This is a genomic window from Mycobacterium sp. NGS69, from assembly GCF_059812165.1.
Genome location: NZ_JCALCD010000008.1, coordinates 1 through 57,671, shown reverse-complemented (window position 1 = coordinate 57,671; position 57,671 = coordinate 1). Strand labels below are relative to the sequence as shown.

General features: G+C 67.9%; 50 protein-coding genes and 1 tRNA gene (1 of these 51 running past the window's edge). 28 read left to right on the top strand and 23 right to left on the bottom strand.

The window, feature by feature from the left end; translation table 11 throughout:
• On the bottom strand, window positions 1–1,372 hold the 5' portion of the coding sequence (metG, locus tag AC5Y2S_RS22905; RefSeq protein WP_499958591.1) for a methionine--tRNA ligase. Its footprint begins 185 nt before the window's first position; only the first 1,372 of its 1,557 coding nucleotides appear in the window; the start codon lies at window positions 1,370–1,372; the stop codon falls past the left edge of the window.
• 18 nt (window positions 1,373–1,390) lie between these two features.
• On the opposite strand from metG, the gene AC5Y2S_RS22900 reads away from it, so the two are divergent.
• The 5 genes from AC5Y2S_RS22900 (at window position 1,391) to AC5Y2S_RS22880 (ending at window position 7,345) form a co-directional block, all read left to right on the top strand.
• Window positions 1,391–2,245 carry a TatD family hydrolase gene (locus tag AC5Y2S_RS22900; RefSeq protein ID WP_499958590.1) on the top strand — a complete coding sequence of 285 codons (855 nt, stop codon included), beginning with the start codon at window positions 1,391–1,393 and terminating at the stop codon, window positions 2,243–2,245.
• Between the two features lie 169 nt (window positions 2,246–2,414).
• Window positions 2,415–3,542: a resuscitation-promoting factor gene (locus AC5Y2S_RS22895; RefSeq protein ID WP_499958588.1), complete on the top strand. Its 1,128-nt coding sequence runs from the start codon at window positions 2,415–2,417 to the stop codon at window positions 3,540–3,542.
• The gene (gene rsmA / locus AC5Y2S_RS22890) at window positions 3,506–4,456 is read left to right on the top strand and encodes a 16S rRNA (adenine(1518)-N(6)/adenine(1519)-N(6))-dimethyltransferase RsmA (RefSeq protein WP_499903906.1); all 951 of its coding nucleotides are present in this window, start codon (window positions 3,506–3,508) and stop codon (window positions 4,454–4,456) included. The genes AC5Y2S_RS22895 and rsmA overlap by 37 nt, the downstream gene beginning before the upstream one ends.
• 47 nt (window positions 4,457–4,503) lie before the next feature.
• Window positions 4,504–5,454, top strand: coding sequence for a 4-(cytidine 5'-diphospho)-2-C-methyl-D-erythritol kinase (locus AC5Y2S_RS22885; protein WP_499958587.1), 951 nt, complete (start codon window positions 4,504–4,506; stop codon window positions 5,452–5,454).
• A 256-nt stretch (window positions 5,455–5,710) separates the two neighbouring features.
• Window positions 5,711–7,345 (top strand): fatty acyl-AMP ligase, encoded by a 1,635-nt coding sequence (locus AC5Y2S_RS22880; protein WP_499958586.1) that lies wholly within the window; start codon window positions 5,711–5,713, stop codon window positions 7,343–7,345.
• Window positions 7,346–7,442: 97 nt separating this feature from the next.
• Here AC5Y2S_RS22880 and AC5Y2S_RS22875 read toward each other — a convergent pair whose 3' ends face one another.
• Window positions 7,443–8,042, bottom strand: a complete 600-nt coding sequence (locus AC5Y2S_RS22875) for a TetR/AcrR family transcriptional regulator (RefSeq protein ID WP_499958585.1) — start codon at window positions 8,040–8,042, stop codon at window positions 7,443–7,445.
• A gap of 142 nt (window positions 8,043–8,184) precedes the next feature.
• Here AC5Y2S_RS22875 and AC5Y2S_RS22870 point away from each other — a divergent pair, with 142 nt between their 5' ends.
• The 9 genes from AC5Y2S_RS22870 to AC5Y2S_RS22830 all read left to right on the top strand — a co-directional run bounded on the left by AC5Y2S_RS22870 (window position 8,185) and on the right by AC5Y2S_RS22830 (window position 18,610).
• Complete coding sequence (locus AC5Y2S_RS22870; protein WP_499903374.1) at window positions 8,185–9,750, top strand: phytoene desaturase family protein; 1,566 nt, start codon at window positions 8,185–8,187, stop codon at window positions 9,748–9,750.
• Window positions 9,747–10,076, top strand: coding sequence for a ferredoxin (gene fdxA / locus AC5Y2S_RS22865; RefSeq protein WP_499958584.1), 330 nt, complete (start codon window positions 9,747–9,749; stop codon window positions 10,074–10,076). Before AC5Y2S_RS22870 ends, fdxA begins: the two co-directional genes overlap by 4 nt.
• Complete coding sequence (locus AC5Y2S_RS22860) at window positions 10,073–10,984, top strand: SDR family NAD(P)-dependent oxidoreductase (RefSeq protein WP_499958583.1); 912 nt, start codon at window positions 10,073–10,075, stop codon at window positions 10,982–10,984. Before fdxA ends, AC5Y2S_RS22860 begins: the two co-directional genes overlap by 4 nt.
• A 195-nt stretch (window positions 10,985–11,179) precedes the next feature.
• On the top strand, window positions 11,180–12,370 hold the full coding sequence (locus AC5Y2S_RS22855) for an MCE family protein (protein ID WP_499958582.1): 1,191 nt from the start codon (window positions 11,180–11,182) through the stop codon (window positions 12,368–12,370).
• On the top strand, window positions 12,367–13,401 hold the full coding sequence (locus tag AC5Y2S_RS22850) for an MCE family protein (protein ID WP_499958580.1): 1,035 nt from the start codon (window positions 12,367–12,369) through the stop codon (window positions 13,399–13,401). Before AC5Y2S_RS22855 ends, AC5Y2S_RS22850 begins: the two co-directional genes overlap by 4 nt.
• Entirely contained in the window at window positions 13,394–14,476 is a 1,083-nt protein-coding gene (locus AC5Y2S_RS22845) for an MCE family protein (protein ID WP_499958579.1), read from the top strand. The genes AC5Y2S_RS22850 and AC5Y2S_RS22845 overlap by 8 nt, the downstream gene beginning before the upstream one ends.
• On the top strand, window positions 14,476–15,879 hold the full coding sequence (locus AC5Y2S_RS22840) for an MCE family protein (RefSeq protein WP_499958578.1): 1,404 nt from the start codon (window positions 14,476–14,478) through the stop codon (window positions 15,877–15,879). The genes AC5Y2S_RS22845 and AC5Y2S_RS22840 overlap by 1 nt, the downstream gene beginning before the upstream one ends.
• Window positions 15,880–15,893: 14 nt before the next feature.
• The gene (locus AC5Y2S_RS22835) at window positions 15,894–17,093 is read left to right on the top strand and encodes an MCE family protein (protein WP_499958713.1); all 1,200 of its coding nucleotides are present in this window, start codon (window positions 15,894–15,896) and stop codon (window positions 17,091–17,093) included.
• Window positions 17,093–18,610 carry an MCE family protein gene (locus tag AC5Y2S_RS22830; RefSeq protein ID WP_499958577.1) on the top strand — a complete coding sequence of 506 codons (1,518 nt, stop codon included), beginning with the start codon at window positions 17,093–17,095 and terminating at the stop codon, window positions 18,608–18,610. Before AC5Y2S_RS22835 ends, AC5Y2S_RS22830 begins: the two co-directional genes overlap by 1 nt.
• Before the next feature lie 12 nt (window positions 18,611–18,622).
• Here the strand turns inward: AC5Y2S_RS22830 and pth are convergent, their stop codons facing one another.
• The 8 genes from pth to AC5Y2S_RS22790 form a co-directional block, all read right to left on the bottom strand.
• Window positions 18,623–19,198 carry an aminoacyl-tRNA hydrolase gene (gene pth / locus AC5Y2S_RS22825; RefSeq protein ID WP_499958576.1) on the bottom strand — a complete coding sequence of 192 codons (576 nt, stop codon included), beginning with the start codon at window positions 19,196–19,198 and terminating at the stop codon, window positions 18,623–18,625.
• 11 nt (window positions 19,199–19,209) lie between these two features.
• Window positions 19,210–19,872: a 50S ribosomal protein L25/general stress protein Ctc gene (locus AC5Y2S_RS22820; RefSeq protein ID WP_499958575.1), complete on the bottom strand. Its 663-nt coding sequence runs from the start codon at window positions 19,870–19,872 to the stop codon at window positions 19,210–19,212.
• Window positions 19,873–20,282: 410 nt separating this feature from the next.
• Window positions 20,283–21,152, bottom strand: coding sequence for an oxidoreductase (locus AC5Y2S_RS22815; protein WP_499958573.1), 870 nt, complete (start codon window positions 21,150–21,152; stop codon window positions 20,283–20,285).
• 32 nt (window positions 21,153–21,184) lie between these two features.
• Window positions 21,185–21,796 (bottom strand): LpqN/LpqT family lipoprotein, encoded by a 612-nt coding sequence (locus AC5Y2S_RS22810; protein WP_499903904.1) that lies wholly within the window; start codon window positions 21,794–21,796, stop codon window positions 21,185–21,187.
• Between the two features lie 38 nt (window positions 21,797–21,834).
• On the bottom strand, window positions 21,835–22,185 hold the full coding sequence (arsC, locus tag AC5Y2S_RS22805; protein ID WP_499958572.1) for an arsenate reductase (glutaredoxin): 351 nt from the start codon (window positions 22,183–22,185) through the stop codon (window positions 21,835–21,837).
• Entirely contained in the window at window positions 22,186–23,166 is a 981-nt protein-coding gene (locus AC5Y2S_RS22800) for a ribose-phosphate diphosphokinase (protein ID WP_499903362.1), read from the bottom strand.
• Window positions 23,167–23,263: 97 nt separating this feature from the next.
• Complete coding sequence (gene glmU / locus AC5Y2S_RS22795) at window positions 23,264–24,739, bottom strand: bifunctional UDP-N-acetylglucosamine diphosphorylase/glucosamine-1-phosphate N-acetyltransferase GlmU (RefSeq protein WP_499958571.1); 1,476 nt, start codon at window positions 24,737–24,739, stop codon at window positions 23,264–23,266.
• 98 nt (window positions 24,740–24,837) lie between these two features.
• Window positions 24,838–24,909 (bottom strand) — tRNA-Gln (locus AC5Y2S_RS22790).
• 125 nt (window positions 24,910–25,034) lie between these two features.
• Here AC5Y2S_RS22790 and AC5Y2S_RS22785 point away from each other — a divergent pair.
• Window positions 25,035–25,628 (top strand): TetR/AcrR family transcriptional regulator, encoded by a 594-nt coding sequence (locus AC5Y2S_RS22785; protein WP_499883424.1) that lies wholly within the window; start codon window positions 25,035–25,037, stop codon window positions 25,626–25,628.
• Between the two features lie 3 nt (window positions 25,629–25,631).
• Here AC5Y2S_RS22785 and AC5Y2S_RS22780 read toward each other — a convergent pair whose 3' ends face one another.
• From AC5Y2S_RS22780 to AC5Y2S_RS22770, 3 genes are read right to left on the bottom strand one after another with little or no spacing between them, the layout of a single operon-like run.
• A complete protein-coding gene (locus AC5Y2S_RS22780; RefSeq protein WP_499958570.1) occupies window positions 25,632–26,525 on the bottom strand; it encodes an SDR family NAD(P)-dependent oxidoreductase in 894 nt (297 codons plus the stop codon).
• A gap of 2 nt (window positions 26,526–26,527) precedes the next feature.
• A complete protein-coding gene (locus AC5Y2S_RS22775; protein WP_499958711.1) occupies window positions 26,528–27,574 on the bottom strand; it encodes a TIGR03617 family F420-dependent LLM class oxidoreductase in 1,047 nt (348 codons plus the stop codon).
• Window positions 27,575–27,600: 26 nt separating this feature from the next.
• Complete coding sequence (locus AC5Y2S_RS22770) at window positions 27,601–28,206, bottom strand: TetR/AcrR family transcriptional regulator (RefSeq protein ID WP_499958569.1); 606 nt, start codon at window positions 28,204–28,206, stop codon at window positions 27,601–27,603.
• A 100-nt stretch (window positions 28,207–28,306) separates the two neighbouring features.
• Between AC5Y2S_RS22770 and AC5Y2S_RS22765 the strand changes: the two genes are divergently transcribed.
• A complete protein-coding gene (locus tag AC5Y2S_RS22765; RefSeq protein ID WP_499958568.1) occupies window positions 28,307–29,560 on the top strand; it encodes a sulfotransferase family protein in 1,254 nt (417 codons plus the stop codon).
• Window positions 29,557–30,717 carry a hypothetical protein gene (locus AC5Y2S_RS22760; RefSeq protein ID WP_499958567.1) on the top strand — a complete coding sequence of 387 codons (1,161 nt, stop codon included), beginning with the start codon at window positions 29,557–29,559 and terminating at the stop codon, window positions 30,715–30,717. The genes AC5Y2S_RS22765 and AC5Y2S_RS22760 overlap by 4 nt, the downstream gene beginning before the upstream one ends.
• A 4-nt stretch (window positions 30,718–30,721) precedes the next feature.
• Here AC5Y2S_RS22760 and lysA read toward each other — a convergent pair whose 3' ends face one another.
• Window positions 30,722–32,062 (bottom strand): diaminopimelate decarboxylase, encoded by a 1,341-nt coding sequence (gene lysA, locus AC5Y2S_RS22755; protein WP_499958566.1) that lies wholly within the window; start codon window positions 32,060–32,062, stop codon window positions 30,722–30,724.
• A 107-nt stretch (window positions 32,063–32,169) separates the two neighbouring features.
• On the opposite strand from lysA, the gene mfd reads away from it, so the two are divergent.
• From mfd to AC5Y2S_RS22720, 7 genes are all read left to right on the top strand, one after another.
• Entirely contained in the window at window positions 32,170–35,820 is a 3,651-nt protein-coding gene (mfd, locus tag AC5Y2S_RS22750; RefSeq protein WP_499958565.1) for a transcription-repair coupling factor, read from the top strand.
• Window positions 35,817–36,842 (top strand): nucleoside triphosphate pyrophosphohydrolase, encoded by a 1,026-nt coding sequence (locus AC5Y2S_RS22745; RefSeq protein ID WP_499958564.1) that lies wholly within the window; start codon window positions 35,817–35,819, stop codon window positions 36,840–36,842. The genes mfd and AC5Y2S_RS22745 overlap by 4 nt, the downstream gene beginning before the upstream one ends.
• Before the next feature lie 138 nt (window positions 36,843–36,980).
• A complete protein-coding gene (locus tag AC5Y2S_RS22740; RefSeq protein WP_499958710.1) occupies window positions 36,981–37,718 on the top strand; it encodes a lytic transglycosylase domain-containing protein in 738 nt (245 codons plus the stop codon).
• A 45-nt stretch (window positions 37,719–37,763) separates the two neighbouring features.
• Window positions 37,764–39,053, top strand: a complete 1,290-nt coding sequence (gene eno / locus AC5Y2S_RS22735) for a phosphopyruvate hydratase (protein ID WP_499958563.1) — start codon at window positions 37,764–37,766, stop codon at window positions 39,051–39,053.
• A gap of 11 nt (window positions 39,054–39,064) precedes the next feature.
• Window positions 39,065–39,682, top strand: coding sequence for an FtsB family cell division protein (locus AC5Y2S_RS22730; protein ID WP_499958561.1), 618 nt, complete (start codon window positions 39,065–39,067; stop codon window positions 39,680–39,682).
• Complete coding sequence (locus tag AC5Y2S_RS22725; protein ID WP_499958560.1) at window positions 39,675–40,163, top strand: DUF501 domain-containing protein; 489 nt, start codon at window positions 39,675–39,677, stop codon at window positions 40,161–40,163. The genes AC5Y2S_RS22730 and AC5Y2S_RS22725 overlap by 8 nt, the downstream gene beginning before the upstream one ends.
• Complete coding sequence (locus tag AC5Y2S_RS22720; RefSeq protein WP_499958558.1) at window positions 40,157–41,101, top strand: Ppx/GppA phosphatase family protein; 945 nt, start codon at window positions 40,157–40,159, stop codon at window positions 41,099–41,101. The genes AC5Y2S_RS22725 and AC5Y2S_RS22720 overlap by 7 nt, the downstream gene beginning before the upstream one ends.
• Window positions 41,102–41,263: 162 nt before the next feature.
• Here AC5Y2S_RS22720 and AC5Y2S_RS22715 read toward each other — a convergent pair whose 3' ends face one another.
• The 7 genes from AC5Y2S_RS22715 to AC5Y2S_RS22685 form a co-directional block, all read right to left on the bottom strand.
• Window positions 41,264–41,944 (bottom strand): response regulator, encoded by a 681-nt coding sequence (locus AC5Y2S_RS22715; protein WP_499883354.1) that lies wholly within the window; start codon window positions 41,942–41,944, stop codon window positions 41,264–41,266.
• Entirely contained in the window at window positions 41,941–44,508 is a 2,568-nt protein-coding gene (locus AC5Y2S_RS22710) for a DUF4118 domain-containing protein (protein WP_499958556.1), read from the bottom strand. Before AC5Y2S_RS22710 ends, AC5Y2S_RS22715 begins: the two co-directional genes overlap by 4 nt.
• A gap of 11 nt (window positions 44,509–44,519) precedes the next feature.
• Window positions 44,520–45,443, bottom strand: a complete 924-nt coding sequence (locus tag AC5Y2S_RS22705; protein ID WP_499958554.1) for a potassium-transporting ATPase subunit C — start codon at window positions 45,441–45,443, stop codon at window positions 44,520–44,522.
• 1 nt (window position 45,444) lies between these two features.
• Window positions 45,445–47,595, bottom strand: coding sequence for a potassium-transporting ATPase subunit KdpB (kdpB, locus tag AC5Y2S_RS22700; protein WP_499958553.1), 2,151 nt, complete (start codon window positions 47,593–47,595; stop codon window positions 45,445–45,447).
• The gene (gene kdpA / locus AC5Y2S_RS22695; RefSeq protein WP_499958551.1) at window positions 47,595–49,265 is read right to left on the bottom strand and encodes a potassium-transporting ATPase subunit KdpA; all 1,671 of its coding nucleotides are present in this window, start codon (window positions 49,263–49,265) and stop codon (window positions 47,595–47,597) included. Before kdpA ends, kdpB begins: the two co-directional genes overlap by 1 nt.
• Window positions 49,265–49,354: a K(+)-transporting ATPase subunit F gene (gene kdpF, locus AC5Y2S_RS22690; RefSeq protein ID WP_156764638.1), complete on the bottom strand. Its 90-nt coding sequence runs from the start codon at window positions 49,352–49,354 to the stop codon at window positions 49,265–49,267. Before kdpF ends, kdpA begins: the two co-directional genes overlap by 1 nt.
• Before the next feature lie 354 nt (window positions 49,355–49,708).
• The gene (locus AC5Y2S_RS22685; RefSeq protein WP_499958550.1) at window positions 49,709–51,298 is read right to left on the bottom strand and encodes a DUF2254 domain-containing protein; all 1,590 of its coding nucleotides are present in this window, start codon (window positions 51,296–51,298) and stop codon (window positions 49,709–49,711) included.
• Between AC5Y2S_RS22685 and AC5Y2S_RS22680 the strand changes: the two genes are divergently transcribed.
• The 3 genes from AC5Y2S_RS22680 (at window position 51,275) to AC5Y2S_RS22670 (ending at window position 53,270) form a co-directional block, all read left to right on the top strand.
• Window positions 51,275–51,847: a DUF6611 family protein gene (locus tag AC5Y2S_RS22680; protein WP_499958548.1), complete on the top strand. Its 573-nt coding sequence runs from the start codon at window positions 51,275–51,277 to the stop codon at window positions 51,845–51,847. The genes AC5Y2S_RS22685 and AC5Y2S_RS22680 overlap by 24 nt on opposite strands.
• Window positions 51,848–52,316: 469 nt before the next feature.
• Window positions 52,317–53,135: an SDR family NAD(P)-dependent oxidoreductase gene (locus AC5Y2S_RS22675; protein ID WP_499958546.1), complete on the top strand. Its 819-nt coding sequence runs from the start codon at window positions 52,317–52,319 to the stop codon at window positions 53,133–53,135.
• 15 nt (window positions 53,136–53,150) lie between these two features.
• Window positions 53,151–53,270, top strand: coding sequence for a 50S ribosomal protein bL37 (locus tag AC5Y2S_RS22670; RefSeq protein ID WP_499958544.1), 120 nt, complete (start codon window positions 53,151–53,153; stop codon window positions 53,268–53,270).
• On the opposite strand, the gene AC5Y2S_RS22665 is transcribed toward AC5Y2S_RS22670, so the two are convergent.
• Window positions 53,254–54,783 carry a sensor histidine kinase gene (locus AC5Y2S_RS22665; protein ID WP_499958542.1) on the bottom strand — a complete coding sequence of 510 codons (1,530 nt, stop codon included), beginning with the start codon at window positions 54,781–54,783 and terminating at the stop codon, window positions 53,254–53,256. The two genes, AC5Y2S_RS22670 and AC5Y2S_RS22665, sit on opposite strands and share 17 nt — an antisense overlap.
• Window positions 54,780–55,553 (bottom strand): response regulator transcription factor, encoded by a 774-nt coding sequence (locus AC5Y2S_RS22660; protein WP_499958541.1) that lies wholly within the window; start codon window positions 55,551–55,553, stop codon window positions 54,780–54,782. The genes AC5Y2S_RS22665 and AC5Y2S_RS22660 overlap by 4 nt, the downstream gene beginning before the upstream one ends.
• Window positions 55,554–56,246: 693 nt before the next feature.
• On the opposite strand from AC5Y2S_RS22660, the gene AC5Y2S_RS22655 reads away from it, so the two are divergent.
• Window positions 56,247–57,551 (top strand): PPE family protein, SVP subgroup, encoded by a 1,305-nt coding sequence (locus AC5Y2S_RS22655; RefSeq protein WP_499958540.1) that lies wholly within the window; start codon window positions 56,247–56,249, stop codon window positions 57,549–57,551.
• Window positions 57,552–57,671 lie beyond the last annotated feature (120 nt).

The following is a 57,671-nucleotide window of genomic DNA, read 5'->3' as shown; positions in this document are numbered from 1 at the left end:
TGCGAACCGCCTCGCAGGTGACGTAGAGGACGGTACGGAACCGGGCCTGATCCGTCTCGGACTCGCTCTTGCGCAGCACCCACGGCTCCTGGGCCGAAAAGTATTTGTTCGCGTCCCCGAGCATCAGCCAGATCGCCTCGAGCGCCAGGTGCATCGCCTGCCCGTCGAAACTGGCGCGCACGCGCTCGAGCAAGCCGTCGGCCGTCGCCAGCAGCTCGGTGTCCGCCGCGGTGAACTCACCCGGCTCGGGCACCACCCCGTCCAGGTTCTTGGCCACCATCGACAGCGAGCGCTGGGCGAGGTTGCCGAGCTCGTTGGCCAGGTCGGCGTTGATCCGGGTGATGATCCCCTCTTCGCTGAAGCTGCCGTCCTGTCCGAACGGCACCTCGCGCAGCAGGAAGTAGCGCACCTGGTCGAGTCCGAACGTGTCGACCAACGCCACCGGGTCGACGATGTTGCCGACGGACTTGCTCATCTTCTCGCCGCGGTTGAGCAGAAACCCGTGCGCGAAAACCCTGCGGGGCAACTCGATTCCTGCCGACATCAAGAACGCCGGCCAGTAGACGGTGTGGAACCTGATGATGTCCTTGCCGATCATGTGCAGATCGGCGGGCCAGTAATGGCGGAACAACTCCGAGCCGGTATCCGGGAAACCCACGCCGGTCAGGTAGTTGGTCAGCGCGTCGACCCAGACGTACATGACGTGGTCGGGGTGATCGGGGACCTTCACCCCCCAGTCGAACGAGGTCCGCGAGATCGACAGGTCGCGCAGGCCGCCGGAGACGAAGCTGACCACCTCGTTGCGCCGCACCTCGGGGGCGATGAAGTCGGGGTTCGCCTCGTAGTGAGCCAGCAGCTTGTCGGCGTACGCCGACAGCCGGAAGAAGTAGGTCCGCTCCTCGGTCCAGGTCACCGGGGTCCCGGTCTCGACGGCGATCCTGGTCCCGTCCACGACTTCGGTCTCCGATTCGACGAAGAACCGCTCGTCGCGCACCGAATACCAGCCCTCGTAGGTGTCCAGGTAGATGTCGCCCGCGGCGGCCATCCGCCGCCAGATCTCCTTGGACGCCTCGTGGTGGTCGGCGTCGGTGGTCCGGATGAACCGGTCGAAGGAGATGTTCAGCCTCTCCTGCAGGCGCTGGAACACGTCCGAGTTGCGCCGGGCCAGTTCGGCCGTGGGCAGCCCCTCGGCGGCGGCGGCCTGGGCCACCTTGAGCCCGTGCTCGTCGGTTCCGGTCAGGAAGCGCACGTCGTACCCGTCCAGCCGCTTGAACCGGGCGATGGCGTCGGTGGCGATGTACTCGTACGCGTGCCCCAAGTGCGGCGCGGCGTTGGGGTACGTGATCGCGGTGGTGACGTAGTAGGGCCTCATCGAGACTCACCCTATTGTGTGGCGGTGAGCTCCAACCGCTCCGGTAAACGAGAAGCGCCTCCCGCGCCCGAGCCGCTGGCGCCCCTGATCGACGCCCACACCCACCTCGACGCGTGCGGCGCCGGCGACGCCGACGGCGTGCGGGCCATCGTCGACCGGGCCGCGGCGGTCGGCGTGGGCGCCGTGGTCACCATCGCCGACGACCTCGACTCGGCGCGCTGGGTGACGCGCGCGGCCGAATGGGACCCGCGCGTCTACGCCGCCGTGGCGTTGCACCCGACCCGCGCGAACGCGCTGGACGACGCGGCCCGCGCGGAGATCGAGCGGCTCGCCGCCCACCCGCGGGTGGTGGCGGTGGGGGAGACCGGGATGGACCTGTACTGGCCGGGCCGCCTGGATGGCTGCGCGGAGCCGTCCGCGCAGCGGGACGCCTTCGCCTGGCATATCGACCTGGCCAAGCGGTGCGGGAAACCGCTGATGATCCACAACCGCGAGGCCGACGCCGAGGTGCTCGACGTGCTGGCGGCCGAGGGCGCGCCCGGCGCCGTGATCTTTCACTGCTTTTCGTCGGACAGTGCGATGGCCCGCCGCTGCGTCGACGCCGGGTGGTTGCTGAGCCTGGCCGGGACGGTCAGCTTCCGCAACGCGCACGCCCTGCGCGAGGCCGTCGCGCTGATCCCGCCGGAGCAACTTCTCGTGGAAACCGACGCACCCTTTTTGACCCCGCACCCCTATCGGGGCGCAGCGAACGAGCCGTATTGCCTTCCTTATACTGTGCGGGCGATCGCTGAACTGCTGGATCGTCGCCCCGAGGATGTGGCGCAGGTCACGACCAGCAATGCCCGGCGGGTCTACGGACTGGCTCCGGAGTAGCCGCGGCGGACCGGTGAATTCGTTAACACCGGCCCGTTGGAGTTGCCCAACATTGGCCGGTTCGTTACCGTCTTGTGATCGAACACGGGGCCTTGTGGCCCCGCTGTCGTTTTAGTCATTTTCCTGCTGAGTGGTTCGTGACTGGTTGCTGAGGTCGGGGTAACACGCGTTGACTGTATTGACAAAACTTCATCACAATTCATCACCGATGTTGCGGCTCGTCGTCGCGGGCCTGCTGCTGGTTCTGGGATTCGCCGGCGGGTTGGCGGTTTCCGCGTCCAAGACGGTGACGTTGACCGTTGACGGGATCGCGATGCGGGTGTCGACAATGAAGTCGCGGGTGATCGACATCGTCCAGGAGAACGGCTTCCGAGTCGACGAGCGCGACGACCTCTACCCAGCCGCCGACGTCGAGGTTCGCGACGCCGCCAAGATCGTGTTGCGGCGCAGCCGGCCGCTGCAGATCTCGTTGGACGGCCGCGACTCCAAGCAGGTGTGGACGACCGCTTCGACCGTGGACGAGGCGCTGGCCCAACTCGCGATGACCGACACCGCCCCGGCCGCCGCCTCCCGCGGTAGCCGCGTTCCGCTGGCCGGCATGGCGCTGCCCGTTGTGAGCGCCAAGACGGTCCAGATCAACGACGGCGGCGCGGTGCGCACCGTCCACCTCGCCGCGGCAAACGTCGCGGGGCTGTTGAACGCCGCCGGCGCGCCGCTGCTGGAGAGCGACCAGGTGGCACCCGGCGCGGCGGCCCCGATCGTCGACGGCATGCAGATCCAGGTGACCCGCAACCGGATCCAGCGGGTCACCGAGCGGGTTCCGCTGCAGCCGCCCGCCCGCCGGATCGAGGACCCGGAGATGAACGTCAGCCGCCAGGTCGTCGAGGACGCGGGCAGCCCGGGCACGCAGGACGTGACGTTCGCGGTGGCCACGGTCAACGGCGTCGAGACCGGCAGGCTGCCCGTCGCCAACACGGTGATCACCCCGGCCCGTGAGGCCGTGGTGCGCGTGGGCACCAAGCCCGGCACCGACGTGCCTCCCGTGAGCAACGGGTCCGTCTGGGATGCCATCGCGGGCTGCGAGGCCGGCGGCAACTGGGCGATCAACACCGGAAACGGGTACTACGGCGGTGTGCAGTTCGACCAGGGAACCTGGGAGCGCAACGGCGGGCTGCGCTTCGCCGCCCGCGCCGACCTCGCCACGCGCGAGGAGCAGATCGCCATCGCCGAGGTGACCCGCCAGCGCCAGGGCTGGGGCGCCTGGCCCGTGTGCAGCGGAAGAGCTGGTGCAAGCTGACCATCCGGCTACTCGGGCGCACCGAGATCAGGCGGCTGGCCAAAGAACTGGAATTTCGGCCACGAAAGGCGTTGGGGCAGAACTTCGTCCACGATGCCAACACCGTGCGACGGGTGGTCGCGACCTCCGGTGTCGGCCGGTCCGACCACGTCCTGGAGGTCGGACCCGGGCTCGGTTCGCTCACGCTGGCGCTGCTTGACCGCGGCGCCACCGTCACCGCCGTCGAAATCGACCCGGTGTTGGCCGGCCGGCTACCGCAGACCGTCGCCGAACATTCGCACAGCGAAATACAGCGTCTGTCGGTCCTGAACCGCGACGTGCTGACCCTGCGCCGCGACGAGGTTCCCGGGGAGCCCCCGACTGCCGTCGTCGCCAACCTGCCCTACAACGTCGCGGTTCCGGCGCTGTTGCACCTGCTCGCCGAATTCCCGTCCATCCGCGTCGTCACGGTGATGGTGCAGGCCGAGGTCGCCGAGCGTCTCGCCGCCGAGCCGGGCGGCAAGGACTACGGCGTGCCCAGCGTGAAGGTCCGATTCTTCGGGCGGGTGCGCCGCTGCGGCATGGTGTCGCCGACCGTCTTCTGGCCGATCCCCCGGGTCTATTCGGGGCTGGTTCGCATCGACCGGCACGCGACCTCGCCGTGGCCGACCGACGACGTCTTCCGGCGGCGGGTGTTCGAACTCGTGGACATCGCTTTCGCCCAGCGGCGCAAGACATCCCGCAACGCGTTCGCCGAGTGGGCCGGCTCGGGCAACGAGTCGGCGAATCGGCTGCTGGCCGCCAGCATCGATCCGGCCCGCCGCGGCGAGACGCTGTCCGTCGACGACTTCGTGCGGCTGTTAAGGCGATCGAGCGACGCGGGAGACACCGCCGCCACGCTGCCGAGCGTTTCGGGGCACGCCTCGGCGAGCTGACCGCGATAGTCTGCTGCGGTGGTCGACAATGTCTGACGGCAACACCGATGTCTGACGGCAACACCGCCGCGCAGTGGGTGCCCACCGGATCGGTCACCGTACGGGTGCCCGGAAAGGTCAACCTCTACCTGGCGGTGGGGGACCGCCGCAAGGACGGCTACCACGAACTGACCACGGTGTTCCAGGCCGTCTCGCTGCTCGACGAGGTGACGGTTCGCAACGCCGACGTGCTGTCGCTCGAGCTAGTCGGGGAGGGCGCCGACAAGCTGCCCACCGACGAGCGCAACCTCGCCTGGAAGGCGGCCGAGCTGATGGCCGAACACGTCGGCCGGGCGCCGGACGTCTCGATCATGATCGACAAATCCATTCCGGTGGCCGGCGGCATGGCGGGCGGCAGCGCCGACGCCGCGGCGGTGCTGGTCGCGATCAACTCGCTGTGGGAACTCAACGTGCCGCGCCGCGACCTGCGCGTGCTGGCCGCGCAGCTCGGCAGCGACGTGCCCTTCGCGTTGCACGGCGGGACCGCGCTGGGAACCGGTCGCGGTGAGGAGCTGGCCACCGTGCTGTCGCGCAACAGCTTCCACTGGGTGCTGGCGTTCGCCGACGGTGAGCTGCTCACCCCGAAGGTTTTCAAAGAGCTTGACCGGCTGCGCAAGGCCGGGGATCCGCCGCGACTCGCCGAGCCGGGCCCGGTGCTGGCGGCGCTGGCCGCGGGCGACCCGGAGCAGCTGGCGCCGTTGCTGGGCAACGAGATGCAGGCCGCGGCGGTGAGCATGAATCCCGCCCTGCGAAAGGCGCTGCGCGCCGGCGTGGAGGCCGGCGCCCTGTCCGGCATCGTGTCCGGGTCCGGCCCGACCTGCGCTTTCCTGTGCACATCGGCGGCCTCGGCGGTAGATGTCGGGACCCAGCTGTCCGGAGCGGGTGTGTGTCGCACCGTCCGGGTCGCCACCGGCCCGGTGCCCGGCGCCCGCGTTGTGCCGACCCCCACTGAAGTGTGAATTCGCGCTCAAGCCGCGTCACAGTTTGGCAGTTACTTAAGAGGAGCTTAAGATAGCTCCCGGTGACGAGCAGCGGTAAGCAAGACCACTCGATTCCTTGGCCCACCGGAATTGCCGGTGGGCTCGTTGGCTCATCACCTGTCCGAGACCTAACCGCTGCGCAACTGTGCTCGCGTGGCTGCTTCAAAGTGGCGCCCAGCAGGCGGAACATGAGATTCCGGGCCTTGGGGCAACTGCCGGAACCGAGGAGGTTTTTGTGAGCAGGTTTACCGACAAGATGTTCCGCAATGCCCGCACCGCGACGACGGGGATGGTCACCGGTGAACCCCACGAACCCGTCCGGCACACCTGGGGCGAGGTCCACGAGCGCGCTCGTTGCATCGCGGGCGGCCTGGCCGCCGCGGGCATCGGCCTGGGCGACGCGGTCGGGGTGCTCGCCGGCTACCCGGTGGAGATCGCCCCGACGGCGCAGGGGCTGTGGATGCGCGGCGCCAGCCTGACCATGCTGCACCAGCCCACCCCGCGCACCGACCTTGCGGTGTGGGCCGAGGACACCATGACCGTCATCGGCATGATCGAGGCCAAGGCCGTCATCGTGTCCGAGCCCTTCCTGGTGGCCATCCCGGTGCTCGAGGAGAAGGGCCTCAAGGTCCTCACCGTTGCCGACCTGCTGGCATCGGAGCCGATCGACCCGGTCGAGGTCGGCGAGGACGACCTGGCACTGATGCAGCTGACCAGCGGGTCCACCGGCTCACCGAAGGCCGTGCAGATCACGCACCGCAACATTCACTCGAATGCCGAGGCCATGTTCATCGGCGCCCAGTACGACGTCGACAAGGACGTCATGGTCAGCTGGCTGCCCTGCTTCCACGACATGGGCATGGTCGGCTTCCTGACCATCCCGATGTACTTCGGCGCGGAGCTGGTCAAGGTCACGCCGATGGACTTCCTGCGCGACACGCTGCTGTGGGCCAAGCTCATCGACAAGTACAAGGGCACCATGACCGCGGCGCCCAACTTCGCTTACGCGCTGCTCGCGAAGCGGTTGCGCCGCAACGCCAAGCCCGGGGACTTCGACCTGTCGACCCTGCGCTTCGCGCTGTCCGGCGCCGAGCCCGTCGAACCGGCCGACGTCGAGGACCTGCTCGACGCGGGCAAGCCGTTCGGCCTGCGGCCCTCGGCGATCCTGCCGGCCTACGGCATGGCCGAGACCACCCTGGCCGTGTCGTTCTCCGAGTGCAACGCCGGGCTCGTCGTCGACGAGGTCGACGCCGACCTGCTGGCCGCCCTGCGCCGCGCCGTTCCGGCCACCAAGGGCAACACCCGCAGGCTGGCCACGCTGGGCCCGCTGCTGAAGGACCTCGAGGCCCGCATCATCGACGAGAACGGCAACGTGATGCCCGCGCGCGGCGTCGGCGTCATCGAGCTGCGCGGCGAGTCGCTGACGCCCGGCTACCTCACCATGGGTGGCTTCATCCCGGCCCAGGACGAGCACGGCTGGTACGACACGGGCGACCTCGGCTACCTCACCGAGGAGGGCCACGTCGTGGTGTGCGGCCGCGTCAAGGACGTCATCATCATGGCGGGCCGCAACATCTACCCGACCGACATCGAGCGGGCCGCCGGCCGCGTCGAGGGGGTCCGGCCCGGCTGCGCCGTCGCGGTGCGCCTCGACGCCGGTCACTCGCGCGAGACGTTCGCCGTCGCGGTCGAGTCCAACGCCTGGCAGGACCCGGCCGAGGTGCGCCGCATCGAGCACCAGGTCGCCCACGAAGTGGTGGCCGAGGTCGACGTGCGGCCGCGCAACGTCGTGGTGCTGGGCCCCGGCACCATCCCGAAGACGCCGTCGGGCAAGCTGCGGCGCTCCACGTCGGTCAGCCTGGTCAGCTAGGTTTCGTTCGGCCGCGCCCGTCGCGGCGAGCGTGCGCAAATTGCCATGGATTGCGGCGTGTCGCCGTACAGACATGCACACTCACTGTCGGTGAGCGTCAGGTCAGTGGCGCAAGCCCCGACCGGACCAAGTCCAGACATGTCGCCGAGATGGCCGCCAAGTCATCGACACAACCGTTGCGCCCCCACGTCTCCACCCCGATGACCATCGCCGCGGCCAGCGTGGAGCCGGCGACGTTGGCGACCAGCTCGATGTTCTCCACGTCGGGGTAGCGACCCCTGACGAAATCGGTGATGACGGCGGCGAACGACGACTGCACCACTCGCAGGTGGCCGGCGATCTGTTCCCCGGTGATCAGTTCGGCCCGGGCGAGCGCCGCCTGCCGGACCAGCTCCATGTCGTGCGGGTAGCTGGCCATGCTGGCCAGCACCGCCTCGAACACCGACTCCGAGCGCGGGCGCGTCGCGAGCGCGTCGGCCAGCCACTCGACCTGCGTGTCGTAGTCCTGGAACAGCACGGCTTCCTTGGTGGGAAAGTGCCGGAAAAACGTGCGCTCCGTGACGCCGGCTTCCTGCGCGAGCTGCTGCACCGTGACGTTCCCGAAACCCTCGCTGGCGAACCGCTTCAGGGCGACCTGCCGCAGCGCCTCATGGGTTCGGCTGTGGCGCAGCTTGTGCAGATTCGTCCGCTCGCTCATACCTGGCATCCCATCACGTCGGGTTGATCTTGTCAGGGCCGACACCTTCCAATTGAGTCAGTACTGACATATATTAGGTTCCGCCCGCCACGGCCGTGCGGCCGGCTCGCCTCGAAAGCTTTTCGGAGAAGGAGAATCAGCGATGACGGATTATGACGCGATCGTGGTCGGCGCCGGCCACAACGGGTTGACCGCGGCGGCGGTCCTGCAGCGCGGCGGCCTGCGCACGCTGTGCCTGGAGGCCAACACCTACAGCGGCGGAATGGCGGCCACGGTGGAGCTGATCGACGGATTCCGTTACGAGATCGCGGGTTCGGTGCAGTTTCCCACCGCGCCGGCGATCACCAAGGAGCTGGGACTCGACACGCTGCCCACCGTCGACGCCGAGGTCCAGTCGGTCAACCTCGGCGACAACGGCGAAGAACCCATGATCTTCTACCGCGACCCGATGCAGCTGATGACCCACCTCGCCGAGAAGCTCGGCACTGAAGCCGTCACGGGAATGGCCGAGATGATCGGCTGGAGCCAGGGGCCGGCGAAAGCGCTCGGCCGCTTCGAGGTGCGTACGCCGCCCAAGACGCTCGATGAGATGTACGCCTGCGCCGCAAACGAAGCCGAACGCAGAGCCATCCACGAAGTGCTGTTCGGCTCGGCGATGGATGCCATCGACCGCTTCCTGCCCGACAAGGACAAGCACGCGGTGCTGCGCGGCATGCTCGCCTTCCTGGCCATCAACTCCACTTACCGCGGGCCCTACACCCCGGGCAGCGCAACATGTTTGGCGTTCGCGCTCGCCGTCCCGAACGAAGGCGCGGCGATGATGACCAAGCTCGCGGGCGGGATCGGGGCGCTCGGCCAGCACCTGCACGATTTGTTCGTCTCCCACGGGGGCGAGATCCGGTACCGCGCCAAGGTCGAGAAGATTCTGGTCGAGAACGATCGCGTGACCGGCGTGCGACTGAAGGACGGCTCCGAGATCACCGCACCGATCGTCGTGTCAAACGTGTCGCCCGACCTGACCATGATGGATCTGGTCGGCGCCGAGCACCTGCCCGCCGACCTGGTCAGCCGCCTCAGCGGCCGCGACCACCGCGCGCCGTTCGTCCAGATCCACTTCGCCCTCGACGGCCTGCCGGAATTCGCCCCGCCGTACGACTTCCTCAACGAACCCGGCATGCAATCGTCCATCGGCATCTTCGGCTCACCCGAAGAACAGCAACGCCAATGGGAGGAGTGCAAGCGGGGCATCATTCCCGACAACCCGTCGATGGGTATGCAGATCCCGTCGGTGCACGACCCCAGCATGGCGCCCCCGGGGAAGCACGCGGCGAGCGCGTTCGCCTACGCGTTCCCGGTCGAAACCCCCCGCGAGCTCCACGGCCAGCTCAAGAACGTGATGGCGGAGAAGGTCATCGACAAGATCACCCGCCTCGCACCCAACTTCCGCGACATCCAGATTCGGCACATCACGTTTGCCCCGTACCACATGCAGACGATGTTCGCGGCTCCCGCCGGCGACTTCTGCCACGGCATGCTGCATCCAGACCTGATGGGGCCCAACCGACCCGGCCCCAAGGGCTTCCTCGACATGCCGATTCCGATCGAGGGGCTGTACCTGGGCGGCGCGGGATGCCATGGCGGCCCGGGCATTACGTTCACCCCCGGCTACAACGCCGGGCACCAGGCGCTCGAGGACATCTCGCGATGACCTACGTGATCGCCGAACCCTGCGTCGATCTCAAGGACAAGGCCTGCATCGAGGAATGCCCGGTCGACTGCATCTACGAGGGCGCGCGGATGCTCTACATCCAGCCCGACGAGTGTGTCGACTGCGGCGCCTGCGAGCCGGTCTGCCCGGTCGAGGCCATCTACTACGAGGACGACCTGCCAGCCGAGTGGGGCACCTACACGCAGCTCAACGCCGACTTCTTCGAGCGGCTGGGCTCGCCCGGCGGCGCGGCCAAAGTCGGTGTCTGCGAGAATGATCCGCCGGCGGTCAAACAGCTCGAGCCCGCTGGAGGGCAGGGCCAGTGACACGAACCCTCGACGGTGCGGTGGCCCTTGTCACCGGCGCCAGCCAGGGCATCGGCCAAGGCATCGCGATCGAGCTCGGCGCGCAGGGCGCCACCGTCTGGCTCACCGCCCGCAACGCCGCCGGCCTCGAGCACACCGCCGATCAGATTCGCGAGCTTGGCGGCGCCGCGGTGGCCCGGCCCTGCGATCACGCCGACGACGACCAGGTGGTTGCCGTGTTCGACGAGTTGCGGCGCGAGGCGGGCCGGCTCGACATGGTAGTCAACGTCGCCTCGCCGGACTTCACATCCATGGTGGCGCAGCCGTTTTGGACGCTGCCGTTCCAGGCGATCACCGATAGCCTTGACGTCGGGCCCCGCGCGAACTTCGTGACCTCGGCGCTCGCCGCGCCGATGATGATCGAGCAGCGCGGAGGGTTGATTGTGAACATCTCCTCCCACGGCTGCGAGGACTACCTCCTTTCCACGCCCTATGGGGCGGCTAAGGCGGCCATCGAGAAGATCACCCACGACACCGCACTCGAACTGCGCGAGCACGACGTCGCCGTGATCGGCCTGTGGCCCGGGCTGGTGCTCACCGAGCGCATCGCGGCCTTCGCGAGCGAGGGCCCGTCGGGTTCGCGGCAGCTGTTCGGGCTCGACCTCGACATCTGCGAGTCCCCGCGGTTCCCGGGGCGCGCCGTCGTCGCGCTGTTCAGCGATCCCGACCGGATGGCCCGCACCGGCCGCTCGTTCTTCGCCTCCCGGCTGGCCCGCGAGTACGGCTTCACCGACGTCGACGGGCACCTGCCACCCGAGGTCCGGCTGCTGGTCGATTACCTGGGCGACGGCAACGTGCCGGCCTACTGGCAGATGGTGGAGCGGTTCGGCCGCGGATTCGCCGAACCTGCACCGGCAGAACCGGTCTGACGGCTCGGCACGCCCGCGCGGACAAAATTAGTCAGTACTGACGTCTTCCAATTGCGTCAGCACTGACATATTCTGACCTCACGCCCGGGGTGTTCAGGGAGCCGCCCCGGAGTGCTGCGGACAAGGAGCTCGAGCCATGACTGAGCCAAGGAGGTTGGCGCGCAACGTCTCCGGTCGAATGACCAGTCCAATCTGATGTCGGAGCTCGTTCGTCCGCTGATGGGCCTGGTGACCTTTGCCGCGATCGCTGGCGTCGTCGCCCTCACCGCCTTCTCGTTCCGCGGGGATTTCGACGACAGCGTGCCGGTCACGGTGCTGGCGCCGCGCGCCGGGTTGGTGATGAATCCGGACGCGAAGGTGAAATTGCGCGAGGTGCCGGTCGGAACGGTTTCCTCGATAGAGGAGCGCCCGGACGGCCAAGCGGCGCTTCACCTGGCGATCGATCCGTCGAAGTTGCGCCTGATTCCGGCCAACGTGCTCGTCGACATCGCCTCGACGACGGTGTTCGGCGCCAAGTTCGTGCAGCTGATTCCACCCGCCGACCCCTCGCGGGAGAAGCTGCACGCCGGCCAGATCCTCGACGCCAAAAGCGTTACGGTCGAGATCAATACGGTATTCGAAGAACTCACTTCGGTGCTGTCGAAGATCGAGCCGGAGAAGCTCAACGAGACGTTGGGGGCGCTCGCCTCGGCGGTCAACGGCCGCGGTCACCAGATCGGCCAGATGCTCAACGATCTGGATTCGTTTTTGGCCAAGCTGGATCCTGGCCTGACCAATCTGACCCACGACATCGCCGCGTCGCGAAAGGCGGTCGGCGCCTACGCGGACGGGGCGCATGACCTCGTCGAGGTCGTCGACAACACGACGCGGATCAGTCAGACGATCGTCGACGAGCAGGCCAACCTCGATGCCTTTCTGATCAGCTCGATCGGCCTGGCGGACGTCGGGAACGACGTCGTGGGCGGCAACCGCAGCGCGCTGACCGATGTCGCTCACCTGTTGGCGCCGACCACCGACATCGCCAACGAGTACCACGATGCGCTGAATTGCGCGCTGGCCGGTCTGGTGCCAATTTCGAGGAACCCGCCGCCCGGGGACCCGGGCGTCGTGGTCTCGGTCAGCTTCACGCTCGGGATCGAACGCTATCGCTACCCGGGTCACCTGCCCAAGGTCGCGGCCACGGGCGGTCCGCATTGCGCGGATCAGCACCTGCCGACGGTGCCCTACGAAACCGCTCCGCCGTTCCTCGTCACCGACGTGGGCGCGAATCCGACGCAGTACGGAAACCAGGGCATCCTGCTCAACTCCGACGGGCTGAAGCAATTGCTGTACGGACCGATTGACGGGCCACCGCGCAACTCCGCTCAGGTCGGACAGCCAGGGTGAGCGGCTCGCCGGGCACGACGGTGCTCAAGTTCGGGGTCTTCGCCGTCGTGATGACGACGCTGACCGCGTTTCTCTTCTTCATCTTCGGCCAGTACCGCACCAGCGCGACCAACGGCTATTCCGCGATCTTCACCGACGTGTCGCGCCTCAAGCCCGGCGACTCGGTGCGCGCGGCCGGCATCCGGGTCGGCACGGTGAACAGCGTCGAACTTCGCACGGACACCACCGTCTTGGTGAAGTTCGACGCCGACCGGGAGGTTGCGCTGACGACCGGCACTAAGGCGGCGGTTCGCTACCTCAACCTGGTCGGGGATCGCTATCTCGAACTGGTCGACGGCCCGGGATCGACCCGGCGACTGCCGGCCGGGGCGCAGATCCCGATCGATCGCACGGCTCCCGCGCTCGACCTCGATCTGCTCCTGGGCGGCCTGAAACCCGTTATCCAGGGCCTCAACCCGCAAGACGTGAACGCGCTGACATCGTCGCTGGTTCGCGTGTTTCAGGGCGAGGGCGACACCCTGGACTCCGTCTTCTCCAAGACCTCGTCGTTCTCGAATGCTATGGCCGACAACAACCGAACGGTTCAGCAACTGATCGACAACATGCACGCGGTTCTTGGGACGCTCGTCAAGGACGGGGACAAGTTTTCCAGCGCCATAGACCGGCTCGAGCGCTTGACCACCGGCCTTTCCCAGGACCGGGACCCGATCGGGGCCGCGATCGAATCGCTGGACAGCGGAACGGCGTCCATCGCCGACCTCCTGAGGAAGGCGCGGCCGCCGCTGGCCGGCACCGTGGAGCAGCTCGGCCGCCTGGCGCCACTGCTCGACGAGGGCAAAGACCAGCTCGACGTGGCGCTGCAGAAGGCGCCGGGGAATTACCGCAAGCTGGTCCGCCTCGGCGCGTACGGCAGCTTCATCCAGTTCTACATCTGCGGGATGACCGTCAGGGTCACCGACCTGCAGGGGCGGACCGCGGTGTTCCCATGGCTGCGCCAGACCGGCGGGAGGTGCGCGGAACCCGATGCGTAAATACCGCGGCGCTCACCTGATTCGGGCCGGGTTCATCGGAATCGTGCTCGTGATGCTCGTCATCGCGGTCGGCCTGCAACCGCAGCAACTGTTGTCGATGGCGACCGACGTCCGCTACCGGGCGTTGTTCACCGAATCGGGCGGGCTCGAGGTCGGCGACGACGTGACGGCGTCCGGCATCAAGGTCGGCGCGGTGTCGGGCATAACGCTGAGCGACGGGGATGCGTTGGTCACGTTCAGGGTCGACGGGAAGATCCGGCTCGGCTCGTACAGCACCGCGCACATCCGGACGGGCTCGCTACTGGGCCGGCGCGTGCTCACCCTCGACTCGGCGGGCGCCGGCACGCTGCGCCCGTCCGACGTCATCCCGGTCTCGCGCACCTCGGCGCCGTATTCCCTGACGGAATCGGTCAGCGGCCTCACCACCGACCTGGCGGGAACCGACACCGCATCGCTGAACCAATCGCTCGACACCCTGTCGGCGACGATCGACCGCGTCGCACCGCAATTGGGGCCGATGTTCGATGGCCTGACCCGGCTGTCGCAGTCGCTGAACGGGCGCAACCAGACGCTCGGCGAGGTGCTGAAGGACACCGGCACCCTCACCGGCATCCTGTCCGAACGCAGCCAGCAGGTGAACCGGTTGATCCTCAACACCAACGACCTGCTGGACGTGCTGGCGCGGCGGCGCCAGGCGATCGTCGACCTGCTGGCCAACGTGTCGGCCATGGCCAGGCAGCTGTCCGGGCTGGTGCACGACAACGAAAAGACCCTGGCGCCGATGCTGCGGAAGCTCAACGGGGTGACCGCCATCCTGGAGAAGAACCGCGACAACATCGCCAAAGCCCTTCCGGGCCTGGCTAAGTACGAGGTCACCCAGGGTGAGGCGGTGTCCAGCGGGTTCTACTATCAATCGTTCACCCCGAATGTGATGCCGCCACAGTTCATCCAGCCGTTCCTGGACTACTACTTCGGCTTCCGCAGGGGAAACATCCCCGGGCAGCCGCCGGACAACGCCGGCCCGCGCGCCGAATTCCCATTCCCGCGCAACGGGATCCCGGAGGTGCCGCACTAATGTCGCGCAACAAGCTGGCGGTGGGCGTGGCCATGGTGCTGGCCGTGCTCGGCGTGGGCGGCGCGGCTTTCGTTGCCTACCAGGCATTCTGGCGTCCAAAGACGATCACCGCCTATTTCACCACCGCGACCGCGATCTACCCCGGCGACCAGGTGCGGGTGTCCGGGGTCAAGGTCGGCAAGATCACGTCGATCCGCCCGGAGGGCGACCTGGTTCGGGTCACCCTTCATGTCGATCGCGACGTGCGCGTCCCCGCCGACGCCAAGGCGGTGATCGTCGCCCAGAACCTGGTGTCCGCGCGCTACGTCCAGCTGGCGCCCGCGTACCACGGCGGCGGGCCGACGATGCGCGACGGCGCGGTGATTCCCGTCGGGCGCACCGCGGTACCGGTCGAGTGGGACGAGGTAAAAGCCCAATTGACGCACCTCGCAACGGATTTGGGACCCAGCAGTCAGGTGTCGACGCCGTCGGTCGCCCGGTTCATCGACAGCGCCGCCAACGCGTTGAGCGGCAACGGCGAGAAACTGCGCCAAACGCTGGCGGAGCTGTCCGGGGTGGGCAGGATCCTGGCCAACGGTAGCGGCAACATCGTCGACATCATCAACAACCTGCAGGTGTTCGTGACGGCCCTGCGCGACAGCAACGAGCAGGTCGTCTCGTTCGAGAATCGGCTTGCCACGCTCACCAGCGTGCTCGACGACGGCAGGTCCGACCTGGACGCCGCCCTGACCGACCTGTCCAGCGTGGTCGGCGAGGTGCAACGCTTCGTCTCCGGTAGCCGCGACCAGCTTTCCGAGCAGGTCCAGCGGTTGGCCGACGTCACGAAGAACCTCGTCGACCACCGCACCGACCTCGAGAACCTCTTACACGTGGCGCCGAACGCGTTCGCCAACTTCTACAACGCGTACAACCCCGACACCGGCGACACCATCGGATCCATCGTGATCAACAACTTCTCGAACCCGCTGCAATTCATCTGCTCCCAGATCGGGGCGCTGGAAAACGCCACCGCACCGGAGACGGGAAAGCTGTGCGCCCAATACCTCGGCCCCGCGCTGCGATCGATGAGCTTCAACTACCTGCCGATCCCGACCAGCATGTTCCTGATGAAGTCGGCCAACCCCGACAACGTCATCTATTCAGAACCACGCCTGGCGCCCGGTGGCGAGGGACCGAAACCCACGCTGCCGTTGCTGCCGCCCGCGGTCTCCGCTTACCGCGGGCTGCCCGGTGACACCCCGGCGGCGCCGCCGCCACCGCCGCCACCGCCGCGCATACCCGGACTGGCGCAACCCGAGCCGCCGCCCACCGCGGCCACCGGCACCGAGCAGCAGGACTTGCCGGCACGCGAACCGGCGAACGTGCAGGACATGCTGCTCCCGGCGGGAGGGGCGCAGCCGTGAGCCGATCTTCGACGGTGCGCCGGGCGCTCGCCATCGGCGGCTTCCTGGTGCTCACCCCGACCGGATGCGCGTTCCAGGGATTGAACTCGCTTCCGCTGCCGGGCACGGTGGGACGAGGGGCCGGCGCCGCCACCTACCATGTCGAGTTGGCGAATGTCAGCACGCTAGAGTCGAATTCACCGGTGATGCTCAACGACGTGGTCGTCGGCAGCGTCGACCATATGACCTTCCACGACTGGCACGCCGACGTCGCGATCTCGGTGAAGCCCGCCGTGGTGGTGCCCGCCAACGCGGTGGCCCGGGTCGGGCAGACCAGCCTGCTGGGATCCATGCACCTCGAGCTGAGTCCCCCGGTGGGCCAGGCCCCGAGCGGCCGGTTGCAACCCGGAGCCACGATCCCGCTGAACCGGTCGTCGACCTATCCGTCGACCGAGCAGACCCTCTCGTCGCTGTCGGTGGTGATCAATGCCGGGGGACTGGGCCAGATCGGGGACATCATCCACAACTTCAGCGCCGCCATGTCCGGGCACGAGGACCAGATCCGCGATCTGCTGACCCGGTTCGACGATTTCGTTGGGGCGCTGGATGCCCAGCGCGACAATCTCATTGGGCTCATCGGAGACCTGAACCGCCTCACCGGCACGCTCGCCGGGCAGCGCGACGTGATCACGCAAGCGCTGCAGAAGATTCCGCCCGCCCTCGACGTGCTGATCCGCGAGCGGCCGCGCCTCACGACGGCGCTGGACAAGTTGCGGGTCTTCAGCGACACCGCCACCCGGCTCGTCGACGACACGCGAGACGACCTGGTGCGCGACCTGAAGAACCTGGAACCGACGATCAAGGCGCTCGCCGATATCGGTCCCGATCTCGATAGCGCACTGGTCTGGGCGACGACCTTCCCGTACGGCCAGAATCTGATCGATCGGGGTGTCAGAGGCGACTACATGAACATGTTCTTGATCGCCGACCTCACGCTTCCCCGGCTCAAGCGGACGTTGCTGCTGGGCACCCGCTGGGGTCAGGTCGGCGCGAAACTTGTTCCCGCACCGGGAGAACCGGAATATCTCAATTTCACCTACGACCCGCCCGGCGCCGGTGCCCCGCCGCAGAGCGGCCCGCCGCCGAGTGCTCCTGCGCCGCCGACCGCTCCGCCGCCCGCCGGCGGGGTTCCGCTGCCCACCGACTTCCCGCCGAAAGACCAGGCGGGCGGCTGATGCTCACGCGCCTGGTCAAGATCCAGCTGACGATCTTCACGATCGTCTCGATCGTCGGCGTCCTGTCGATGGCCCTGGTCTACGTACAGGCGCCGACCTTGCTGGGCATCGGCCACATCACCGTGCGGATGGAATTGCCTTCCGGCGGAGGGATTTACCGGTTCGCCAACGTGACCTACCGGGGCGTGCAGGTGGGCAAGGTGACCGCCGTCGATCTGGAGCCCGACCGGGTGTGGGCAACGCTGTCCCTCGACCGTTCACCGAGGATTCCCGCCGATCTGCAAGCGGAGGTGCGCAGCATCTCGGCGATCGGGGAGCAGTACGTGGACCTGCGCCCGCGCCGCAATGCGGGGCCCTACCTCGAGGACGGCTCGGTAATTCCCTTGGAGCGCACCACGATTCCGCAGGCGGTCGGGCCGATGCTGGACAGGGTCAGCGCGCTGATCAACAGCATCCCCAAAGGCAAGATGAGCGCGCTGCTCGACGAGTCGTTCAGAGGGTTCAATGGGGCCGGCTTCGATCTCGGTTCCCTGCTCGACTCGTCGGCCCGGGTGAGTCGAGACGCCAACGCCGTCGCCGACCGGACCCGGACGCTGGTGGATGACGCTGTGCCGCTGCTGGATTCGCAGGCCGAAACCACGGACTCCATCCGGGCCTGGGCGCACAGCCTGGCCGGTGTGACGCACACGCTGGCGACCGACGATGGACAGCTGCGCGCGCTGCTGAAAACCGGCCCGGGGGCCGTCGATGAGGTTTCTCGGCTGCTCGACCAGATCAAGCCGACGCTGCCGATCCTGCTGGCGAACCTGACCACGGTCGGCCAGATCCTGGTGACATACAACCCGTCAATCGAGCAGCTGTTGGTGTTGTTGCCGCCGGTGATCGCGTCGCTACAGGCCTCCGGGCTGTCGAAGAACAACCCGACGGGGATGGCGATGGGCGAGTTCGCGATCAGCGTCGCTGATCCGCCGCCATGCACCGTGGGGTTCCTGCCGCCCTCGTCGTGGCGTTCCCCCGCCGACACCACGACGATCGACACGCCGGACGGGCTGTACTGCAAACTCCCTCAGGATTCCCCGATTTCGGTCCGCGGAGCCCGCAACTACCCGTGCATGGGCAAGCCCGGGAAACGTGCGCCGACCGTGCAGATCTGCGACAGCGACAAGCCGTACGAACCGCTGGCCATGCGCCAACACGTGCTCGGTCCCTATCCGCTGGATCCGAACCTGGTGGCGCAGGGCATTCCGCCTGACGATCGCGCCACGTCCGGCGACCACACCTTCGGTCCGGTGGACGGGACGCCGCTGCCGCCGGGCGCTTCGCCGTCCGGAACGCCCCCGCAAGCGGCGCCGAGCTCCTTGACGACCGGCGGGCCCGAGGCCACGCCGTCGGTGGCGGTCGCGCGATACGACCCGCGCACCGGCAAGTACATGGCTCCGGACGGCCAACTCTTCCAACAGTCCGACCTGGTCGTCACCGCGGCGCCGAAGTCGTGGAAGGACATGCTGACGAGGTAGGGCGCGAAGCGCTCACCAAGCGTGGACGCGGTTCTGCGCGGGCTCGAGCCCGAGTTCGATGAGCGCCTCGGTGGCGTCCGCGGCCTGCTCGCAAATGGTGGGCACTTCGGTGCGCTCGGCCGCGGTGAAGTTCTCCAGCACGAACGCCGCCGGGTCCTTGCGTCCGGGGGGACGCCCGATCCCGATGCGCACCCGCTGAAATTCCTTGGTGCCCAAAGCCGCAACCACCGAACGCAGCCCGTTGTGGCCGCCTTCGCCGCCGCCGATCTTGAGCCGGATGCGGCCGAACTCGAGGTCGAGGTCGTCATGGATGACGATCATGTCGGCCGGGGCGACCGAGTAGAACTTCGCCAGCGGCCCCACCTGGCGGCCCGATTCGTTCATGAAGCAGCGCGGCTTGGCCACCAACACCGAGTGCCCGGCCAACCGGCCGCTGACAACTTCGGCACCGGAACGCTTGTGCGCCTTGAACTTCGAACCCAGTCGCGCGGCGAGCAGGTCGGCGACCATGAACCCGAGGTTGTGCCGGGTGCGCGCGTAGTTGTCTCCGGGGTTGCCCAGGCCGACCACCAACAGCGGATCGGCCACGTCGGGACCGCCTACTCGGACTCGTCGGCGGCGGCCTCTGCCTCGCCGCCCTCTTCGGCCGCGGGAGCAGCCGCCTCGCCCTCGGCCGCCTCGCCGGCGCCCTCTTCCTCGAGGTCGGCGGCGGTCGGCGCGTTCACCACGTTGACCACCAGCATGTCGGGGTCGGAAACCAGGGTGACGCCGGCGGGCAGCGCGATCTGGCCCGCGGTGAACTGGGTGCCGGGCGGGGCGTCCTCGACCGACACGGTCAACTGCTCGGGAATCGACATGGCCTCGGCCTCGATCTCGATCGTGTTGGTCTCCTGGGTGACCAGCGTGTCGGGTCCGGCCTCGCCCTCGACGACGACGTTGACCTCGACGTGGACCTTCTCGCCGCGGCGCACGACCACGAGGTCGGCGTGCTGAATGGTGCGGCGGATCGGGTGGATGTCGAGGGCCTTGGTCAGCGCCAGCTGTTCCTTGCCCGCGATGTCGAGGGTCAGCACCGCGTTGGTGCCCGAGTGCCGCAGCACCGCCGCGTAGTCGTGTCCGGGCAGTTCCAGGTGCTGGGGGGCGGCGCCGTGACCGTAGAGGACGGCGGGAATCCTGCCCGCGCGGCGGGCCCGGCGGGACGCGCCCTTGCCGGTCTCGGCTCGTACCTCGACCTTGAGTTGGTTGACTGCGGCCTTGGCCATTTTGTCGCTCCTCTGTGCTCTGGTTCGGGAGCACGGCGAAGGGCGCGACATCGAAGTCGGTCTCCGTCGATAACGGTGCTGGTCAGCCAGCCACCCTCGCCGTGACGCCTGGTCAGGTTAGCGCATGTGCGCCTGGCAGCGGAAATTGGCGAGTGTGCAAGCAGGGCTTTCTGTGTGCATCCAGGGCGCAGATCTGACAGGTTTTCCGCCCTCAGCACACACGGAAAGCCGTCAGCTCACAGTTAACGCGCCCGCCGCTCATTCGGCGGCTCGCTTGTTCCCGGGGCGGCCGTCGATTGTGCAATGACGGCTTTGCGTGGTGCGCGAGGGTTGAAAATCGTCGAAAATCGCGCCCTCAGCACACAGTCGAAGCCCTCAATTCACACTAAAAGCCCCCAGCCCACGCAGGGCTACAGCGGGAATTTGGTGCCCGTGAGCTGCTCGGACAGCTCCCACAGCGCGGTGCCCGCGGCCGCGTCCCGCGCCCGATGGCTGCGGCCGACCGGCTGCGTCCGGCCGATCCAGCTGAATCGCGGGCCGATGAACGTGTCGCCCGGCACGTCCTGCGACGCCGCGTACAGGGTTTGCCGGGCGCCGAAGTCGGCGTCGGTGGCCACCACCCGGGTGGCGGCCGACATCAGTGCGTCGCCGAGCTTGCGGCCCGACGCGCCCTGCAGATTGGTGTGCGAGTAGCCGGGATGGGCCGCCACCGCCCGCAGCGGCGAACCGGCCGCGTCGAGGCGTCGCTGCAGCTCGCTGGTGAACAGCAGGTTGGCGAGTTTCGACTGGCTGTAGGCCAGCCAGGGGGAGTAGCGGCGGTTCTTCCAGTTCAGGTCGTCGAAGTTGATGCGGCCCGGCCAGTGCGCCATCGACGACACCGTGACGACGCGGTCGGTGAGCTTGGGCAGCAGCAGGTTGGTCAGCGCGAAGTGACCGAGGTGGTTGGTGCCGATCTGACTCTCGAACCCGTCGGCGGTCAGCGCGTAGGGGGCGGCCATGATGCCGGCGTTGTTGATCAGCACGTCGGCCTTGTCCACACCTTCGGCGAACTGGCGCACCGACGACAGGTCCTGCAGGTCGAGTCGGCGCACCTCGACGTCGCCGGTGATCTGCTTCGCGGCGGCGTCGCCCTTGTCCGTGTTGCGGACGGCCATGACGATCTTGGCGCCCTTGCCGGCCAGCTCGCGGGCCGTCACCGCGCCGAGCCCGCTATTGGCGCCGGTGATGATCACGGTGCGCCCGGCAAACGACGGCAGATCTGCGGCGGTCCAGTTCGTCATGGGGGATGAGCTTAGTGAAGGGACGCCACGAATTACTTCGCGGCGACGACGAACCCGTGGATGATCGCCTCGATGCCGGTTGCCTCGGCGGCCGCCTGGTTGGCCAGGCTGGTGATGGTCAGCTGGACCAGGTAGCGCTGGTTCGCCGGCGGCGACCCGGTGGGGATGACGATCCGGTTCCAACTGTGCAGCCGCTGGCCGTCGAGGTCGTAGCTGCCCTGGATCATCGACGAAGGAAAGCCGTTGTAGTTGTCCGAGGAGGCGTCCAGCTGCTTGAAATTCTCGAACAGCTGGGCGTCGTCGTTGCCGTGCTTGACGACTTGCGCCGGGTCGAAGTCCCCGTGCAATTTGAAGACCACCAGCCGCGCGGTCGGGTACTTGCCGCCGTGCGAGATCATCACGGTCTCCTTGGCGATGTTCGGGTTGCTGAATAGCGACCAACCGGGCGGTGTCGGGATCGACACGTTCAGGTCGGGCAGCTCGCCCGGCGCCACCTGTTGGCCGGTGACGCCGATGTTCTGCAGGTACTGCGACAACGGGACGGGCTTCTCCGTCGGCGTGGGGGTGGCGCTGCTCGTCGAACTCTTCGTCAGGATCGACTGGTAGTCAGGGGCTTTCGGCGGCGAGCACGCCGCAACCGGCATGCTCAGCGCGACCAGCACGACCGCGACCTTCCGTAACCTCACAGAATCTCGCGCACGGCGTCGATCGGCCGCGCCAGCCGGGTGCCCTTCGGCGTGACGACGAAAGGCCGTTCGATCAGGATCGGGTGTTCGGCCATGGCGTCGAGCAACTCGTCGTCGGTCGCGTCGGCGAGATCGAGTTCGGCATACAGCGGTTCGCGCTTGCGCACCGCGGTGCGCACGTCGATGGCGGCGTCGCGGATCATGCGCGCCAGCTCCGCACGCGACGGCGGCGTCTTCAGGTACTGCACCACGGTGGGGTCAATCCCGTTGTCCCGCAAAAGGTCCAGGGTCTTGCGAGAGGTGCTGCACTTCGGGTTGTGGTAGATGACGGTCTCGCGCCAAGCCATCTAGGCGTCTCCGTCGAAAAGTCCCGTGACGGAGCCGTTTTCGAAGACGGCGCGGATGGTGCTGGCCAACAGCGGCGCAATGGACAGGACCGTGAGCTGCGGGAAACGCTTCTCCTCGCCGATCGGGAGCGTGTTGGTGACGATGACCTCCCGCGCGCCGCACGCCGCGAGCCGCTCGGCGGCCGGGTCGGAGAGCACGCCGTGGGTCGCCGCGATCACCACGTCGCTGGCGCCGTCTTCGCGCAATAGGTTCACCGCGCCGGCGATGGTGCCGCCGGTGTCGATCATGTCGTCGATCAGGACGCAGGTGCGGCCCTCCACTTCGCCGACGACGCGGTTGGACACGACCTGGTTGGGCACCCGCGGGTCGCGGGTCTTGTGGATGAAGGCCAGCGGAACCCCGCCCAGCGCGTCGGCCCATTTCTCGGCGATGCGGACCCGGCCGGAGTCGGGGGAGACGACCACCATGTTGCCGTCCGGGTAGTTGTCCTTGATGTAGCCGGTCAGCAGGTTCTGTCCGCGCATGTGGTCGACCGGCCCGTCGAAGAAGCCCTGGATCTGGTCGGTGTGCAGGTCGACGGTCACGATCCGGTCGGCGCCGGCGGTCTTGAGCAGGTCGGCGACCAGGCGCGCCGAGATCGGCTCGCGGCCGCGGTGCTTCTTGTCCTGCCGCGCGTACGGGTAGAACGGCATGACCGCGGTGATCCGCTTGGCGCTGCCCCGTTTGAGGGCGTCGATCATGATCAGCTGTTCCATCAGCCAGTTGTTGACGGGCGCCGGGTTGGACTGCAGCACGAAGGCGTCGCAGCCGCGCACCGACTCCTGGAACCGAACGAATATCTCGCCGTTGGCGAATTCGCGGGCCGTCTGAGCGGTGACGTGGACGTCGAGCTCCTTGGCGACCTGTTCGGCCAGCTCGGGATGCGCGCGGCCCGAGAAAAGCATCAGATTTTTTCGATTATCGGTCCAGTCGTGGCTCAACGCACTGCCCTGCCTCGGGATCGAAATGGAAGCCCCATCGTACGTAGCGAATCGTACGGAAATGCGGCCGGGTTGCCAGGGACCAAACTCACGGTGTCTATTCGGGCCCTGAATTCTCGTCGTTTTCTCCGGCGGCCTTCGCGGCCTTTTCCGCGGCCTCTGCCGCCGCGCTGCCCGGCCGCTTGCGCCGGACCCAACCCTCGATGTTGCGTTGCGGCCCCGCCGACACCGCCAGCGCCCCGGGTGGGACGTCGTCGCGCACCACTGTGCCGGCGCCGGTGTAGGCCCCGTCGCCGATGGTCACCGGGGCCACGAACATGGTGTCCGAGCCGGTGCGCACGTGCGAGCCGACGGTGGTGCGCCGCTTGGTTTCGCCGTCGTAGTTGACGAACACGCTGGACGCGCCGATGTTGCTGTGTTCGCCGATGTCGGCGTCGCCGACATAGGTCAAATGCGGAACCTTGGTGCCCGTCCCGATGACGGAGTTCTTGGCCTCGACGAACGCGCCGAGCTTGGCGTCGGCGCCCAGCACGGTGCCGGGTCGCAGGTAGGTGAACGGGCCGACGGTGGCGCCATCGCCGATCGCCGAGGACGTGCCGTGGGTGCGCACCACCGACGCGCCGTCTCCGACGGTCACGTCGGTCAGGGTGGTGTCGGGGCCGACGACGCAGCGACCGCCCACCCGGGTGCGGCCCAGCAGCTGGGTGCCGGGGTGCACGACGGTGTCGCGGCCGATCGTCACGTCGACGTCGATCCAGGTGGTCGACGGATCGACGACGGTCACGCCGGCCAGCTGATGGGTGGCGACGATCCGGCGGTTCAGCTCGGCGCCCAGCTCGGCCAGCTGGACGCGGTTGTTGACGCCGGCCACCAGCGCGCTGTCGGCGACGTGCTGGGCGCGCACGGCCCGGCCGTCGCCGCGCAGGATGGCGACGACGTCGGTCAGGTAGAGCTCCTGCTGGGCGTTGTTCGAGCTCAGCCGGGTCAGCGCGGAGCGCAGCGCCGCGACGTCGAAGGCGTAGACGCCGGTGTTGACCTCGCGGATCTCGCGTTGGGAGGGCGTCGCGTCGGTGTGCTCGACGATCGCCATCACCTCGTTGTCCTGGGTGCGCAGGATGCGGCCGTAGCCGACCGGATCGCTCAGCGTGGTGGTCAGCACGGTGACCGCGGCCGAGTCCGCGGTGTGGGTGGCGATCAGGCCGGCCAGGGTGTCGGAATCCAGCAGCGGGGTGTCGCCGGAGGTGACGACGACGACGCCGGAGTAGTCGTCGGGCAGGGCGGACAGACCGCACAGGACGGCGTGGCCGGTGCCCAGGGGGCGGTCCTGCAGCGCCACGTCGATCGAGCGTCCCAGCGTCTCGGCAAGCTCGCCGACCAGCGGCGCGACGCGCTGGTGGTCGTGGCCGAGGACCACGACCAGGTGCTGGGGCGCGACCTTGGCGATCGCGTGCAGGGAATGCGACAGCATGCTGCGGCCGGCGATCGTGTGCAGCACCTTCGGGGTGTCGGACCGCATCCGGGTGCCCGGTCCGGCCGCGAGGACCAGGACCGCGGTGTCACCACGAAACGACATGAACTCTCCTCAACCCCTCGCGCGAGCGTGCGTGTTGGTACACCGACACGCCGTCAAGCGTGTCATTTCATGCACGCTCGCCGCAAAGGGCCACGCTGCTCCGTCGCCAGGACTCGAACCTGAACTCTCAGAACCAAAATCTGATGTGCTGCCGATTACACCACGACGGATGGAATACCCACGGTGACTCTAGACGGTAAGCGGCCTGGTCGCGGCGAGCGTAACGGATAGGCTGACTGACGTGGCCGTTCTCGACAAGGAGCCGGACAAGGAAGCCCGGGCCCCGCGCGCTCGTATGACCGGTAGCGATCGCCGGCAACAACTCATCGGCATCGCCCGCTCGCTGTTCGCCGAGCGCGGTTACGAGGGCACCTCGATCGAGGAGATCGCCCTGCGCGCCAACGTGTCCAAGCCCGTCGTCTACGAACACTTCGGCGGCAAGGAGGGGCTGTACGCGGTCGTCGTCGACCGGGAGATGTCGGCGCTGCTGGACATGATCACCTCGTCGCTGACCAACAACCGGTCCCGGGTCCGGGTGGAACGGGTGGCCCTGGCGTTGCTCACCTACGTCGAGGAGCGCACCGACGGCTTCCGGATCATGATCCGCGACTCGCCCGCCGCGATCAGCTCGGGCACCTACTCCAGCCTGCTCAACGACGCGGTCAGCCAGGTCAGCTCGATCCTGGCCGGCGACTTCGCCCGCCGGGGGCTGGACGCGGATTTGGCGCCGCTGTACGCCCAGGCGCTGGTGGGCTCGGTGTCCATGACGGCGCAATGGTGGCTCGACACCCGCGAGCCCAAGAAAGAAGTGGTCGCCGCGCACCTGGTCAACCTGATGTGGAACGGCCTGACCCACCTGGAAGCCGACCCGCGGCTGCAGGACGAGTAGGAGCTAGGGCCGCACCCCGTCGAGGAAGTTGTTCAGGGCGTGCTTGCCGATTTCTCGTATGCCCATCGACCGCGGCAGCAGGCGGGTCACGACGAACATCATCCGCCGGTTCGGCGCCCCCACTTGCATGCTGGGCCGCTTGCCGAGATACAAGACCGCCTCTTCGACGTTTTCTTCAGGCGTATTGATCAGGCTGCCCCTGGCCCGCGCGACCTCGAGCGCCTCGGCGGCCCCCGGTGAACTCGTCAGCCCGGCCATGCACGCCAACACGTGCACGTTGTCGGGTTTCAGTTCGTACCAGAGCCCTTCGGCGAGAATGATGTTGTAAGCCCTCGTCGCGCCGTAGTGCGTGTAGTACGGGCTGCCGATCAGGCCCGTGCCGCTGCTCATGAGGACGATGCCGCCGTGACGGCGCGCCTTCATCAGCGCCCCGTAGTGGTAGGTCAGCCCAAACGGGCTGCAGCAGTTGATGTTTATCCGCTTCCGCTCGAACTCCAGGTTATCGGCCCAGAATCCCCCGACCGTGGCCAGCGCGGCGTTGGACACCAGCAGTCCGATTTCGCGATCGCCGACGGCCGCGACGATGTTCTCCACGGCATCCGGCGCCCCGAGTTCCTGGGAGATGGCGAGCACCTCCACGCCGAACCGTGACACCAATTCCTGGCGTTTCTTCTCGAGCTTGTCGGGATCGCGCGCGACGATCGCGACCGACAAGCCTTGGGATGCAGCGTAATCCGCCCAGGCGCCGCCGATGCCCTCACTGGCGCCGGACACCAGCGCCCACGGCCCGTACTGTCCGGCGAAGTCCTTCGGTGGGCGCCGGGCCAGCGGACTGTGGGACCGCCATTGCTGGGCCACAATGGATTTCAGCGCCAGAGCAGATTGTGCTGCGTTCATTGCTACCTTCCTGGTGGTTGTTCCCTGAGGGTGGGAATGGTCTTGAGGCGATCGATGAGCATGGCCAGCACTTCGTCCGGCACGTCGGTGACCGGCAGGCTCAGGCCGGTGCACACGCCGGAGTACCAACGCTCGAGCACCGCGGGAATTTCGTCGTAGGTGCCTTGCGGCACAACCCGATCCATCACCTCATCGGTCAGGTGCTCGGGCAGGTCGGTCCATTCGTTCCGGCGCGCCATGCCGCTGAGCGCCTCGCCGATGTCCTCGAAACCGAAGAATTCGAGTTGCCGGCGGTAGGCGGGGGTGCTGTAGAGGAAGGCCAGCTCCGACCGGCGGTGTTCGCGCAGCCGCGCCAGCTCGTCGCCGGTGGCGGCCATCAAGGGTTGCGGATTGGCCACCACCGCGAGCGGAGTTCGGCTGCGGCGACCCTTTTCGGCGCCTTCGGCGAGGGCGGGCAGCGTCTGCGTCGCGAGGATCGACGGGTGCGAGTTGGTCGGATGGCAGACGAAGCCGTCGGAGAGTTCACCGGCCAGCATGCACATCTTCTTGTTGACCCCTCCGGTCCAGATCTGCGGGGGCGGGCACGGAATCGGGCCGGGGTTGAAGTACGGCTGCAGGCGGTCGAATCGGTAGAACCGCCCGCTGTAGTCGAGGGGCTCACCGGTCCGGAAGGAGTGGAATATCGCCAGTACCGATTCGATGTACTCCCGCATGCGCAGCGCCGGCTGCGACCACGGGACCGAGAATCGTCCGACGATGTTCCCGCGCACCTGGGAGGCCAGGCCGAGCTGGAAACGCCCGTCGGAGTACCGGGCGAGGTCCCAGGCCGCGTAGGCGGTGATCATCGGGCTACGCGGAAACGCGAGTGCCATGCTCGTCCGCACGGTCAGCCGCGTGGTGTGCGCCAATGCCATTGCGGCGATTGTGAATACATCATGGATTGTCTCGGACACGTGGACGACCTCGAAGCCGATGCGCTCCATGCGCGCGGCCCACGGGCCGATTTCGGCCAGGCCCAGCTGGGCCGGTGCGGAGGCGACTACCTCCATCGGCGGCGCGGCCCCGCCGCCGGCGGTCATCGGGTCAGCCCCCGCACGATCAGCGCGGTGTTGTGCTCGAGCCAGGTGTCGTCGAGCGTGCGTTCGGTGGCCATCGACATCATCACCGTGCCGCCGATCATGTCCATCAGCAGACGCGCGTCGATGCCGTCGACCGCCACTCCGTTGGCGGCGGCGTGATCGAGATAGCCCTGCAGGCGCTCGTAGGTGCCGCCCTGCAGCCGGTCCAGCAGCCGCGCCGACAAGCCCGGCTCGGAGGGCAGTTCGGCCGTCAGGCCCGACACCGCGCTGTGCACCGCCGGCCGGCTGAACAGGTGGATCGATCCCTCGAGCAGGCTGCGCACGACCGTCCGCAGATCGCCGGTCAACGGCAACTCCGTGCGCGGCGTGGGGGGAAACACCGCGGCGAAGACGAGTTCGATCTTGGTGGGGAAGCGGCGGTACACCGCCGGCGGCGTCGCGCCGGCCCGCGCTGCCACCAACGGAATGCTCAGCCGGGCATAGCCGATCTCTTCCAGCAGTTCGTTGGTGGCTTGCAGGACCGCATCGTCGATGCGCGCATCGCGGGGGCGCCCCTGCGACTTGGACTCGCGATTGTCGCGCTCGAAAGGTGTTGATTTCATTACGTTCAGATCGTAATGTTTTGTGGGATCGAGCACAACGGTCCGCTTGAACACCGGGAGGCATCGATTCTTATCCCCTCAACGGCGAGGAACGCCCGTCATGGCCATCGATGAACCACCCAGACCGCTGCCGTTCCGCGTTCTCAACGGCGCCTACCGCGCGGCCCGCCGCCTCGGCGCCCCTCCCGTGCCGCTGCGCAAGTACGCGCTCATGGACCGGGCCAGCCGGCGCGCGGGCGGCCTGACCGACTTCGGCGATCCCCGCTTCGAAGCGGGCCTGGACCGGCTCATCGAGTCGATCAACACCGAGGACAAGCTCAACGGGTTCGGCCGGATACTGGCCGCGACGCACATCACCAACCTGTTGCGCCAGCGGCTACTGGTCATGGACCACATCCGCCGGAATCCGTCGATCCGGGACGAGGTAATCGCCAAGCCGGTGTTCCTGGTCGGCGCGCCCCGCACCGGCACCACGATCACCCACCACCTGCTCAGTCAGGATGACCGGTTTCGCTTCCCCCTCACCTGGGAGTGCGACGAGCTGCACCCGCCGCTGGATCCCGCCACGATGCGCACCGACCCGCGAATCGCGCGCAGCGAGAAGCAGATTCGACGGACCCTGTCGCTGGCCCCCGATCTCGACGCCGCGCACCCGCTCGGCGCGTGGGAGGCCCAAGAATGCGCGCTGCTGCACGCCTACGCCTTCCACAGCGAGACGTTCCTGGTCATGTTCAACTGTCAGGGCTACGACCGGTGGTTGGCCGATCAGGACCGCACCTGGGTCTACGAGGAGGAGAAGCTGCTGCTGCAGTACATGCAGAGCGGGGGGCTGCGCCCGAAGGAGAGCTGGCTGCTCAAGACCCCACCGCACATGGCCAACATCGACAAGATCCTCGCCGTCTTCCCCGACGCGCGCTTCGTCACCACCTACCGCGAGCCCACCGAGGTCATCGCCTCCAGCTGCAAGCTGTCCGGCACCGTCTTCGCGATGGTGACCGACGGCGTCGACTGGCACGATCACGGCCGCTACATGACTTGGCGTACCGGGGGGATGCTGGCCCGCAACGTCGAACTGAGGCGCCAATTCGCGGACCGTTCAGCGCAATTCATCGACTTCCCGATGGAGCGGATGGTCCGCGACCCGATGGCCTGCGTCGCCGAGATCTACGACCACTTCGGCATCGAACTCACCGCCGAGGTTCATCGCAAGATGAGCAGGTTCATGGAGCAGCGCGGCATGGCGACCCGCAAACCCAACATCTATCGGGCCGAGGATTACGGGCTCGACATCGCGGCGCTCTGGCCGGAACTGCAGTACTACCGCGACTTCTACGGGATCGAGGACAAGCGATGACCGACCAGTCAAGTGACGCGCTGCGCGCGGCGTGGCGACGGTTCGGCGAACTTCACGACGACCTGCTCGGCGTCGCGCTGGCCCAAGGCGGCCTCGACGACGGCTCTGCCAGTTCGCTTCTCGGCCACCTGATCGGCCACATCCAGTACATGGGGCTGCAACTGCGCAGCGACCCGGCCCGCCCCGCGCTGATCAACGCCCAGTACGCGCCGTGGAATTGGGGCCACTCCAACCCCGACACCCTGTACCTGTCGGCGCGAATCGACGATGGGCACGACTACCGGGTCTACGGCAAATTGGGCTCGGTCGCGCAGACCACCTTCGGCGTCTACGCCGGCAAGGACGACCAGGCCCAGGCGGTCAAGACGCAATCCGAGGACCTGGACATCGCGCCGGACAAATCCTTCGAGATCCACTTCAGCCGCCGGAAAACGGGCGATACCAACTGGTTTGAGCTTCCTCCGGGAGCCGAGTCGTTCTGCTGCTACCAAACCTATGGCGACTGGCAAGGCCAATCCAAGGGCACCATCCGCATCGAATGCCTCAATCCCCAAACGCCCGCGCACCCACCGTCGCCGGCGCAGGCGCTCGCCGCGTTCGACGAACACCTGGTCGCGTCGCGCGACCTGTTCACCATGTGGGTCAAGGACATTCCCGCGCGCGTCTTCGGGGCTCTCCCGAAGAACTTCGTCATCCCGCCGATGCAGCCGCCGTCGGCCATGGCCGGTGCGTGGTTCGTCCCCATCTCCTGGGAACTGGACGACGGCCAGGCCTTGGTGATCGAGTACCAAATCCCCAGCGGCAGCCCTTATGTCGGAATCTGCCTGACCAACCGGTGGAGCGAGATGATCGACATCGCCACCCGGCAGACGAGCCTGAACCTCGGCCAATCGCACACCGACGGCGACCGGGTGCGGGTGCTGTTGTCCACCGAGGACCTCGGCGTGCACAACTGGCTCGACGCGCGCGGCTATCGCAGCGGGGTCGTCACCTGGCGCGCCACCGCGGCCGAGCAGCCCGCCACGCCGACCGCCACGGTGATCGACATCGACCGCGTCGACGACTACTTCGACCCGTCGCAGCGGATCACCGCCGACCAGCGGGCCGCGGCGTTGTTGGCGCGGCAACGCCACTTCGCCGAGCGGGACACGCCGTGACTGCTTAACCGCAGTCGCGCGAAACGAGATCGGCGACCGTCTCGCGGCGCACGAGGGCGCGGGCCCGCCCGTCGTTGACCGCCACCAGCGGTGGCCGGCCGACCAGGTTGTAGTTCGACGCCATGCTGTGGTGGTAGGCGCCCGTGCAGGCGACGGCCAGCAGGTCGCCGGGATGCAGGTCCGCCGGCAGCTCGATGTCCCGGGCGATCTCGTCGCCCGCCTCGCAGTGCCGTCCCGCGACCGTGACGCGCAGCCTGGCGCTCAGCGGGTGCCGGTTCGCCAGCGTGACGGTGTATTGCGCGCCGTACAGCGCCACCCGTGGGTTGTCGCTCATGCCGCCGTCGACGGCGACGAAGGTGCGCCCGCCCGGTTGCGTCTTCACCGAGCACACCCGGTACAGGGTCACGCCGGCCCGGCCGCTGATGGCGCGACCGGGCTCCACCACGATCCTCGGCCGCGGGAAGTGCTCGGCGGCGCAGGCCTCGTCCAGCGCATCCTCGATGACGCAAGCCAACTCGTCGAGGTCGAGCTCGCGGTCGCCGGGAATGTAGGGGATGGCGTGGCCGCCGCCGATGTTCAGCTCGGTGAGCACGACACCGTGCTGGGCGCGGATGTCGGCCATGGCCGCGATCAGCCGGCGAATCGCCTCGCCGTAGAGCGCCGGGTCGCTGACTTGCGACCCGATGTGGCAGTGCAGCCCGACCAGGTCGAGGATGGGATGCGCCAGCACCCGCTTCGCGGCGTCCGAGGCCTGGTCGCCCGCGAGGGTGAAGCCGAACTTCTGGTCGCTGACGCCGGTCGTGACGGCGCGGTGTCCGTGGATGTCGATGTCGGGGGTCACCCGGATGAGCACCGGCTGGCGCCGCCGCGCCAGGCCGGCGAGGTAGGCGATCTCGATGCACGAATCGACCACGATGCGCCCCACGCCGACGCGCACCGCCTCGCGCAGTTCGGCCGGCGATTTCGCGTTGCCGTGCATGACGATCCTTGCCGGGTCCACGCCGCCGGCCAGGGCGGTGGCCAGCTCGCCGGCCGAGCACACGTCGACACCGAGGCCCTCCTCGCGCGCCCACCGCGCCACCGCGGTGGTCAGCAGCGACTTGCCCGCGTAGACGACCCTCACGTCGTGGAGTGCCTTGCGGTAGCGGCGGGCCCGCAGGCGGAAGTCGGCCTCGTCGATCACGTAGGTCGGGGTGCCGAACTCGTCGGCGATGTCGGCCAGGAGCACGCCGCCGACGCACAGCCGGCCCTCCTCGTCGGAGTGCGTCGTGACGGGCCAGATCGCAGAATCGAACCGCCGGGGGGCCGCCTTTCCAAGGGACGGCAGGATGTCGAGCAATGTCATGACTTCAACGTGCGCCCGGCCGGTGGCCGGTGCCGCTGTTCTTACGATCCCTTGACGCCGCCTGGCTCGATTTTGACGTCGTTCGGCGCCCTTAGAATGGATTCATCATGACCGGACCGGGGCCTGCTGCTCGCCCAGAAACCCCGATCGCGGGGCTCGTGGACCTGGCGCTTACGGCGCCGACGTTCCAGCAGTTGATCGACACCGCGGCCGCCCGGCCCGCCGAGTTGCACCTGGTCGGACCCGCCAGCGCCCGGTTGTTCGTCGCCACCGCGCTGGCGCGGCTGGGGCCCGTGCTCGTGGTCACCGCGACCGGGCGCGAGGCCGACGACCTGACCGCCGAATTGCGGGGCGTGCTCGGCGACGCGGTGGCCGTGTTCCCGTCGTGGGAAACGCTGCCGCACGAGCGGCTCTCGCCCGGCGTCGACACCGTCGGCGCCCGGATGATGGTGCTGCGGCGGCTGTCCCACCCCGAAGACGAGCGGCTGGGCCCGCCCCTGCAGGTGGTGGTGACGGCGGCGCGCTCGGTGTTGCAGCCGATGACGCCGCGGCTGGGCGAGGTGGAGCCGGTCACGCTGAGTGTCGGACGGGAAATCGCCTTCGAGGACGTGATCGCCCGGCTGGTCGAGCTGGCCTACACCCGGGTGGACATGGTCGGCCGGCGCGGCGAGTTCGCGGTGCGCGGTGGGATCCTCGACGTCTTCCCCCCGACCGCCGAACACCCGGTGCGCGTCGAGTTCTGGGGCGACGAGGTCAGCGAGATGCGGATGTTCGCCGTCGCCGACCAGCGGTCCATCCCCGAGATCGAGGTCGACACGGTCATCGCGGTGGCGTGCCGCGAGCTGCTGCTCACCGACGGCGTGCGGGAGCGGGCCGCCGCGCTCGCCGCCCGGCACTCCGGGGCCGAGCCCGCCATCACCGGCAGCGTCACCGACATGCTGGCGAAGCTGGGCGAGGGCATCGCGGTCGACGGCATGGAGGCGCTGCTGCCGGTGCTGCGTCCCGGCGAGCACGTGCTGCTTACCGACCAGCTGGCCGACGGCACGCCCGTGCTGCTGTGCGACCCGGAGAAGGTGCGCACCCGGGCCGCCGACCTGATCAAGACGGGCAGCGAGTTCTTGGAGGCGTCGTGGTCGGTGGCGGCGCTGGGCACCGACGCGCCCGTCGACCTCGAGCAGTTCGGCGGGTCGGGGTTCGCCGAACTGGACGACGTGCGCGCCGCGGCGGCGCGGTCGGGTCATCCCTGGTGGACGCTGAGCCAGCTCTCCGACGAGTCGGCCGTGGAACTGGATGTCCGGGCGGCGCCGTCGGCCCGCGGGCACCAGCACGACATCGACGGCATCTTCGCGATGCTGCGCGCCCACGTCAGCACCGGCGGGCACGCCGCGGTCGTCGCGCCCGGCACCGGGACCGCCCACCGGGTGGTGGAGCGGCTCGCCGAGTCCGACACCCCCGCCGCGATGCTGGAGCCGGGCGCCGCCCCCAAGGCGGGGGTGGTGGGCGTCCTCAAGGGCCCGCTGCACGACGGTGTCGTGATCCCCGGCGCCAACCTCGTCGTGATCACCGAGACGGACCTGACGGGCAACCGGGCCACCACCGTCGAGGGCAAGCGGCTGGCGGCCAAGCGGCGCAACACCGTCGACCCGCTGGCGCTCACCGCCGGCGACCTGGTCGTGCACGACCAGCACGGCATCGGGCGGTTCGTGGAGATGGTCGAGCGGACCGTCGGCGGCGCGCGGCGCGAATACCTGGTGCTCGAGTACGCCTCGGCCAAGCGCGGCGGGGGTTCCGACAAGCTGTACGTCCCGATGGACTCGCTGGACCAGCTCTCGCGGTACGTCGGCGGGCAGGCGCCCGCGCTGAGCCGCCTCGGCGGCAGCGACTGGGCCAACACCAAGACCAAGGCCCGCCGCGCGGTGCGCGAGATCGCCGGCGAACTGGTGGCGCTCTACGCCAAACGACAGGCCAGCGCCGGGCACGCATTCGGGCCGGACACCCCGTGGCAGGCCGAGATGGAGGACGCGTTCGGCTTCACCGAGACGGTCGACCAGCTCACCGCGATCACCGAGGTCAAGGCCGACATGGAGAAGCCGGTGCCGATGGACCGGGTGATCTGCGGGGACGTCGGCTACGGCAAGACCGAGATCGCGGTGCGCGCGGCGTTCAAGGCGGTCCAGGACGGCAAGCAGGTCGCCGTGCTGGTCCCCACCACGCTGCTCGCCGACCAGCACCTGCAGACGTTCACCGACCGGATGGCCGACTTCCCGGTGACCGTCAAGGGGCTGTCCCGGTTCACCGACGCCGCCGAGTCCCGCGCCGTGGTCGAGGGCCTGGCCGACGGGACGGTCGACATAGTGATCGGCACGCACCGGCTGCTGCAGACCGGGGTGCGCTGGAAGGACCTGGGCCTGGTCGTCGTCGACGAGGAGCAGCGGTTCGGCGTCGAGCACAAGGAGCACATCAAGTCGCTGCGCACCCACGTCGACGTGCTGACCATGAGCGCCACCCCGATCCCGCGGACGCTGGAGATGAGCCTGGCCGGGATCCGCGAGATGTCGACGATCTTGACCCCGCCCGAGGAGCGCTACCCGGTGCTGACCTACGTCGGCCCGCAGGACGACAAGCAGGTCGCCGCGGCGCTACGGCGCGAGCTGCTGCGCGACGGCCAGGCGTTCTACGTGCACAACCGGGTGAGCTCGATCGACCGGGCCGCGGCCCGGGTGCGTGAGCTGGTGCCCGAGGCGCGCGTCGTCGTCGCGCACGGCCAGATGCCCGAGGAGCGGCTGGAACGCACCGTGCAGGGCTTCTGGAACCGCGAATACGACATCCTGGTGTGCACCACGATCGTGGAAACCGGGCTGGACATCTCCAACGCCAACACGCTCATCGTCGAGCGGGCCGACACCTTCGGGCTGTCCCAGCTGCACCAGCTGCGCGGGCGGGTCGGCCGCAGCCGTGAGCGCGGTTACGCCTATTTCCTGTATCCGCCGCATGCGCCGCTGACCGAGACGGCCTACGACCGGCTGGCGACCATCGCGCAGAACAACGAGCTGGGCGCCGGCATGGCGGTCGCGCTGAAGGACCTGGAGATCCGCGGCGCCGGCAACGTCCTGGGCGTCGAGCAGTCCGGGCACGTCGCCGGGGTGGGGTTCGACCTGTACGTGCGCCTGGTGGGCGAGGCCGTCGAGGCCTACCGCGCCGCCGCCGACGGCGAAACGGTCACCACGCCCGAGGAGGCCAAGGACGTCCGGATCGACCTGCCGGTGGACGCGCATCTGCCGCCGGATTACATCGCCAGCGACCGGCTGCGGCTGGAGGGCTACCGGCGCCTGGCCGCGGCCTCTGACGATGCCGCCGTCGCCGCCGTCGTCGAGGAGCTGGTCGACCGCTACGGGGCGCTGCCCGAGCCCGCCGAGCGGCTGGTGGCCGTGGCGCGGTTGCGGCTGCTGTGCCGCGCCGCCGGCATCACCGAGGTGTCGGCCCCGTCGGCGGCGACGGTGCGGCTCTCGCCGGTGACGCTGCTGGATTCGGCCCAGGTACGGCTCAAGCGGATGTATCCGGCGGCCCACTACCGCGCCACCACGTCCACGGTCCAGGTACCCATTCCGCGGGAGGGTGGGGTCGGCGCGCCGCGCCTGCGCGACGTCGAGTTGCTGCGGATGGTGGCCAACCTGGTGACCGCGCTCGAGGGGAAACCACAAGTAGAGATTGGTATAACGGGTGCGTTACCGGCTGGGGAGGAGCGACAAGCGAGATGATCGTCGTCTTGTTCGACCCCCGCCGCCCGTCGCTGGTGCCGGTCGAGGCCATCGAGCACCTCGCCGGCGAGGTGCAGTACACCGAGGAGATGCCGGTCGCGGTGCCCTGGTCGCTGGCCGCGGCGCGGCCCGTGCACTCCGGGGACCCCGACGCGCCGGCGCCGGTGCTGCTGTCGTCCGATCCGGACCATCCCGCCGTCACCGCCCGGTTGGCCGCGGGGGCCCGGCTGATCTCGGCGCCGGACACGCCGCGCGGCGAGCGACTGGTCGACGCCGTCGCGATGATGGACAAGCTGCGCACCGCCGGGCCGTGGGAAAGCGAGCAAACTCACGACTCGTTGCGCAGGTTCCTGCTCGAGGAGACCTACGAGCTGCTGGACGCCGTGCGCAGCGGTAACGCCGACCTGCTGCGCGAGGAACTCGGCGACGTGTTGCTGCAGGTTCTCTTCCACGCCCGCATCGCCGAGGACGCGCCGCAGCTTCCCTTCACCATCGACGACGTCGCCACCACACTGATGCGCAAGCTGGGCAATCGGGTGCCCGGAGTGCTTGCCGGACAGTCGATTTCGCTCGAAGAACAATTAGCGCAGTGGGAGGAGCGCAAGGCCGCGGAGAAGTCGCGCAATTCGGTGATGGACGACGTTCACACCGGTCAGCCGGCACTGGCGTTGGCGCAGAAGGTGATTCAACGCGCCGAGAAGGCGGGGCTGCCCGCCGACCTGATCCCGGCCGAGATCACGTCGGTCTCCGTGTCGGCCGACATCGACGCCGAAGGCGCGCTTCGCGCGGCCGTTTTGGAGTTCGTGGACACCGTGCGCGGCGTGGAGAGGTCGATCGCGGCCGGCCGCCGTGGCGACAGCGTCCCGGTCGAGCTGGATGTGGCGCCGCTGGGCGAAGTCACCGAGGAGGAGTGGCGCGCGCACTGGCCTTCCGCTGAGACGGCCGCGGAGGAAGCGGTCGGCTCCGAGGCCGTGTCCAAGGCGTCCGGTGGGGGCTCCAAGCGGCGTAAAGGGCGGAAATAAAGCCGCTCGATCAGGCGAAACGCCCGCCGCACCGGTGGGCTCGGGGCGGGAATCGACCGGGCCCGGCCGAAACGCGTGGGACGATGGTCGTGGTCGAGTTCGAGTAGGGAAATTCCAGGGGAGCTAACGAGGGGCATGGTGTCGCCGAGGCGCTGGTTGCGTGCGGTCGCCGTGATCGGCGCGACCGCCATGATCCTCGCCTCCAGCTGTACCTGGCAGTTGAGCCTGTTCATCCCGGAAGGGGTGCCGCCGCCGGCCGGGGATCCGGTGCCGCCGGTGGACACCCACCTCAGCGGCCGGCCCGCGGATCAGTTGCGCCAGTGGGCCGAGCAACGCTCGGCGGCGTTGGAGATTCCGGTCGTCGCGCTGGAGGCCTACGCCTACGCCGCGCGCGTCGCCGAGGTCGAGAACCCCAAGTGCCACATCGCATGGACCACGCTGGCGGGCATCGGGCAGGTCGAAAGCCACCACGGCACCTACCGCGGCGCGACGCTGTCGCCGAACGGTGACGTCAGTCCGCCCATTCGGGGTGTTCGCCTGGATGGCAGTGGGGGCACGTTGCGCATCGTCGACACCGAGGACGGCGCGGAGGGCTCGAAAGGGGATGCCGGGGTGGTGCGCGCGATGGGGCCGATGCAGTTCATCCCGGAGACGTGGCGGCTGTACGGGGTCGACGCCCACAACGACGGCCGCGTCAGCCCCGACAACATCGACGACGCGGCCCTGGCGGCGGCGGGTTATCTGTGTTGGCGTGGCAAAGATCTCGCCACGCCGCGGGGCTGGATCACCGCGCTGCGGGCCTACAACAACTCCGGTGTCTACGCGCGGGCGGTTCGGGACTGGGCGACCGCCTATGCGGCGCATCACCCGCTGTAGCAGGATGTATCGCTGACGGCGCCAGCTACGACAAGGAGAAACCCAGTGCCGATTATCGAGCAGGTCGGGGCCCGCGAGATCCTCGATTCCCGCGGTAACCCGACGGTCGAGGTCGAGATAGCTCTGATGGACGGGACGTTTGCCCGCGCGGCGGTGCCGTCCGGCGCTTCGACCGGCGAGCACGAGGCCGTCGAGTTGCGTGACGGCGGTGAGCGTTACGGCGGCAAGGGCGTGCGGAAGGCGGTGCAGGCCGTCCTCGACGAGATCGGTCCGGCCGTGATCGGCCTGGCCGCCGACGACCAGCGGCTGGTGGACCAGGCCCTGGTGGACCTCGACGGCACCCCCGACAAGTCGCGGCTGGGCGGCAACGCGATCCTGGGCGTCTCGCTGGCGGTCGCCAAAGCGGCCGCCGATTCCGCCGACTTGCCGCTGTTCCGCTACATCGGCGGTCCGAACGCGCACATCCTGCCCGTGCCGATGATGAATATCCTCAACGGCGGCGCCCATGCCGACACCGGCGTCGACATTCAGGAGTTTATGGTCGCGCCGATCGGCGCGCCCAGCTTCGCGGAGGCGTTGCGCTGGGGCGCCGAGGTCTACCACTCGCTCAAGTCGGTGCTGAAGAAGGAGGGCCTGTCCACCGGGCTGGGCGACGAGGGCGGATTCGCCCCCGACGTCGCCGGCACCACCGCGGCGCTGGACCTGATCGGTCGCGCCATCGAATCGGCCGGTTTCAAGCTCGGGACCGACGTGGCGCTGGCCCTCGACGCGGCGGCCACCGAGTTCTACGCCGACGGCACCGGCTACACCTTCGAGGGCAGCGCCCGCACCGCCGAGCAGATGGCCGAGTTCTACGCCGGCCTGCTTGGCTCGTATCCGCTGGTGTCCATCGAAGACCCACTGTCCGAAGACGATTGGGATGGTTGGGCGGCCCTGACCGCGTCGATCGGGGACCGCGTGCAGATCGTCGGCGACGACATCTTCGTCACCAACCCCGAGCGCCTGGAAGAGGGCATCGAAAAGGGCGTGGCAAACGCGTTGCTGGTCAAGGTGAATCAGATCGGCACGCTCACCGAGACGCTCGACGCCGTCGCGCTGGCCCACCACAGCGGGTATCGCACGATGATGAGCCACCGCAGCGGCGAGACGGAGGACACCACGATCGCCGACCTGGCGGTGGCCGTCGGCAGCGGCCAGATCAAGACCGGCGCGCCAGCCCGCAGCGAGCGCGTGGCCAAATACAATCAACTGTTGCGGATCGAGGAAGCCCTCGGCGACGCGGCACGCTTCGCCGGCGATCTGGCGTTCCCGCGGTTCGCGCTGGAGCAGAAGTAGGTTGAAATAGGTTGACGCCCAAGCCCGATCCGAAGCGCCGTTCCCCGGCATCGCGCCCGGGGAAGGCCGGCGATTCGGTTCGGCGCCGTCGATCGGCCAAGCCGTCACAGACCGCGAACCACCCGGCCCGGTCGATGCAGGAGCGTGTCGTCGAGCCCATCAAGCGGCAGGTCGCCGAGTCGGTCGAACAGCGCTCCGATCAGCGGCTCGGGTTCACCGCGCGCCGGGCGGCGGTGCTGGCCGCGGTGATCTGCGTGCTGACCCTGACCATCGCCGGCCCGGTGCGCACCTACTTCGCGCAACGCACCGAGATGAACCAGTTGGCCGCCAGCCAGGCCGCGCTGCGCCGCCAGATCGCCGACCTCGAGCAGAAGAAGGTCAAGCTCGGCGACCCGGCATATATTGCGGCGCAGGCCCGCGAGCGCCTCGGATTCGTGATGCCCGGCGACATTCCGTTCCAGGTTCAGCTGCCACCCACGGCGGCGGTGTCCCCACAGCCCGGGTCCGACGCGGCGAAACCGGCAAACAACAATCCGTGGTACACCTCCTTGTGGCACACCATCGCCGACGCGCCCCACCTGCCGCCGGCACCCCCGGAAGCTCCCAACCCCACGGCGCCCGGTGGTTGATCGTGCCGATCTGGAAGCGGTGGCGCGTCAGCTCGGCCGCGAGCCGCGCGGGGTGCTCGAGATCGCCTACCGATGTCCCAACGGCGAACCCGGCGTGGTGAAGACGGCGCCGAAACTTCCTGACGGCACGCCCTTCCCGACGTTGTACTACCTCACCCATCCCGCCCTGACCGCGGCGGCGAGCAGGCTGGAGACGACGGGACTGATGCGCGAGATGACCGAGCGGTTGGGGCGGGATCCCGAGCTGGCGGCCGCGTACCGGCGAGCCCACGAGTCGTATCTGGCCGAACGTGACGCGATCGAACCGCTGGGGACAACGTTTTCCGGCGGCGGGATGCCGGATCGGGTCAAGTGCCTGCACGTGCTGATCGCGCACTCGCTGGCCAAGGGCCCCGGCGTGAATCCGCTTGGGGACGAGGCGTTGTCGGTTCTGGCCGGCGACCCGGCGATGGCGAGCGTGTTGGTGGCGGGCCGGTGGTGAGCAGGCTCGCCGGAATCGACTGCGGCACCAACTCGATTCGTTTGCTGATCGCCGACGTGAGCGACGGTCGGCTGCACGACGTGCATCGCGAGACGCGAATCGTGCGCCTGGGGCAGGGCGTCGACGCGACGGGCGAGTTTGCGCCCGAGGCGATCGCGCGAACCCGCGCCGCGCTGGCCGATTACGCGTCGCTGCTGAAGATGCACGGCGTCGAGCGGGTGCGGATGGTGGCCACGTCGGCGGCGCGCGACGTCGCCAATCGCGATGTGTTCTTTGCGATGACGGCCGACGTGCTGGGCGCGGTGCTGCCAGGCGCGGTGGCGGAGGTGATCAGCGGCGCCGAGGAGGCGTCGCTTTCCTTCCACGGGGCTGTCGGCGAATTAGACAGCGCTGCTGGGCCTTTCGTCGTCGTCGATCTGGGTGGTGGCTCCACCGAGATCGTGGTTGGCGGTGAGCGCGTGGTGGCCAGCTATTCCGCCGACATCGGGTGCGTCCGGCTGACCGAGCGTTGCCTGCACTCCGACCCGCCCACGCCCGACGAGGTGGCGGCCGCCCGGGCCGTGGTGCGGGAGCGGCTGGACGCCGCGCTGGGCGTGGTGGACGTCGAAGGGGCGCGGACCTGGGTGGGGCTGGCCGGCACGATGACGACGCTGTCCGCGCTGGCGCACAACATGACGGCGTATGACTCTGCGGCCATTCATCTTTCGCGCGTGCCCGGCGCTGACCTGCTGGCGGTGTGCGAGCGGCTGATCGGGATGACGCGATCCCAGCGCGCCGCGCTGCCGCCGATGCACGAGGGTCGGGCCGATGTGATCGCCGGCGGCGCGATCGTGGTGGAGGAACTGGCGCGCGAGCTGCGCGCCCGCGCCGGCATCGACGAGCTGATCGTCAGCGAACACGACATCCTGGACGGCATCGTGCTGTCCATCGCCGGCTGAGTCACATCTGTCACACTGACCCCTGCCCGCGGCCAGGGGCCAGTGTGACGGATGTGACTTAGCGAGGAATCGTTGTGAATAGCGGGTTTTCGAAGTGCGGTCATGGCGAAAATTTCGCCAAATCTCCGCCATCAGTACACACGCGGCGCCGTCGACGCACACTCACGCCTCGAAGCGGTAGCCCATGCCCGATTCGGTCAGCAGGTGCTTGGGGTGCGACGGGTCGTCCTCGAGCTTGCGCCGCAGCTGCGCCAGATACACACGCAGGTAATGGGTTTCGGTGGCATACGCCGGGCCCCATACCTCCTTCAACAACTCCTCGCGGCCCACCAGCTTGCCGCGATTGCGCACCAGCACCTCGAGCATGCCCCATTCGGTCGGCGTGAGGTGGACCTCGGCACCGTCCTTGGTGACCTTCTTGGCGGCCAGATCGACGGTGAACGCGTCGGTTTCGACGACCGGCTCGTCCACCTCCGACGCCGCCGCGTTGCGGCGCACCGCGGCGCGCAACCGGGCCAGGAACTCGTCCATCCCAAAGGGTTTCGTCACGTAGTCGTCGGCGCCGGCGTCGAGGGCCTCGACCTTGTCCGAGGAATCCGTGCGCGCCGAAAGCACGATCACCGGCGCCGACAGCCAGCCGCGCAGGCCGGCCAGCACCTCGATGCCGGAGATGTCCGGTAACCCGAGGTCCAGCACCACCACGTCGGGCTTGTGCTCGGCGGCCGCGCGCAGCGCCCCCGCACCGGTCGACGCGGTGATCACCTCATAACCGCGCACGGACAGGTTGATTCGCAACGCCCGCAGGATGTGCGGCTCGTCGTCGATCACCAGCACCCGCGTCATAGCCCACCAAATTCCTGCGGCGCGGCCAGATCCACCACCACGGTGAGGCCGCCGCCCGGCGTGTCACCGGCCGAGATGGTGCCGCCCATCGCCTCCACGAAGCCGCGGGCCACCGACATGCCCAGCCCCACGCCCGTGGTGTTGTCGTGATCGCCCAGCCGCTGGAAGGCCTCGAAGATCTGATCCTCGGTGCCCTTGGGGATTCCGGGACCTTCGTCGATCACGTTGATCAGGACGCGATCGCCCACCCGGCCCGCGTTGACGCGAACCACGCAGTTGGGCGCGTAGCGCAGCGCGTTGTCGATCAGGTTGGCGAGCACGCGTTCCAGCAACCCGGCGTCGGCCAACACCACCGCGTCGCCCACGTCGACCTTGACCCGGTCGATCGCCGATCGGTAGAACCCGGTGGCGCCCTTGCCGATGCTGACCAGCGCGCGTTGCACCGTCTCCTCGAGATACACCCGGCGCAGGTCCGGGTGGATCACCCCGGCGGCCAGGCGCGAGGAGTCGAGCAGGTTGCCGACCAGCGCGGTCAGCTGGTCGATGGACTCCTCGATGGTGGCCAGCAATTCGGCCGTGTCCTCGGCGGAGAAGGCGACGTCTTCGGCGCGCAGGCTGGACACGGCGACCTTGGCCGCCGCCAGCGGAGTGCGCAGGTCATGGCTCACCGCCGAGAGCAGGGAGCGCCGCAACTCGTCGGCCCGCACGATCGCCTCGGTCCGGCTGGCCTCTTCCGCCAGCTCTCGCTGCCTGATCAGGCCCGCGGCCTGCTTGGCCACCGCGCTCACCACCCTGCGGTCACGGGTGGACAGCTTCTTGCCGGCCATCAGCATCCAAAACACGTCGTCGCCGACCTCGATCGCGGTGTCGGCGGAATCGACGCTCACACAAGGATCTTTGCCCACACACGCGACGATGTAGCTCTTTTTGCCGGCGGCGCGCTCCTCCTCGCTCGGCTCCCGCAGCATGCTGACCGCGCGCTGCGAGTAGGTCTCCCGCACGCGTTCCAGCAGCGTCTCGAGGTCGGCGCCGCGCAGCACCGATCCCGCGAACAGCGTCAGCAGTTCGGCCTCCTGGGAGGCGCGACGAGCCTCGCGGGTGCGCTTGGTGGCGCCGTCGACGAGGACGGCGACCGCCACCGCGATCATCAACAGCACCAATTCCGTGATGGCGCTGTTGGGTTCGGCGATTGTGAAGCTGTGGCGCGGGGGTATCAGGTAGTAATTCAGCAGCAATCCGGACAGCACCGCCGAAAGCGCTGCCGGCGCAACGCCTCCCAAGAGCCCGACCAGCAGCACTCCGATGAAGAACAACGCGCTCTCGCCGCCGTTGTTCAGGTAGGGGTCCAGCAGCGTCACCGAGACCGCGCAGATGATCGACGGCACGATGAAGGCCGCCAGCCATGACGTGACACGACGCTCGCGGGGCGACAGCGACGCGATCCGGAATCCTCCGCTGGATTCCTCATGCGTGACCATGTGCACGTCGATCTTCCCGGACCGCTCGACGATCGTCGGGCCGATGCCCTCCTCGAAGATGCGGGCCCACCGGGGCCGGCGCGACGTGCCGATGACGAGCTGGGTGGCGTTGTTCTCGCGCGCGAAATCAAGTAGGGCCGTGGGCACGTCGTCGCCCACGACGGTGTGCAGCGACGCGTCCAGGCTGTTCGCCAGCTCTCGGATCTTGCCCATCCTGCGCTCCGACACGCCGGCCAGGCCGTCACCGCGGATGACGTGCACCACCATCAACTCGGCGCTGGACTTCGACGCGATCCGCGACGCCCGTCGCACCAACGTCTCCGATTCCGGACCGCCGGTGACCGCCACCACCACCCGCTCGCGCGCCTCCCACATGTCGGTGATCTTGTTCTCGGCCCGATACTTGGCCAGCGCGGTGTCGACCTGGTCGGCCAGCCACAGCAGCGCCAATTCCCGCAGCGCGGTGAGATTTCCGGCACGGAAGTAGTTCGACAGGGCCGCGTCGATCCGTGCCGGAGCGTAGACGTTTCCATGGGATAGCCTGCGGCGCAACGCCTCCGGCGTGATGTCGATGAGTTCGACCTGCGACGCCTGCCGCACGATCGAATCGGGGATGGTTTCCTGCTGCTCGATGCCGGTGATCTGGGCGACGACGTCGTTGAGGCTCTCCAGATGCTGGATGTTGACCGTGGAGATCACCGTGATCCCGGCATCGAGCAGTTCCTCGACGTCTTGCCAACGCTTTTCGTTCTTGCTGCCCGGTGTGTTGGTGTGGGCGAGTTCGTCGACCAGGACCACCTGCGGATGGCGGGCCAGCACGGCCGGCACGTCGAGTTCCGGGAACCTGCCGCCGCGATAGTCGACGTAGTGCGGGGGGATGACCTCGATACCGTCAAGCAGCTCGGCGGTTTTCGCCCGCCCATGGGTCTCGACCACCGCCGCCACCAGGTCGGTGCCGCGTTCCAAGCGCCGGTGCGCCTCGCCGAGCATCGCGAAGGTCTTGCCGACACCCGGTGCCGCGCCGAGGTAGATGCGTAGCTCGCCGCGCTTGGGATGGTGGTCGGTCACGCTCACGTCAACCATCATCCCCCTCCGCGCTAGCCGTTAACCGGAAATCGGTGGTCGAGCTCCAGGTTGAGCTGCAGCACGTTGACCGTCGGCTCGCCTAAAAACCCGAGGTCGCGGCCGCTGCGGTACTGCGCCAGCACCGCACGGATCTGATCGGCGTTGACGTGGCGGGCCTTTGCCACCCGCGCGATCTGGATGTCGGCGTAGGCCGGCGAGATGTTCGGGTCCAGGCCGCTGCCGCTGGCGGTCACCGCGTCGGCGGGGACGGCCGGGTTGGCGGGTGCGGCCCCGCGGATGGGCACGATCTGGCCGATCGTGTAGTCCTCGCCGAATTTTGCGCACTCGACCCGCGCACCCTCATACATCGTCAGGAACGGGGCCGAGGTCGACTGGCACGGCTCGTTGACGCTCACCACGCGGGTGGGGTGGAGGACGTTTCCGCGGGCGTCGCGCGGTCCGATCACGGACAGCACCGCGCCCACGCCGCCTCCCGTGCAGAACGGGCGGGAACCGTCCACACCCTCCAGCTGACCGATCGCGGTGCTGCGCGTGCACACCTGGGTCAGCAGGCTCGGCTTGAATCCCGCATCCGACGCGGACTTTCCGCCGGCGATTTGTGCCGGATCCGCGGGTGTGTCGACGATGCTCTCCGGACCGAGGTTGCTCGCGCTGGTATTCAGCGGGTCGTAGCCGGTGCCGGCCGCCGAGGGGCGGCTCTGGAAGTACTGCGGCAGCGCGTTCCCGTCCTTGTCCGTGAACAGCTGGCCGATCAGCCGGCTGCCGACGGTTTTGCCGTTGGCGGTCAGGATGGATCCTTCGGCCTTGTCGTGCAGGCCGGGGATCTGTGCCACCAGCCAGACGAACGCCGGGTAGGCGAGGCCGGTGATGACGGTCAGCACCAGCAGCGCGCGGAAGGCCGCCCAGTGCATGCGGACGAAACTGGAGAACTTCATGTCAGGACATCCCGGGGACGAATTGGACGATGAGGTCGATTGCCTTGATCCCGATGAACGGGGCGACGATGCCGCCGAGCCCGTAAATATAGAGGTTGCGGCTCAACAGCTTTGACGCGCTGCTCGGCGTGTAGCGCACGCCGCGCAGCGACAGCGGGATCAGCATGACGATGATGATGGCGTTGAAGATCACCGCGGACAGGATCGCGGACTGCGGGCTGTGCAGCCGCATGATGTTGATCATGTCCAGCCCGGGGAACAGGGCGACGAACATGGCGGGGATGATCGCGAAGTACTTCGCGATGTCGTTGGCGATGGAGAACGTGGTGAGCGCGCCGCGGGTGATCAACAGCTGCTTGCCGATCTCGACGATCTCGATGAGCTTGGTCGGGTCGGAGTCGAGATCGACCATGTTGCCGGCCTCTTTGGCCGCCGAGGTTCCGGTGTTCATCGCCACGCCGACGTCGGCCTGCGCCAGGGCCGGCGCGTCGTTGGTGCCGTCGCCGGTCATCGCGACCAGCTTGCCGCCCTCCTGCTCACGCTTGATCAGCGCCAGCTTGTCCTCCGGCGTGGCCTCCGCGAGGAAGTCGTCGACACCCGCCTCGTCGGCAATCGCCTTGGCCGTCAACGGGTTATCGCCGGTGATCATCACGGTGCGGATGCCCATCTTGCGCATCTCGTCGAAGCGTTCGCGCATACCCTGCTTGACGACGTCCTTGAGGTGAATCACGCCCAGCACCGACGCCTCGCCGTTGACGCACTCACCGACGACCAGCGGAGTGCCGCCGGCGGCGGAGATGCCGTCGACGATCTCGCCGAGCTGCGTCGGCACCGTACCGCCTTGCCCGCGCACCCATTCGGCGACGGAGCTGGCCGCGCCCTTGCGCAGCAGGTGCCCGTCCAGGTCGACCCCGGACATTCGCGTCGAGGCGGAGAACTCCACCCAATGGGCGTGCGTGAGTTCGCCCGGAGCGCGCTCGCGCAGCCCGAAGTGTTGCTTGGCGAACACGACGATCGAGCGCCCCTCCGGCGTTTCGTCGGCCAGGCTGGACAATTGCGCGGCGTCGGCGAGGTGCTCGTTGGTGACGCCGTCGAGTGGGACGAATGCGCCGGCCTGGCGGTTGCCCAGGGTGATGGTGCCCGTCTTGTCGAGCAGCAGCGTGTTGACGTCGCCGGCGGCCTCCACCGCGCGCCCGGACATCGCCAGCACGTTGCGCTGTACCAGCCGGTCCATCCCGGCGATGCCGATGGCCGACAACAGCGCGCCGATCGTGGTGGGGATCAGGCACACCAACAGCGACACCATCACGATCCCGGTGACGCCACTTGCATTGAGCGCCTGGGTGTCCGGAACGCCCGGGTTGTTCGCCTTGGAGTAGATCGCCAGCGGCTGCAGGGTCGCGACGGCGAAAACGAAGATGACCGTCAACGCGGCCAGCAGGATGTTCAGCGCGATCTCGTTGGGGGTCTTCTGCCGGTTGGCGCCCTCGACGAGCGCGATCATCCGGTCGATGAAGCTTTCACCCGGCTTCTGGGTGATCTTCACGACGATGCGGTCGCTCAGCACAGTGGTGCCGCCAGTGACCGCCGAACGGTCGCCGCCGGACTCGCGGATCACCGGCGCCGACTCGCCCGTGATCGCCGATTCGTCCACCGACGCAATGCCTTCCACGACGTCGCCGTCGCCGGGGATCACCTGGCCGGCCTCGACGACGACGATGTCGCCTTGCTGCAACAACGGCGCCGCGACCTCTTCCTCGACGCCGGGGGCGCCGGGTTGCCAGCTCTTGAGGCGCCGGGCCAGGGTCTGGGTTTTGGCTCGGCGCAGCGTCTCCGCCTGGGCCTTGCCGCGGCCTTCGGCCACCGCCTCCGCGAGATTGGCGAACAGCACGGTCAGCCACAGCCAGACGACGATCAGCCACGCGAACCAGGTTTCGTTGATGACCGCCAATACGGTGCTCCAGGCGGCGCCGATTTCGACGATGAACATCACCGGGTTGCGCCACAGCGTGCGCGGGTCGAGCTTGCGCAGCGCGTCCGGGGTCGAGCGCCACAGCATCTTCGGGTCGAGCAAGCCGCCCTGGACCCGCTTCTTCTCTGTGGGTGTCGCGGGCTGCGTCTGCTCGGACGAATCGACGGCGGTCGCGGTCATCAGTGGATTCCTTCAGCGAGAGGCCCGAGCGCGAGCATGGGCAGGAAAGTGAGGGCAACGAGGATCACCGTGACGCCGGCGACCATTCCCACGAACTGGGGGCGATGGGTGGGCAGGGTGCCCGCCGATTCGGGCGTGTGGCCCTGCTTGGCGAGCGAACCGGCCAGCGCCAGGACGAGCACCATCGGCAGGAACCGCCCGAAGACCATCGCCAGTCCGAGCGCGGTGTTGTACCAGTTGGTGTTGACGCTGATCCCGGCGAACGCGGAGCCGTTGTTGTTCGCGGCGGAGGTGAACGCGTACAGCACCTCCGACAGCCCGTGCGGGCCGGTGTTGAGCATGCCAGCGCGTTCGCCGGGCACCGCCATCGCGATCGCGGTCCCGGTCAGCACGATGAGCGGGGTGACCAGGAAATAGCTTGCGGCCAGCTTGATTTCGCGCGGGTTGATCTTCTTACCGAGGTATTCCGGGGTGCGCCCGACCATCAGTCCGGCAACGAAAACGGTGATCACGGCCAGGATCAGCATGCCGTAGAGGCCCGAGCCGGTGCCGCCGGGAGCGACCTCACCGAGCTGCATGTTGAACAGCGCCATCATCCCGCCGAGGCTGGTGTAGGAGTCGTGGAACGAGTCGACGGCGCCGGTGGAGGTGAGCGTCGTGGAGTCGGCGAACACCGCCGAGTTGGCGACGCCGAACCGCTGCTCGACGCCTTCGATGGCCGCGCCGACCGAGGTCGGCACCGTGCCGTGGTGCTGCAGCTGGAACAACATCATGAAGGACACGCTGATGGCGTACAGGGTCGCCATCACCGAGGCGATCGCGTAGCCCTGCTTGGTGCTGCCCACCATGCGCCCGAATGTGCGCGGCAGCGAGAAGCTGATCACCAGCAGCAGGAAGATCTCCAGCCAGTTGCTCCACGTCGTCGGGTTCTCGAACGGGTGCGCGGAGTTCGCGTTGTAGAAGCCGCCGCCGTTGGTGCCGAGCTCCTTGATCGCCTCCTGGCTGGCCACCGGGCCGCCGGTGATCGTCTGCTGGGCGCCCCCGAGGGTGGTGGCGACCTGGTCGTGCAGGTGGAAGTTCTGGATCGCACCACCCGCGATGAGCAGGATCGCGGCCACAATCGAAATGGGCAGCAGGATGCGGAGCACCGTGCGCACCAGGTCGACCCAGAAGTTCCCGAGGTCGCCGGTGCGTTTGCGGGCGAACCCGCGCACCAGTGCGATCGCCACCGCCATGCCGACGGCGGCCGAGACGAAGTTCTGCACCGCCAGCCCGGCCATCTGCACCAGGTGGCCCTGCGTTGACTCACCGGAATACGCCTGCCAGTTGGTATTCGTGGTAAAGCTGACGGCCGTGTTCCACGCCAACCCCGGGGTCATTTGGGTGGCCGGATCATGCAGGTGCAGAGGCAATTTGCCCTGCACGAGCTGGAACACGAAAAGGAACAGGATACTGAGCGACGAGAACGCCAAGACGCTTCGGGCGTAGGCGCCCCACGTCTGCTCCGAGCGCGAATCAACACCGATCAGCCGGTAGATCACCCGCTCGACGTAGGAGTCCTTCTCCGCCGTGTAGACGCGATACATGTAGTCGCCGAAGGGCACATGCACCACCACCAGTGCCACGACGAGGACGACGAGGAAGATGATCCCCGCGGTTGTTGTGCTCACTAGAACCTCTCCGGGAACAGCAGGGCGGCCGCGAGATACAGCGCAAGGATGACGGAAAGCGCCAAGCCGACGACGTTTTCGTAGCTCACAGCCGCTCGACCAGCTTCTGCGTCAGCCCGAGCAGGGCGAACACCGCGATCGTCACCAAGACGTAGACCAACACGCCCATCTTGTCTCCATTCCTTGCCAGTCCTGCGCACACATAAGAGCCTCATCGAGGGCAGCCGCAATGCAGATCCTCGGAGGCAAGGTCAGCTTGAAACTAAACGGGGTTTTCCGGATAGAGCCTTTGGTTGACACTTTCCTAACGGCGTTGCAGTGCGCCTTTACGGTTTCTTTACGCTCGTTTGTTCGAACACGGCTGTGATTCGTGCAGGGGCGATTAGTATCTGAATTACCAAGGGCGACAAGCACTGTGAGCTGCGCGACACGTAGGCGATGTTCTATTCGTTGAGCCGTTCGTGCAGAGCACACAATGCGACGTACCGGCGATCGACGTCGGCGCGATCGGATTCATCTGGCACCGATTCGGCATTGGCGCGGTGAATCATCGCCGCTTGGTCCATCAACACTTGCGTGCGTTGTGGGTCCGACGTTTGTTCCATGATCGTCGTCAAGGCGTCGAGCTGGCGGATCATCACCGCGGGCATCCCACGGCTGGCCTGGCGAATCTTCTCGAAGGCTCGCTGCACCAGCCGCTCATAACTGACTTGATCGGAGATGACGCGGATGGCCCCGAGATGGTCGCGATGGATTTGGGTGGGCGTCCATACCGGTGCGATCTTGCACAGGCAGTCGCCGAGCCAGTCGACGCACGTCAGCGCGGTGAAGGTGTCGTTGACGGCCGGCGACAGCGCGCGGATGGCGATCTCGACGAGCTGATCCACACCGAACGCGACGTCCTGCGTCAGCGTGCGGTGCGGCCCGGTTGCCTGAGCGCGGGCCAGGTAGTCCGCCACCTGCGCCGCGGCGGTGGCAGGCCACACGCTGGCCAGTTCACGGCCTTCGATGAGAAAGTGGCCCGGACGGTAGGGCAACCGGATCACCGCGTCCGCGTCGGTGGCGACGCGGACCAGCGTTTGATGCCGGATGAATTGCAGGTAACCGCTTTTGGGAGTGCGGATGACGCTGCCGGAGGTTTCGATCCTGGCGAGCAGCTCGTCGAGTGGGGGCCCCTGCGTGGGCTTTCGCGTCGAGGACCGCGGCTGGCTGCTGCTCTGCACCGCGACGGCTTGGGCCAGGTCCTTGGCGATGCCGGCGATCACCTGTGGCAGCTGGATCTGGGTGGCGATGTGGTGGATGAAATAGATCAGCACCGCCAGATCGATAAGAACCAGACCGAACGCGGTCGTGATGGATATGTGAGGCACGAACTCGCCGCGATCGCCGGGTCCGATCGAGACCAGCGCCACGACGCAATACACGAACGTCGCCACGAATGTTCCGAGGGTGAGCTGGGTGCCCCGGTCACGGATGAAGTTGCGCAGCATCCGTGGACCGAACTGGGTCGACGCCAGGGTCAGGGTCACGATCGTGATCGAAAAGACGATGCCGACGACGGTGATGACCGACGCCGCGATCGAGGTCAGGAGTTGACGCGCCGCGTCGGCGGAGCCGCTGATCACCCACGATGGGGGGCGGATCCCGCCCTGGTAAGCGGCTCTATCGAGCCGCAGGGTGACCGCGAAAAGCCCGAGCGCACCGACGATCAGAATCGTTGGAACCAACCACAGATTGGTGCGCACCTCTTCTCGCCGCCACTCTGGCCACACCACACGCAGGCGTGGCATCACATCAGTGCAGCCCCAGAGGCTCGATTCACTACCACGGCGGATATCTAACTGACCGGCCCCGGTAACCGCAAGCTGATTCTGCTGACCGCATCTCCCCGCGGCCTTCCTGCTCACCCTCGCCCGGTCGACAAGGCGGCGTAAAGGTTGGGCCATCGGGCGTATAGATGTCGTTTGGATTAATAGTGGGCGCGGCGAACTCGGCGTAGACCCGAATGCATGCGAAGGAGTGCGCCGCGACACCCCGGACCGGGTGTCCTTCGGCCGACCGAGAACATAACGGCCCGACCGCAGTGGTGGTCGCGGCTGCTCGACGGCGCCCACCGGTGGGGATCGTTCGATGCCACCGTTGGCAGGTACGGCATCCAGCGCTGTCGCTTGACCATCTACCCGCCCGGCGGCACGACCGCCGATCGCCGGCTGGCGCGGCTGTGGCGGGGATGGCCGATAACCGGCGCGGTGCTCGGGCTGCTCGCGATCATGGTGCTGGGCAACGCGGCGGCGTCACCCGACACGATGCTGGAGATCTTCGTGGTCGCTTACGTGGGTGTTGGGGCGCTTCTGTTCTTCCGGGCCGGTCCACTCCGCGTACGCGTCAGGTCGATGTCCATCATCCTTCTCCCCAACAGCGACGACGCGCATGAGCGACACAGGTACACCGAGTGGCACACCTTGGCCGGCGGACTGACCTGCGCCGACCGGATGCTGGCCAGTGATGCGATCTCCGTGGTCGAGCACGAGGCCATCTGGTGGGAAGCCTACGACCGAGTTGAGGCGATCGCGAATGTCTAACACCCTGTCGCAGATTCCCGAGGCCGTCGCCGCGGCGGCGACCCTGCTGTCCGTGTACTTCCTGGCGCGGCGAGGCCATGGGCGAAGCCGTACCGAACCGTGGCCAGGTCGGCGAAATCGGCTGTAACGCCTTCGATCCGGTCGCGGTGTCAAGAAATCGTCAAGGAAAGCCCCGGTTGTGTCAAGTGGCCGTAAACCGCGTTGCCCGCGCGACTCCGGCCTGGTGCGATGGATTGCATGGTCCGCACTACGGTTGTCACGGCGGCAGTGCCGTCGGCGCTGGAGCGTTACGGTGTGGGCTGGGAGGACGAACCGCCTTCGCGCACCCGAATCAGCCTGTGAACCGGGCCTTTTAGTACTCGAAGTTTCAGGCCTTCTCGATCCGTCCCTTTTCCCAAGTCCTCTCGACTGCGTTCGTCGTTGCGTCGCGCGACGCCCACAGTCGTCCCTCTAAGTTTCGAAAGTTGTCATGTCTGAGTTTCCAAAATCACCCACCGTTCTCATTACCGGCGCCACCGATGGGATCGGCTATGCAACGGCCCGCCGGTTTGTCGATGGCGGCGCGACCGTGTACCTGCATGCTCCGGACCAGGCCAGTGGCGAGGAGGCGATGATGCACCTGGTGAAAGACGGAGCGGAGCCGCTGCGCCTGAACCTCGCCGTCGCCGATTTCACGCGCCTGGACGAGGTCGCCGACCTGGCCGACAGGCTCGCGGCGACTTTGCCGGCGCTGGACGTGCTGGTAAATAACGCCGCAGTCGCAGCACCCCAAGGACGCACGTACACGGAGGACGGGCTCGAGCTGACCTTCCAGGTCAACTACCTCTCGCACTACCTGCTGAGCACGAGACTGATGCCGCTGCTGGTCGCAGCGGGTGGACGAGTCGTCAACGTATCGTCGGCGACGCACGTCGGGGGCAACATAAAGTGGAAGAACCTGGCCGGCGAACAGTATTGGCCGCTGGCGGCTTACGCGCAATCCAAGCTCGCCCTGACGATGTACAGCAAGTGGCTGGCTGAGGCGGGCGGCGCTTCGTTCACCGCTGTCAGCGTTCATCCCGGCGTGTACTGCACCCGGCTGCTGCCTATCTACGACCGCGTCGGCCGGCCGGCCGAGGAGGCCGCACCGATCATGACCACACTCGGATCACCCGCGTATCCCGTGGTAGACGGCGGCTATTACGACGGTCTGAATCTCACGAGGGCCGCTGCGCTCGTGGACAATTCGCGCGCTCGCAGCCGACTGGAGAAACTCAGCGCCGGCCTGGTCGAGTCGGCCCTGACTTAGCAAGGAGGTGATGCCATGTCCAAACGAGCCGACCAAAAGCGCGCTCGGCGGAAGAAGAATGCCAACCACGGCAAGCGGCCGGCCTCTGGTAAGCGCCTACGAACTCACGGTTCGGCGATCAGCCGGCATCGGTGATCGGGTCATCGATCATCGGCAGCCGTACTCGGAAAACCGTTCGGCCGTCGGCGGATTCGGCGCTCACCGAGCCGTGGTGGGCCTTGACGATCGAACTCACGATGGCCAGGCCCAGCCCGATGCCCGAGCCGTTGGAGCGCGACGTGTCCGCGCGGGCGAACCGCTCGAACAGCCGGGGGACGAGGTCGGCGTCGATGCCGGGCCCGTCGTCGGACACGGTCAGTTCCGCATAGGGAGCTTCGGCACCAAAGCGGTGGCAGGTGATTCCGGTCGTCACCGTGACGCCCGGCGGCGTGTGCACGCGGGCGTTGCTGAGCAGGTTGCTGACCAGTTGGTGGAGCCGGGCGTGATCGCCACGAACCCAAACCGGCTCGTCGGGAAGGTCTTTGACCCAAAAGTGGCTCGGCGCCGCGACCGCCGCGTCGTTCACGGCGTTGACGACGAGGTCCGCCAGGTCGACGTCCTGGGTCTGCAGGTCTTGGCCCTCGCCCAGACGCGACAGCAGCAGCAGCTCGTCGACGAGCACCGCCATGCGCCGCGCCTCCGACTCGATGCGCGCCAGCGCGTATTCGGTGGTCGGCGGCAGGGCCTCGCTGTCCTGGCGCGTCAGTTCCGCATAACCCTGAATCGCCGCCAGCGGGGTCCGCAACTCGTGGCTGGCGTCGGTGATGAATTGCCGCATCCGCATATCGGACTCGGCGCGATGCGCCAGCGCGCTATCGACGTTGTCCAGCAACCGGTTCAGCGTGTGCCCGACGATGCCGACTTCGTTGTCCGGGTCGGTGTCCTGTGGTCGCACCCTGGCGCTGATTCGGTGATCGCCATCGGTCAGCGGCATGGCGGCGACCTCGGCGGCGGTCGCGGCGAGCCGGCGCAGGGGGCGCAGGGTGGACCCGACCACCCACACGGTCAGCCCCGCGGTGATTGTGAGGGCCACCGCGACAAGCGCCGTGGTGGTTAGCTGCTTGCGAACGATGATCTGGTCGGCCCGGGCCAGCGATACGCCGACGACCAAGAGGTCGGGTCCACTGACGCGGCTGTCGACGCGATACGAACCGAGGCTGCCCAGCTTCTCGGTTCGTGGCGGCGCGTCGGGCCAGGACTGCGCTTCCAGGGCGCGGACGACGTCGGGCGGCGCGGGCCGCGCTTCGGCTTCGGAAAAGACCGCCGAGCCGATCACCCTGCCGTCGTGCAGCACGGCGATGAGATTGCCCGGCGTTTGGTCAGTGAATTCGAGCATGGCCTGCGCGATCGGCTGGGTGTTCCCTTGCGCCGCAGGATGTTCGCCGCTGCGGTATCTGGTGTACGCGTTGGTCAGTGCGTCCAGGGATTGGTCGACGTCGGCGTCGCTCATCGCGGTGACGTAGCCGCGCAGGCTGAGCACCGAGACGATGCCGACCGTAACCAGCACCACGCTGACGACGGCCAACACGCCCAATAGCAATTGGCGGCGCAAGGAGTGGGGCAGCCACCGCGGAAGGTCCCTGGATCCGGTGTTCGGCTCGCCCGTCATTCGGGCGGTCGCAGCATGTACCCAACGCCGCGGACGGTATGGATCATGGGGTCCCGGCCGGAGTCGATCTTCTTCCTCAGGTACGAGATGTACAGATCCACGATGCTGGTTCGCCCGGCGAAGTCGTAATTCCAGACGCGGTCGAGGATTTCGGTGCGGCTCAGCGCGCGGCGGGGGTTGCGCATGAGGAACCGCAGCAATTCGAACTCGGTCGACGAGAGCGATATCGGGGTGCCGCCGCGGGTGACCTCCCGGCTGGCGGTGTCGACATGTAGGTCGCCGATTTTCAGGGTCTCGGCCGCCGGCGGGGTCTGCTGGGTGGAGCGGCGCAACAGCCCCCGCAGCCGCGCGACGAGCTCCTCGAGGCTGAACGGCTTGGTCATGTAGTCGTCGGCGCCGGCGGTGAGGCCGGTGACGCGGTCCATGACCGAATCACGGGCGGTGAGGAACAGTGTGGGGGTGTAGGCGTCGGATTCGCGGATTCGCTGCAGAATCCGCAGGCCGTCCACGTCCGGAAGCATGATGTCGAGCACCAGCACGTCGGGATTGACGTTCTCGAACTTCGCGATGGCCTCGCGGCCGTTGTGGGCGATGTCGACCACCCAGCCCTCGTAATGGAGCGCCATCTTCACCAAGTTGGTCAGCGCGGGCTCGTCGTCCACCAGCAAAACCCGGATCGGTGAGCCATCGGCACGATAGATGCGAGGCAACTGCCCCAGAATGGCCTGGCGTGGCCGTTGGCTGCCTGTGTATCCGGACATCACGGTCATGTTCCTACATTCTCCCAACCGCACATGTGGTTGTCACGGACTTCATAGAACTCTCAAATAAAATGCTGTGGGGTGGGTGACGCCGGATGCCACTCAACCGTCTGGTCCGGGCGTTTCTCGTTGGTCTAGTTGAGAAGAGTTGGCTTACCAAAGATACTGTTGTGGATGGCTATTGGCCTTCGCGGATTGGGTCGATCCGCCGCGCGGTTCGTCAAGTCTATTTCGTGAGAACGGATTTCATTGTCCAGCAAACTCTGCACCTGGAGGCGCCCAGTCCGAGTTCGACGGGCCCGTTCGGCAACCGAGGACGGCGGTCTCCCAATTGGCGTTACGGTAAAGTTACGTGTCGTTACGAATGCCGTTAGGGTTAAATGGGTTTCATAACGCTACCGACGAGGTCGCCACCGCGAGCACCGCTGCCGCGGTCCGATGAGGCCAGGGGCTTCGGTTGCATGGGACCCGCGACGGTCGCCGGGGGTCCGGCTCCTTCCGAAGGGTCGGTTCCGACGGGCAACGACGGGATCTCCCCGCGTCCGTCGATACGCAGCGGGGCCCCGCCGGCCCCGGGCGGCGGGGGCCGGCCCGCGTTGGAGACGTGCTCACGCTGACCACGGCCGTCCGCGGCATCGGCGCCCCGGACGCAAGTTCCGCATAACTGGACCAGCAAACTCGAGCAAAGGATAGGAACGGGCGATGGACTTTGGCGCACTGCCACCGGAGATCAACTCCGGTCGGATGTATCTGGGGCCGGGGCCCGGAACCCTGTTGACCGCTTCGGCGGGCTGGGAATCGCTGGCCGCCGAGCTGACCGATGCCGCCAGCGGGTATCAATCGGTGATCGCAAGCCTCACCGACGAGTCCTGGCTGGGACCGACGTCGCTGTCGATGGCCGCCGCGGTGACGCCCTACATATCGTGGATGACGGCCACCGCCGCGCAGTGCGAGCAGTCGGCCACCCACGCCACGGCCGCGGCGGCGGCCTTCGAGACCGCATACGCCATGACGGTGCCGCCACCGCAGATCGTGGCCAACCGCGCCCAGCTGATGGCGTTGATCGCGACCAACATCTTCGGGCAGAACACGCCGGCGATCATGGCCACGGAAGCCGAGTACAGCGAGATGTGGGCGCAGGACGCCACCGCGATGTACAGCTACGCCGCCAATTCGGCTGCGGCGTCGGCATTTTCGACGTTCACCTCGCCGCCCCAGACGACCAACCCGGGCGGCGTCACCGCGCAGGCGGGCGCCCAGGTTGGCAGTAGCGCCCAGACGACTACGGCGCAGTTGATGTCCTCGGTGCCCCAGACGCTGCAGACGCTGGCGACCCCGGGTGCGGCGTCGGGTACCGCTTTGCCGCCGGCGGCGGCGGGCACCGCGGCGTCGCTGGGATCCACGGCGGCTACCTCCCCACTCAGCGCGCTATCGAGTCTGACCGGAGCGACCGGCAAGACCGCCACCAAGGGCGCCAGCACCGGCGCGAGTGCGCTGTCCGGATTGACCTCGAGCCTCACGTCCGCGCTGGGCGGGAACGGACCCGCGCTGCTCGATGTGTTCGGCCTCGGCTCCGATCTGGCCGGCCTGGGCGGCGACGGCGCCGGTTTGGGCACTGATGGCGCCGGAATGGGTTTCGACGGGTATGGCCTGAGCCTGGATTTCGCGGGCTTGGGTTCGCTTGAGGGAGCCGACACCGGCCTGGGAGGCCTTGGGCCCCTTGGGAGTCTGGGCGCGGCCGCGTCGGCGAGCGTGGGTCAGGCGCCCTCGCTCGGGACCTTGTCGGTGCCGCCGACGTGGGCCGACGCGGTGTCATCCGTCACGCCCCTGCCCGCCCTGGACGCCAACGCCATGCCGGGCGGGTGGGGCGCGGCGCCCGCGTCAGCACCCACCGCCGGCGTCTCCAAATTGCCGCTGGGCGGCATGGTCGGGCGCGAGTCCGAGGGCGCGGTCCAGCGAATCGGGTTCCGTCCCACGCTGATTCCGCGTTCCCCGGTCGCCGGATAGCGCATCAGACAAAGAACGGGGCCGCACACCGGTCGGTGTGCGGCCCCGCCTTGAAGCTGCGAATCAGGCCCAGCTGGACCCGACGGCGCTGTCAGTGCTCGACATGTTGCTGCCGGCGTT

What these genes read in the sequence shown, in the direction of transcription:
- AC5Y2S_RS22885 (WP_499958587.1), top strand. Translation starts at nt 4,504, where the DNA reads ATGTCTGACGGCAACACCGCCGCGCAGTGGGTGCCCACCGGATCGGTC.
- AC5Y2S_RS22875 (WP_499958585.1), bottom strand. Translation starts at nt 8,042, where the DNA reads ATGAGCGAGCGGACGAATCTGCACAAGCTGCGCCACAGCCGAACCCAT.
- AC5Y2S_RS22870 (WP_499903374.1), top strand. Translation starts at nt 8,185, where the DNA reads ATGACGGATTATGACGCGATCGTGGTCGGCGCCGGCCACAACGGGTTG.
- fdxA (WP_499958584.1), top strand. Translation starts at nt 9,747, where the DNA reads ATGACCTACGTGATCGCCGAACCCTGCGTCGATCTCAAGGACAAGGCC.
- AC5Y2S_RS22855 (WP_499958582.1), top strand. Translation starts at nt 11,180, where the DNA reads ATGTCGGAGCTCGTTCGTCCGCTGATGGGCCTGGTGACCTTTGCCGCG.
- AC5Y2S_RS22845 (WP_499958579.1), top strand. Translation starts at nt 13,394, where the DNA reads ATGCGTAAATACCGCGGCGCTCACCTGATTCGGGCCGGGTTCATCGGA.
- AC5Y2S_RS22840 (WP_499958578.1), top strand. Translation starts at nt 14,476, where the DNA reads ATGTCGCGCAACAAGCTGGCGGTGGGCGTGGCCATGGTGCTGGCCGTG.
- AC5Y2S_RS22830 (WP_499958577.1), top strand. Translation starts at nt 17,093, where the DNA reads ATGCTCACGCGCCTGGTCAAGATCCAGCTGACGATCTTCACGATCGTC.
- AC5Y2S_RS22820 (WP_499958575.1), bottom strand. Translation starts at nt 19,872, where the DNA reads ATGGCCAAGGCCGCAGTCAACCAACTCAAGGTCGAGGTACGAGCCGAG.
- AC5Y2S_RS22815 (WP_499958573.1), bottom strand. Translation starts at nt 21,152, where the DNA reads ATGACGAACTGGACCGCCGCAGATCTGCCGTCGTTTGCCGGGCGCACC.
- AC5Y2S_RS22810 (WP_499903904.1), bottom strand. Translation starts at nt 21,796, where the DNA reads ATGCCGGTTGCGGCGTGCTCGCCGCCGAAAGCCCCTGACTACCAGTCG.
- arsC (WP_499958572.1), bottom strand. Translation starts at nt 22,185, where the DNA reads ATGGCTTGGCGCGAGACCGTCATCTACCACAACCCGAAGTGCAGCACC.
- glmU (WP_499958571.1), bottom strand. Translation starts at nt 24,739, where the DNA reads ATGTCGTTTCGTGGTGACACCGCGGTCCTGGTCCTCGCGGCCGGACCG.
- AC5Y2S_RS22785 (WP_499883424.1), top strand. Translation starts at nt 25,035, where the DNA reads ATGACCGGTAGCGATCGCCGGCAACAACTCATCGGCATCGCCCGCTCG.
- AC5Y2S_RS22780 (WP_499958570.1), bottom strand. Translation starts at nt 26,525, where the DNA reads ATGAACGCAGCACAATCTGCTCTGGCGCTGAAATCCATTGTGGCCCAG.
- AC5Y2S_RS22775 (WP_499958711.1), bottom strand. Translation starts at nt 27,574, where the DNA reads ATGGAGGTAGTCGCCTCCGCACCGGCCCAGCTGGGCCTGGCCGAAATC.
- AC5Y2S_RS22770 (WP_499958569.1), bottom strand. Translation starts at nt 28,206, where the DNA reads ATGAAATCAACACCTTTCGAGCGCGACAATCGCGAGTCCAAGTCGCAG.
- AC5Y2S_RS22765 (WP_499958568.1), top strand. Translation starts at nt 28,307, where the DNA reads ATGGCCATCGATGAACCACCCAGACCGCTGCCGTTCCGCGTTCTCAAC.
- AC5Y2S_RS22760 (WP_499958567.1), top strand. Translation starts at nt 29,557, where the DNA reads ATGACCGACCAGTCAAGTGACGCGCTGCGCGCGGCGTGGCGACGGTTC.
- lysA (WP_499958566.1), bottom strand. Translation starts at nt 32,062, where the DNA reads ATGACATTGCTCGACATCCTGCCGTCCCTTGGAAAGGCGGCCCCCCGG.
- mfd (WP_499958565.1), top strand. Translation starts at nt 32,170, where the DNA reads ATGACCGGACCGGGGCCTGCTGCTCGCCCAGAAACCCCGATCGCGGGG.
- AC5Y2S_RS22745 (WP_499958564.1), top strand. Translation starts at nt 35,817, where the DNA reads ATGATCGTCGTCTTGTTCGACCCCCGCCGCCCGTCGCTGGTGCCGGTC.
- AC5Y2S_RS22715 (WP_499883354.1), bottom strand. Translation starts at nt 41,944, where the DNA reads ATGACGCGGGTGCTGGTGATCGACGACGAGCCGCACATCCTGCGGGCG.
- AC5Y2S_RS22710 (WP_499958556.1), bottom strand. Translation starts at nt 44,508, where the DNA reads ATGATGGTTGACGTGAGCGTGACCGACCACCATCCCAAGCGCGGCGAG.
- AC5Y2S_RS22705 (WP_499958554.1), bottom strand. Translation starts at nt 45,443, where the DNA reads ATGAAGTTCTCCAGTTTCGTCCGCATGCACTGGGCGGCCTTCCGCGCG.
- kdpB (WP_499958553.1), bottom strand. Translation starts at nt 47,595, where the DNA reads ATGACCGCGACCGCCGTCGATTCGTCCGAGCAGACGCAGCCCGCGACA.
- AC5Y2S_RS22680 (WP_499958548.1), top strand. Translation starts at nt 51,275, where the DNA reads ATGCGAAGGAGTGCGCCGCGACACCCCGGACCGGGTGTCCTTCGGCCG.
- AC5Y2S_RS22675 (WP_499958546.1), top strand. Translation starts at nt 52,317, where the DNA reads ATGTCTGAGTTTCCAAAATCACCCACCGTTCTCATTACCGGCGCCACC.
- AC5Y2S_RS22670 (WP_499958544.1), top strand. Translation starts at nt 53,151, where the DNA reads ATGTCCAAACGAGCCGACCAAAAGCGCGCTCGGCGGAAGAAGAATGCC.
- AC5Y2S_RS22665 (WP_499958542.1), bottom strand. Translation starts at nt 54,783, where the DNA reads ATGACGGGCGAGCCGAACACCGGATCCAGGGACCTTCCGCGGTGGCTG.
- AC5Y2S_RS22660 (WP_499958541.1), bottom strand. Translation starts at nt 55,553, where the DNA reads ATGACCGTGATGTCCGGATACACAGGCAGCCAACGGCCACGCCAGGCC.
- AC5Y2S_RS22655 (WP_499958540.1), top strand. Translation starts at nt 56,247, where the DNA reads ATGGACTTTGGCGCACTGCCACCGGAGATCAACTCCGGTCGGATGTAT.